The following is a 56,016-nucleotide window of genomic DNA, read 5'->3' on the forward strand; positions in this document are numbered from 1 at the left end:
CCCGCAGCGCCGCCGTCTCGCCCGCGTCGCCGCGCGACGCCTCGACCAGCACCGACCCGGCGACGTCGAGGCCGGCGCCGGCCGCCGAGAGGTCGGCGAGCGTGAAGGCGCGGTGGTGCGGCGAGCCCGGACGGATCCACGGGAAGCCGCGCGCGGGGTCCCACACGTGCACGTGGGCGTCCACGATGGCCGTCTTGACAGGGGTGCGCACCGGACCACAGTATGACGCAATCGGTTATCGATCAAAGATAATCGCCACGAATGCTTGTGAGGTGTGCCGTGCTCGTGTCGTCCCGCCGGCCGGCCGAGGTCCCCGAGTGGGCCCGGCTGCAGCGGTCGCTGTTCGCCCAGCAGGACAAGGCATGGCGGACGTTCGCCGAGCGCTACACCGCCGCCGACGGCCGGTTGGTCTTCGCCGGCACGCTCGGCGAGGGCTCCGACGACCGCGACGGCGTGGACGACTTCTACGAGGCGTTCTTCAACTGGCCGATGCTGTATCTGCTCGGCGGCAGCGACGACCTGCTGACGGCGTCCGAGCGGCACTGGGACGGCGTCACCGCGCAGCTGAGCGAGATGGGCATGCTGGTCGACGGCTACGAGCGCGGCTACGACTGGTTCCACCAGGGCGAGAGCCTGCTGTTCTTCTACGCGCGCTGCCTGGCGCGGCCCGGCGCGACGCGGTCCGACGCCCGCCGGTTCGCCGACCTCTACCTGCCGGGCGGCCCGAACTACGATCCCGAGCACCGGGTCATCCGCGCGCCGCACAACGGCGCGGGCGGCCCGCGCTGGGGGTTCGGCGACCACGAGGTGGCGTTCCCGTGGAGCCTGCCGCTGCGGCCGTACGGGCTGCCGCTGGACTGGCTCGGTTACGACTCGTTCGACGACCTGGTGGCCGACCCCGCGAAGGCGCGCGCCTACGGCCGCGAGATGTGGGACCGCATGGGCCGCGGTGACACCTTCGCGAACGTCCTCTCGACCAGCCTGGCCGTGCACGCCTGGCTGCTCACCGGTGAGCAGCGCTACGCCGACTGGGTGGCCGAGTACGTCGGCGCCTGGCGCGACCGCTGGGCCGGCGGCCCGGTCGTCCCCGACAACTCTGGGCTGAGCGGGCAGGTCGGCGAGTACCTGGGCGGACGGTGGTACGGCGGCCACTACGGCTGGTCCTGGCCGCACGGGCTGCAGTCGATGGCCTGCGCGGCCGTGGTCGCGGGCACCAACGCCGCGTTCGTCACCGGCGACGACGGCTTCCTCGACCTCGCCCGCAACCCGTTCGACGTCGCCATGGAGCAGGCCGAGCACCGCCGCCCGCACGACGTCCCCTCCGTGACCTCGCGGTGGACGAAGCACCTCGCCGGGCTGGGCGACCGGCCGACGCTGATGGTGCCGCACCGCCGCGGCGACGCCGGCTGGTTCGACTGGAACGTGCCGCCGACGCAGTACCTGATCTGGCTGTGGCACTTCGGCCGCGCCGACGAGGACCTACGCCGCGTCGACGCGCTGCGTGCGGGCGCCTCGTGGGACTGGACCGCCGTCCACGACCAGCGGACGAAGGAGGAGAACGGCCACGAGGAGCCGTGGTTCGAGTACCTCGCCGGCCGCAACCCCGGCTATCCGGAGCGGGCCCTGCGCAGCGCGCTGGCCACCAGCGAGCAGCGGCTCGACGACATCGCCCGCGACGACACCGACCCGGTGGCCGGGCCGTCGGCGCTGGACATCCACCTCTGGCAGAACCGCAATCCGGTCGTCACCGAGATCCTGCTGCAGCTCACCACCGGCACGCCGCAGGTGCTCTACAACGGTTCGCCGGCGCACCTGCACCTGCGCTGGTTCCACGGCGACGGCGTGCGGCCCGGCCTGCCCGACGACGTCGCCGCGCTGGTGTCGTCGATCGACCCGGACCGCACCGTCGCCGAGCTGGTCAACACCGGCGACCGGCCGCGGACGCTGGTCGTGCAGGGCGGCTCGTTCGCCGAGCACCGCATCCGCACCGTCGCGCTCGACGACGGCCCGGCCGAGGACGTCGGCGGTCAGCGGGTGACGGTGCGGCTGGAGCCACGCGCGCAGGCCCGGCTCACGCTGACCCTGGGGCTCCGGGCGGCGACGCCGACGCTGGTGAGCGGGGCGTGACGGTCGCGCTGCCGCGCCTGGGCATCGGGACCGCGGCGTTCGGCGGGCTGTTCACCCCGGTCGCGGAGGCCGACGCACTGGACGCGGTACGGGTCGCGGCCGAGCTGGGCGTCGGCTACTTCGACACCGCGCCGCGCTACGGGCACGGGCTGGCCGAGACGCGGCTGGCCCGCGGGCTGCGCGAGACCGGCGCCGACGCGGTCGTGTCGACGAAGGTCGGCTGGCTGCTGCGCGACGGCGACGCCGTCGAGCCGGACTGGACCGAGCGCGGCATCCGCGCGTCGTTGGAGTCGAGCCTGGAGCGGCTCGGGCGCGACCACGTCGACATCGCGTTCATCCACGATCCCGACGACGCCGCCGACGAGGTCCGGCGCACGGCCTTCCCGGCGCTGCGGCGGCTGCGCGACGAGGGTCTGGTGCGGGCCATCGGCTTCGGGATGAACCACGCCGACCCGCTGGCCGCGCTGGTCCGCGAGCACGACGTCGACGTCGTGCTGATCGCCGGTCGGTTCACCCTGCTCGACCACCGGGCGCTGACGACGCTGCTGCCGGCCTGTGCCGACACCGCGACGCAGGTGGTCGTGGGTGGCGTGTTCAACACCGGCCTGCTGGCCGCGCCGTCGGCGTCGACGATGTACGACTACCGGCCGGTCGGCGATGACGTGCTGGCGCGGGCGCTGCGGTGCGAGGAGATCTGCGCGCGCTACGGCGTGCCGCTGGCCGCGGCCGCCGCGCAGTTCCCGCTGCTGCACCCGGCGGTCGGAACGGTGCTGGTCGGCTGCCGCTCCGGCGCCGAGGTGGCCGCGAACGTCGCGGCGGCCGGGCACGAGATCCCGGCCGCGCTGTGGACGGAGCTGGCCGCCGCGGGCTACGTCCCGGCCGAGCTGCTCGCCGCGGTGTAGGCGTCCTTCGTCTCGACGAAGGTCACCGGCAGGTCCGGGACCAGCGCGGCCAGCCAGTCGGCGAAGAACCGCATACCGGCCTGCTCGGACGGGATGTGCCCGGCGACGACCAGCCCCGCGGGTGACCCGCCGCGCCCGGCCAGCCAGGCGGCGTCGGTGGCGTACGACCCGGTCTCCCACTCGTGCGCCTCGCCGATGACGACGGCGTCGACGTCGTCGCGGCGCAGCAGCGAGCGGTTGCGGGCGAACCCGCGGTTGCCGAGGTCGAGCCCGACCCGGCTGACCGGCAGCTCGGGGTCGCCGACGAAGCGTGGCGCCCGCGCGCCGAGGCGCTCGGAGACATGGGCGGCCAGGGCCGCGAGCGTCGTCGGCGCGACGGCGCACAGCGCGACGCCTGCGGCGGCCGGCTCCGGGTCCAGCGTCCAGCCCAGGGCCCGCGCGACGCCCTCGTCGACGCCGTCGGGACGGCGGCGGTGCCAGCCGTCGTGGTAGTGGCAGAGCACCAGCCCGCGCTCGTCGATGAAGGCGCGTTTGGCGAGGTAGACGGGGTCCTGCTCGGCCTCGAGGTCGTCGTTCGCGGCGCCGAGGTGGTCGTAGAACGGCGCCTCGTGGGTGATGACGACGTTCGCGCCGGCGGCCGCGGCCCGCTCCAGAACGTCGAGCGTCGCCAGCGTCGTGACCGCCACCCCCGCCACGACGGCGCCGGGGTCGCCCGCCACCACGCCGTCGACCGTCGTCGGGCGGGGAATCGCGCCGTCCGCCGCGGCGATGCGAGCGAGCAGGGCGGCGGCGGTCAGCGTCGTCACGCGGTCCAACCTAGGCGGTGGCGAACAGCACCGCCAGCCACGTCCACCCGGCGCCGATCCCCAGCCGCTGCCACAGCCCGGTCAGCGGCTCGTCGCGCTCCCAGGCCGTGCCGAACCGGGCGAACAGCAGCCCGGTGGCCAGCGCCGTCGCGGCCGAGTACCAGCGCAGCCAGCCGTCTGGCCCGGTGAACGCCGTCAGCGCCGCGGTCACCGGCACCCCGAGGAACAGCAGGGCCCCCGCGTGGTCGTGCCACCGGTGCGCCCGGCTGTACCGTTCCGGCGTCGTCGGTGGTGTGCCGGGCGGGTAGCCGCGCATCGGGTCCATCGCCCACACGCCGGACGCGGCCAGCGCCAGCCCCAGGACGGCCACCGTCGCCGCGATCCACGGGAACTCCGCCCAGAGCGCCGCCGCCCCGACGACGAACCCGGCGCCGCCGACCAGGAAGTTCGCCGTCTGCGCCCAGCCGCGCCGCCCCAGCGCCAGCGCGCTGACCGGGTGGTACAGCGGCCGGTAGCCCGGCCGCAGCCACCCGTCGACGGTGAACACGGCGAGGAACGCCACGGCCGCGACAGCTCCGATCACTCCCACCGGAACGCCGCCGCGGCCACCGTCACGCCCACCACCGTCGCGGCCGCGAGCGCGATCAGGTGCGCCGCGTCGACCGGCGCACCCGCCCACGCGTCCGACAGCGCCTCGACGGTGGCACCGAACGGCAGCCACTCGCCGACGCGGGCCAGCGCGGACGGCAGCCCGCCGGTGCCGCCGAACAGCCCGCCCAGGGCGCCGAGCGCGAAGAAGCCGACCAGCCCGATCGCGACCGCGGAGTTCGGCGTCGGCGCCATCGCGGCGACGATCATCCCGGCCGCGTACATCGCCGCGATCGCCAGCGCGACGACCCCGGCGGCGGCCCATGCGTTCAGCGGCGGCCGCGCCCCGAACGCCAGCACCGCGACCGCGTAGGCCAGCCCGATGCCGATCAGCGCCTGCACCAGGCTCACGACCAGCTGCGCGACCAGCACCATCGCCGGCGACGCGGGGGTGACGGCGAGCCGGCGCAGGATGCCGGAGCGGCGGTAGTAGGCGAGGAAGCTGGGCATGTTCACGATGCCGATGGTCGCCAGCACGATGGTGAATACCAGCGGCAGCACGTGCACGTCCAGCGCGGACCGGCCGTTCACGACCTCCTCGTCCGACGCCGACGACGCGTTCATGACCAGGATCAGCAGCGGCAGCCCGATCGGCACCACCAGCCCGGCGGTGTCTCGCACCACCATCTTGGCCTCGCAGATCGTCAGGGCGAGCCAGGCGGCCGGGCCGGGCCGGCGGGCGGTGATCGTCGCGGTGCTCATGCGGCGTCCTCCTCGTACTCGGGCTCGCGGCCGGTCAACGCGACGAACGCGTCCTCCAGGGTCGACGTGCCGGCTCGGTCGACGATCCCGGCCGGGGTGTCCAGGGCGATCACCCGGCCGGCGTCGAGCAGCGCGACCCGGTCGCACAGCCGCTCGACCTCGTCCATCGCGTGGCTGACCAGCACGACCGTCTCGTCGTGCAGGCTCTCGACCGCCGACCACATGCGTCGCCGGGCGCGCGGGTCCAGGCCGGTCGTCAGCTCGTCCAGGATCACCACGCGCGGCCGCCCGGCCAGAGCCAGCGCGATGGACAGCCGCTGCTGCTGGCCGCCGGACAGCCGCTCGAACCGGGTCCGGCGCTGCTCGCGCAGGTCGACGAGGTCGAGCAGCTCGTCGGCCGGCCGTGGGTCGGGATAGAAGGTGCGGTAGAGGCCGATCAGCTCGGCGACGGTCAGTGCGTCGTGCAGGTACGACTGCTGCAGCTGCACGCCGAGCACCTGGCTCAGCGCGGCCCGGTCGCGGCGCGGGTCGAGGCCGAGCACGCTGACGCGGCCGCGGTCCGGCGCGCGCAGCCCGGCGATCATCTCGACGGTCGTGGTCTTGCCCGCGCCGTTCGCGCCCAGGATGCCCAGCACCTCGCCCGGCTCGACGCGCAGGCTGATGTCGTCGACGGCGACGGTGTCGCCGTACCGCTTGTGCACGTGGTCGACGACGATGGTGGATTCGCTCATGCCCCGACGCTAGGAATCCGGCCCGTGTGGGCGCGCGTGCCGGACGTCACGAATGACGGGCATGACTTCCGGCACCCCCGGCGCGCGGTTGCGGGCACCTAGGGTGGGCAGCATGCGTCGCTAGGGGGTGCCTGGCGGATATTGGTGGATGCGGGCGGCGTCCAGGCGTCGGTCCAGCAAGGCGGAGGAGGAGGTCGATGCGGTGCCATCGAGCGACGACGACAACGCAGCTGGTCGGCGTCTGGTCGTCGATCCGCGCCGCCGAAGATCCGCCAGGCACCCCCTAGGTCCGGAGGAGTGGTCGGGCCTGGCGATGCTCGTGGTCTGCGCCGGCGTCGGCATCCCGGTCGTGCTCGGCGCCGTCGATCCGGACCTTCCGGCGGGCCTGTGGGTCGCGGCGTACGCGGCGTCGTTCATCGCGATCGTGGCCGCCGGGGTGCTGGGAGAGCGGCCGTCCGCCCAGCGCGCCGTCTACGCCGGCGCCGTCGTGCTGTCCTGGCTGGTGGTCGCGACGGTGCCGGGTGGCGGGCTGCTGCCGGTGCTGCTGGTGGTCGTCGCGGCGGTCGGCACCGAGGTGGTGCGGCTGCCGGCCAACCTGGCCGTCGTCGCGCTGAACACCGCCGTCATCGGGTTCACCGCGGCGCGCGGCGGCGACAGCACCACCGGCGTGCTCATCGGCACCGCGTTCTACGCGCTCGTCCAGATCGCGTCCGTGTTCAGTGTCGCCGCGATTCGGCGCGAACAGCGGCTGCGCCTCGAGCTGACCGAGGCGCACGTCGAGCAGCAGGCCACGACCGTCCTGCTGCAGGACGCCGCGCGCACGGCCGAGCGGCTGCGCATCTCCCGCGAGCTGCACGACCTCATCGGGCACCAGTTGACCGTGCTGACGCTGGAGCTCGAGGCGGCGCGGCACCGGCCCGCCGACGCCGCGCGCGAGCACGTCGAACGGGCCGGCCGGGTCGCCCGCGACCTGCTCGGCGACGTCCGCGCCACCGTCGGCGAGCTGCGCACGGCGCCGGGCACCGACCTGCGCGAGGCGCTGCGCAGCGTCGGGCGCGACGTGCCCGGTCTGGACGTCGCGGTCGAGGTCGGCGACGGCGTCCAGGTCGACGAGGAGCAGACGGCCGCCCTCGTCCGGGCCATGCAGGAGATCGTCACCAACACGCTGCGCCATGCCGGCGCCCGCGAACTGTGGGTCGAGGTGGCCCGCGACGGCGACGCCATCACGCTCGCCGCGGCCGACGACGGGCGGGGCGCGGTCGCGCCGGTCGCCGGCCACGGCCTGCGCGGCCTGTCCGAGCGGTTCGCCGCGCTCGGCGGCGACGTCGACTACGACGGCCGCGACGGCTTCCGCGTCCTCGCCCGGGTGCCGGCCCGATGACCCGCGTCGTGGTGGTCGACGACCAGACGCTCGTCCGCCAGGGCATCCGCACCCTGCTCGACGTCGCCGGCATCGAGGTGGCCGGCGAGGCCGGCGACGGCGCCGCCGCCCTGGACGTCGTCGAGGCGACCCGGCCCGACGTCGTCCTGCTGGACCTGCGGATGCCCGGCCACGACGGCATCTGGGCGCTGGAGCAGCTGCGCGAGCGCGGCTGCGACATCCCCGTCCTGGTCCTCACCACCTTCGACGACGACACCCTCGTGCTCGACGCGCTGCGCGCCGGTGCCCGCGGCTACCTGCTCAAGGACGTCACGCTGGAGCAGCTGACCCGCGCGGTCGAGGCGCTGGCCGCCGGCGGCACGCTGATCGCGCCGTCCATCACCGAACGCCTCCTCCGCGCCATCCGCTCCGGCCCGTCGCCCGTGGGCACCGGCGCGCCGCCGATGGAGCCGCTCACCGAGCGCGAGCTGGAGGTGCTGCGGCTGGTCGCCGAGGGGTACAGCAACCGCGAGATCGCCGGCTCGCTCTTCCTCGCCGAGGGCACCGTCAAGAACCACGTGTCGACGATCCTGCTCAAGCTGGGCGCCCGCGACCGCACCAACGCCGTCCTCCGCGCCCTCCACGAAGGCGTGCTGCGCTAGACCTCGAACAACCCGATGGCGTCCCAGGCGATCCAGGACCCCTCGTCCTTGACCATCGTCAGCACGTTCTCGCCGGTCGTGAGCAGGCCGGCCGGCAGCGGCCGTTCCAGGTACGACGGGCGCAGCCGGGTGCCGGGCACCGTGGCGTCGCCCTCGAGCGAGCCGCGGGTCGCGCCGCCCTCGAACCGCAGCCGGTCCACCGGTGTCCCGTTGACGTCGAGCGCTGCCGAGCCGGGGCTGGTCGCGTGGCTGTCGATCAGCCAGATCGCCAGCCAGACCTCCCCCGCAGGCACAGCGGCCAGGTCGAAGCGGAGCCGGAGCGTGTGCGTGCGCCGGCCGGCCCACGAGTCCGACGGACCGGGGTGCAGGTAGCTCCAGCCGATGCCGGGCGCGTCCGTGCCGACCCGGAAGTCGACGCCGTCGGGGAACGTCGCCGGGTAGCGGCTATAGCCGTTCGGGGACAGCGCGAACTCCAGGCCCTTGCCGTCGAAGTCGCCGACCACCGCGAGCGGCGAGCCGGTCGCCGTCACCGAGGCCTGGCTGCTCGCCGCGAGCGACGCCGACGGCGTCGAGCGGGCGCCGGCCGCGTCGACGGTGATCACCTCGTACGTGAACCGGCGGGCGTTGCCACCCAGCCCGCTGTGCACGTAGTGCGGATACACCGTCTTCGCCAGTAGCCTCGACGGCCCGCCGTCGGGCGCGGCGTACACCATGTAGTGGTCGACGACGGTGTCCCAGGGGACCGGGGTCCAGTCCAGCACGATGCGGCCGAGCCGGCCCTCCGCGCGCAGGCCGGTGACGGTGCGGACGTGGCGGCCGCTCATGCCAGCTCCTCCAGACCCGGCGCGCCGGCCGGTGTGACGAACCTGGCGACGGTCTGCAGGGGCGCGTCGGCGTCCGCCTCGACCCAGGGCACGATCTTGAACTCCGACGTCATCGCCGCACCGGTGAGCGTCACGTACACGTAGCCGCGGCGCCCGTCGTAGAGCTTGACGTACGGGTGCTGCACCCAGTCGGGCGTGTAGCCGTCGGTGGGTGCGCCGTCGCCGTCGGAGGCGATGGACGTGCAGATCAGTTCGACGCCGACGGTGGCCGAGGCGGGGTCGGCGAAGTCGGCCTTCAGTTCCGCGGCGACGTGCTTGTGGATGTCGCCGGTGAGGACGACCGGGTTGTTCGTCGTCCGCATGGCCTCGAGGAGCCGGCGGCGGTTGGCCGGGTAGCCGTCCCACTGGTCGGTCCGGTTCGTGGTGATGGCCGCGACCGTGACGCCGTTGGCGATGACGTTCCAGCGTGCGGGCGAGGCGGCCAGGCCGTCGTAGAGCCACGCCTCCTGGCCGGCGCCGAGGATCGTGCGGTCCTCGCGGTTCTGGTCAGAGGCATCGACGGGCAGCGGGTCGCGGTACTGGCGGGTGTCGAGGACGTGGAAGCGGACCAGCCCGCCGTCGCCGAAGGCGGTACACCGTGCTGTCCGGGCCCTCCGGCAGCGCCGACAGCGACACCGGCAGGTTCTCGTAGAACGCGCGGTAGCCGGCGGCGCGCAGGTGCACGAAGTGCTCGGGGCGCACGCCGTACTGCGACCCGTCCGCGCCGTAGTTGTTCTGCACCTCGTGGTCGTCCCAGGTGACGATCCAGGGCGCCCTGGCGTGCGCGGCCTGCAGGTGCGGGTCGGTCTTGAACAGCGAGTAGCGCAGCCGGAACTGCTCCAGCGTCTGGATCTCGACGGCGTGCTCCGGCGTGACGGCGGCGCCCGCGCGCCACAGGTTCGACGACGTGATGCCGTACTCGTAGATGTAGTCGCCGAGGAACACGACCGCGTCCAGCTCTTCCTGCACCAGATGCCGGTACGCCGTGAAGTGGCCGTGGTACCAGGCCTGGCAGGACGCGGTCGCGAACCGGAACGTGGCGCTGTCGTCCGCGGGCAGCGTCTTCGTGCGCCCGGTCGGGCTCACCTGGCGTCCGACGTGGAAGCGGTAGAAGTACTCGCGCCCCGGGTCGAGCCCGTCGACCTGCGGGTGGACGGAGTGGGCGAGTTCCGGCGAGGCGACCGCGGCGCCCCGCCGGACGACCTGGCGGAAGCTCTCGTCTGTCGCCACCTCGTAGCGCACCGGCACCGGGCGCGGCGGCATCCCGCCGTGGCCGTCGGGGGCCAGCGGCCGCGGCGCCAGCCGGGTCCACAGGACCACGCTGCCGGTGCTCGGGTCGCCCGAGGCCACGCCGAGGCCGAACACACCGTCCGGAACGTGCGCGTCCTCGGCGGCCGCCAGCGCCTCCGCGGGCGCCGCGACGCCCCACGCGAGAGCGGCCGAGCTGACGCCGGTGAGCTGCAGGAACGTTCGTCGGTTCAGCCGGGGCTCGGTCACGCGGTCGACTTCATCGAACCGAAGTGTCCGAGAGTTGGCCTACGGGTGACGGCTGGACCAGTGGTCCATGTCAGGCGGACGACAGCGGCAGCCGGGCACTGAAGGTGGTGCCGCCGGGGCCGGTGGTGTAGGTCAGCGTGCCGCGGTGCCGCTTCTCGATGATCCGCTTCGCGTTGTCGAGCCCGAGCCCGCTGCCCTCGCCCATGGGCTTGGTGGTGACGAACGGCTCGAACAGGCGGCCGCGCACGTCCTCGGGCACGCCGTGCCCGGTGTCGGTGACGTCGACGACGGCGTGGTCGCCGTCGAGGTGGGTGCGCAGGGTGAGCGTGCCGTGCCCCTTCATCGCGTCGACGGCGTTGTCGATGAGGTTGGTCCACACCTGGTTGAGCTCGGCCGCGAACGCGGGCACCGGCGGCAGCGTGGTGTCGTAGTCGCGGTGCACCTCGATCTCGCCGAGCTTGTGGCCCAGCATGACCAGCGTGCTGTCGAGGCCCGGGTGGAGGTCGACTTCCTGGTGGGCGGCCTGGTCGAGGTGGGTGTACTGCTTCACCGACGCGACCAGGGTCGAGATGCGGTTCGACGCGTCCTCGATCTCGTCCATCAGCGCCTCGGTCTCGAGCGTGTAGCCGAGCCAGGCCAGCGCGGACGGGAGGGCCTCGCCCACCTCGGCGGCGACGTCGTCGACGAAGGTGGTGTCGAGGCCGGCGGCGACGAACACCGGCGCGACGTCGACGGCGTGGTCGAAGCCGAGGTCCTCGAGGTGGTCGATCATCGCGTCCTCGAGGTCGCTCTCCTGCAGCGGGCTGAGCGGGTCGCGCTTCTTCGCGGCGATCTCGACGGCGCGCTCCTGGATGGCCATCAGCCCGGCGATCATCTCCGGGTCGACCGGCCCGGACGCGATCAGGCCGAGCTTCTGCCGCATGTGCGCCACGCGGTCGCGCAGCTGCCCGGCGGCCCGGACGGTGGCCGCGGCGGGGTTGTTCAGCTCGTGCGCGAGGTTCGCCGACAGCGTGCCCAGCTGGGCGAGGTGCTCGCGCTGGCGCACCGTCGCCTCGGTGGTGCGGATGCCGAGGTACAGGCCGTCGAACAGGTGCACCGCCATGGGGAACCACTTCTGCACGAACGCGGCGAAGTCGTCGGCGGCGTAGCGCAGGAACCGGCAGTCGGTGACGGCGTGCAGCGACGTCGGGTAGGCGGCCGCGCCGGCCGACGTGGCGAAGGCGCGGACGGCGCCGGCGTACGAGCCGCGGTAGTCGGTCTCGTTGACGACGACCTCTTCGCCGTCGGCGTGCCGGACCAGCCGCAGGGTGCCGTCGAGCAGCACCCACAGCGCGTTGGACGGCTCGCCGGCGCGGTAGACCGTGCTGCCGGCCGGGTAGGTGCGGACCTCGCTGCTCGCGGTGACCTCGGCCAGCTGCTCCGGCGTCATGCCTTCGAAGAGGAACAGCGTGCGCAGCTCCTCGACGTCGATGGGCGTGCCCATGGTCACGTCGCCTCCAGGTAGCGGTGCACCAGCGTGACCGCCATGGCGCCCTCACCGACCGCCGACGCCACGCGCTTGACGGACTCGGCGCGGACGTCGCCGGCGACGAACACGCCCGGGACGCTGGACTCCAGGTGGTACGGGGTGCGGGCCAGCGGCCAGTCGCGCGGCGGCCGTCCGTCGGCGTCGAGCAGCGCCGGCCCCGTGAGCAGGAAACCGCGCTCGTCGCGGGCGAATTCCTCGCCCAGCCACGACGTGGGCGGCTCGGCGCCGATGAACACGAACAACCGCGTGGCCGGCAGCGTCTCGGTGCCGCCGTCGCGGGTGTCGGTGACGACGATGCGCTCGAGCCGGCCGTCGCCCTCGGCGGCGGTGACCTCGGTGCAGGTGCGCACCTCGATGCGAGGGTCGGTCTCGATGCGTCCGACGAGGTACTCGGACATCCGCAGCCGCAGCTCCGGCCCGCGGACCAGCATGACGACGCGGCTGGCGTACTGAGCGAAGTGCAGCGCGGCCTGACCGGCGGAGTTGGCGGCGCCGACGATGTAGACGTCCTCGCCCTTGCAGCCGGGCGCCTCGTGGGCGGACGCGCCGTAGTAGATGCCGCGGCCGGCGAAGTCGTCGGCGCCCTGGGCCGGCAGCTGCGACCACCAGACGCCGGTGGCGATGACGACGGCGTGCGCGGCGACCTCGTGGCCGTCGTCGAAGCGCACGACCCGGCCCTCGCCCTGCGCGACGACGTCGACGGCGGCGGCCGCGGTGAGCATCTCGACGTCGAAGCGGACGGCTTGGTCGCGGGCCCGCTGCGCCAGCTCGGCGCCGGAGACGCCCTGCGGGAAGCCGAGGTAGTTCTCGATCAGGCTGCTGCGGGCGGCCTGTCCGCCGACGCCGGCGCGGTCGACCAGCAGCGTGCGCAGGCCCTCGCTGGCGCCGTAGACCGCGGCGCCGAGCCCGGCCGGCCCGCTGCCGACCACGACGAGGTCGTAGAGCGGGCTGCCGGCCGTCGTGGCCAGGCCCAGCCGCTCGGCGACGTCGCGCAGCGGCGGGCAGGTCAGCACCACGCCGTCGGGCATGATGACCGCCGGCAGCGCGTCGTCGGGGATGTTCGCGGTCTCCTGCAGCGCCGCGCCGTCGGGCCCGCGCAGGTGGCGGTAGGGCACCTGGTTGCTGGTCAGGAACTCCTTGAGGTCCTGCGTCTCGGCCGCCCACTGGTGCCCGAGCAGCGTGACGCCCTCGAAGCCGGGCCGGCTGTCGCGCGCCCACACCTCCAGCAGCTCGTCGAGGACGGGGTACAGGTGCTCCTCGGGCGGGTCCCAGGGCTTGACCAGGTAGTGGTCGAGGTCGATGTCGTTGACGGCGCGGATGGCCGCCTGCGTGTCGGCGTACGCCGTCAGCAGCACCCGCTTCGCCTGCGGGACGACGTCCATGGCCTGTTCGAGGAAGTCGATGCCGTTCATGCCGGGCATGCGGTAGTCGGCCAGCAGCAGCGCGGTGGCCTCGCCCCGCAGCGTCAGCTCACGCAGCACCTCGAGCGCCCCGGCCCCGGTCTCGGACCGTACGACCCGGTGGTCGGCGCCGTAGCGGCGCCGCAGATCGCGGGCGATGGCCCGGCTCACCGCGGGATCGTCCTCGACGGTCAGCAGCACAGGTCCCTGTCGTGGCACGGTCCCAGCGTACGGCGTCAGAAGCCGCGCGCTTTCAGCCAGGCGAGAACGTCGTCGGCGATGGTCCGCCACCCGCCGTCGATGCCGAGGCTGTGCCCGCGGTCGGGGTACTCGCGGAGCTCTGTGACCGCCGGTGACCTGCGGTAGAGCCGCGCCGTCGTGCGGACGATGGCCGGCGCGACGGTGTGGTCGCGGCCGCCGAGGGTGAGCAGCAGCGGCCCGCGGCCCGCGTTGCCGGTGGCGACCCGGGCCGGCGACGACGGGTTGAGGTTGGCGAGGGCGACCTCGAACAGCGGCCGGCCGGGCGACGGGATGGCCCAGCGGGCGAACAGCTCGTCCGACTCGCGCTCGGTGAGGGCGTTGCCGAAGCCGTAGCGGAACTGGCCTCGGTCGAGCGCGACCGCACGGCCCCGGTTGGCCGGGTTGCGCAGCGCGATCGAGGCGACCCGCAGCGACGACGGCGGCAGATAGATGACGCCCTTGATCGGCGCCGGGTCGAGTGCGACGGCCGCCGCGCCGAGGTTCTCGCCGAGCAGGCGCTGCACGATCAGCCCGCCGAACGAGTGGCCGACGAGGACCGGCGGCATTGGCAGGCCACGGATCAGCTCGGCATAGTGGTCGACGACGGCGTCGATGCCGATGCCGGCGACCCGCTGCGGCTGGGCGCGGGTCTCCTCGGCGGACCCGCTGTCACCGGGCCAGCCGGGCGCCTCGGCGTCGTAGCCGGAGTCGCGGAACAGCTCCACCCACGGGCGCCACGAGTCGGCGTGCAGCCAGAGGCCGTGGACGAAGACGACGGGACGGCGATCGGTGGACACGGCGATCCCCCCTCGGATGTGCCTGCACCGATCATGGACCCGGATCGCGCCGTTGGGAACGGGTCGCGCCCAGCTCGCGTGTGATCGCCGCGCGCAGCGACTCGAGGTCGTACGGGCCGTGGTGGCGCTGCCCGTTGACGAAGAACGTGGGGGTGCCGGCGACGCCGCTCTGCTCGGCGCTCTCGACGTCGCGGGTGACACGCAGGGCGAAGTGCCGGGACGACAGGTCGCGGGCGAACCGGTCGACGTCCAGGCCGAGGTCCTCGGCGTAGCGCAGCAGGTCGGGGTAGGTGAGCGCGTCCTGGTGGGTGAGCAGCAGGTCGTGCAGCTCCCAGAACCGGCCCTGCCGGCCCGCCGCCTCGGACGCCTCCGCCGCCAGTTGGGCGTGCTCGTGCACGTCGGTGAGCGGCAGGTGCCGGAACACGAACGTCAGATCGTCGCCGAAGGCCTGGGTCAGCTCGCGCAGCACCGGCTCGGCCCGGCCGCAGTACGGGCACTCGAAGTCGCCGTACTCGACCAGCGTGACGCGGGCGTCCGCGGGGCCGCGGATGTGGTCGGCCTCGGGGTCGACCGGGTCGGCGAGGTCGACGATCGGGGCGGCCAGCCGGTCTTCCCCAGCCGTCCGGGCCCGCCCCGGCAGGTGGCCGATCAGCCGGAACACCAGCAGCGAGAGCACCGTCGCGAGGACGGACGCGGCGAGGATGCCGAGCTTGGCGTCGTCGAGGTGGTGGCCCTCGAACGCGATGCCGGCGATCAGCAGCGAGACGGTGAACCCGACACCGCCGATCGTCCCGGCGCCGATCAGTTGCGGCCACGGCACCGTCAGCGGGAAGCCGAAGCGGCTGGCCAGCCACGTCACGCCGACGATGCCGACCGGCTTGCCGACCACCAGCCCGAGCACGATGCCCAGCGTGATCGGCGACGTCGCCGCCTCGCGCAGCACGTCGGCGTTGATCACCAGGCCCGCGTTGGCCAGCGCGAACAGCGGCACGATCAGGTAGTTGGCCCACGGGTGGAACAGGTGCTGCAGCCGCTCGTTCGGCGAGATCGCGGTCGCGAGGGTGCGGCTGGCCGTCCGCGCGTACTCCGGCACCGGCTGCTCGCGGAACAGCCGCCACACCGCGCCGACCCGCTCCAGGTCTTCCCGCGAGGGCGGGAACGCGGACGCGATGAGGCCGAGCGCGATGCCGGCCAGCGTCGCGTGCACGCCCGAGACCAGCGTGGCCAGCCAGATGCCGGAGCCGACGATGAAGTACGGGACGCCGTGCCGCACGCCGCTGTACTTGAGCACCAGCACGACGCCGAACAGCGCGACGGCCACGGCCAGCGCCGCGAGCGACACGTCCTCGGAGTAGGCGATCGCGATGATCGTCAGCGCCACGACGTCGTCGACGATCACCGCCGTCAGCACGAACGTCCTCGTCCGCGGCGACGCCCGCTTGCCGGCCAGCGCCAGCACGCCGAGCGCGAACGCGGTGTCCGTCCCCATGACGATCGCCCAGCCGTGCACGGCCTCGCCGTCGCCGGCGTTGACGGCGAGGTAGAGCAGCGCCGGGACCGCCATCCCGCCCAGCGCCGCCAGCACCGGCGTCGCGACGCGGCTGCGCTCGCGCAGCTCGCCCATGTCGAACTCGCGCCTGATCTCCAGCCCGACGACGAAGAAGAACAGCGCCATCAGGCCGTCGTTCACCCAGTGCCTGATGTCCAGCGACAGCTCCGCGTCGCCGAGCCGGATCGACAGCTCGGTGTGCCAGAACTCCTCGTAGCTGTCCGGCCACGGCGAGTTCGCCCACACCAGCGCCGCGACGGTGGCCGCCAGCAGCACGACCGCGCCGGAGCTCTGCGTCGCGATGAACTCGCGGATCGGCGAGGCGAGTCGCCGCGACCGCGGGGTCTGCCCGGTCGCCATGCCGTGATCCTAGGACCGGGTGGACGGGCTTGAGGGCTGGCTTCGCTGTTCCGGCTGGTGCTCGCCGCGGACTATGTCAGCCGGCTGAGTTGCTGTTTGGCTTCGCGGCGGCGCCGGCGGGCGGCTTCGGAGGCGCGGCGGGCGGTCTCGACGTCGTCTTCGGCGGATCCGACGTCGTCGCGGGCTTGTTCGAGTTCGCGGCGGGCGGCGGCCAGTTCCTCGGTCAGCCGTTCGACCGCCTCCTGCGCCCGCTCCAGCCGCTGCCGCTGGTCGTCTAGCGCGGCCTCGGCATCGTCGACCTGGTCTTCGGCGGCGTCGACGGCGGCCTCGGCCTGCTCCAGTTCGCGTTCGGCCCGTGCCTGGTCCCCGGCGGACTCGGGCTCCGCGGCGGACTCAGAAGCGGCCGAGCCGGCCGGCTCGGCCTCCGCCTCAGCCGCCGGCGTCGCGCGCGGCCGCCGCGTGGTCTCGAGCCGCTGGCCACGGGCGACCCGGGCCTCGGACAGCGAGATGACCTCGGCCGCCTCGCCGTCGTCCTCGACGGCCCCGAACCCGACGTGTTCCAGGCCGTGCGACAGCCGCGCGGCCCGCAGCACCTCGGCGGCACGCGGGTCGGCGATGGCGGCGTCCAGCGAGGCGGCGACGGCCTCGATCAGGTCGGGCCCGGCCTTCTGCCCGGCCGCGGCGGCCACCTTCCGGGCCGCCTTGAGCAGGCCGTCGACCTGTTTCTTGCGTTCGGCGGTCAGTTCACGCAGCGCGGCGCCGTCCATGGCGGACATCGCCCGGCGCATGCGTTCGCCGAGGTCGGCGAGCGCCTGGACGTCGTCGTCGTGCTGACGGACCAGCTGGTTGGTCAGCCAGGCCGCCACCGTCGGCTTGCGCAGCGCCTTGACCCGGGCCGCGACGTCGCCGGCGCCCTCGCTCTTGAGCCGTTTGGCGAGCGTGTTGCGGGCTTCGACGAACTCGTCGGGCGGGAGGGCGTACAGCTCGTCCGCCGCGTCGTCGAGGTTCATGCGACCAGTGTCCTACTGCAGGTACTTCTCCACCTCGTCGACGGGCCGGGCGGCGGCTTCGTCAGGGTTCTGTCCCGCCTCGACGCGGGCGCGGCGCTGGCGCAGCAGGTCCCAGCACTGGTCCAGCTGCTCCTCGAGCTGCCGCAGCCGGGAGTGCTCCTCGTCGGTCGAGATCTCACCGGTCTGCAGCCGCTGCCGCAGCTGGTGCTCGTCCTCGACCAGCGCGTTGATCCTGGCCCTGATGTCGTCTTCCTGCATCGCTGCTCCCACGGCTCGGTCCGGGACCTGACCCTGCCGAGCATAGGCACGGTACCGTCAGGCCGTGACCGTCATCGGCACATGGAATCTGGAGAACCTGTTCCGTCCGGGCGACGGCGACGGCCGGCCGCCGGACCGGGCGACCTACGAGGCGAAGCTCGACGCGCTGGCCGGCACCGTCGGGCGCATGGCGCCGGACGTCCTCGCAGTGCAGGAGATCGGCGAGCAGGCCGCGCTGGACGACCTCGTCGAGCGGCTCGACGGCGACTGGACGACGCACGTGTCCGAGCATCCCGACAGCCGCGGCATCCGGGTCGCGGCGATCTCGCGGCTGCCGGTCGACGAGACCGAGGACCTCGTCGCGTACGCCGACGGCGTCGGGCCGGTGCGCGCGTCCGACGGCGGAGCGTTGTCGGAGGAGATGGGACGGGGCGCGCTGCGGGTCCGGGTCCGCACGGCCGCCGGCGGCACCGTCGACATCGTCACCTGTCACCTCAAGTCCAAGCTGCTCAGCTACCCGGGCGGCCGGTTCAGCCCGCGCGACGAGGGCGAGCGGGCCCGCTACGGCGCGTTCGCGCTGTACCGCCGCGCGGCCGAGGCGGCCACCGTCCGCGAGTGGGCGAACACCCTGCTCGACGGCGACGGGCGGCAGCGCGCGCTGGTGGTGTGCGGCGACCTCAACGACGAGCCCGGCGCGGCCACCACGCAGATCCTGCTCGGGCCGGGCGGCTCGGAGATCGGCACGCCCGGCGAGACCCAGCCCGACCAGGGCGACGCGTGGCGGCTGTGGAACACCGCGCCGCTGATCGCGGAGGCGCGCCGGTACAGCCGCGTCTACCGGGGCCGCGGCGAGCTGATCGACCACGTCCTCGTCTCGCACCAGCTGCTCGGCCGCATCGAGGCGGTCGACAGCCTGGTCGACCGCGGGCTGGCGTCGGTGACCGACGACCCGCGGCGGCGCGCGGCGGCCGAGGACTCCGACCACGCCCCCGTCGTCGCGACGTTCACGGACTGACGCCGCGGCATCGTCGCTGGTCGCTATCGGTGTGCGCCCCGCTTTGCAATGAGCACCGATACGCATCACCCGCGGGCGATGCGTATCGGTGCTCATTGCAAGGGGGCCGGCGACCTCAGGTGAGCGTCAGATTCTCGAACACCGCCAGGCCGAGCCGGTCCTGCACGTGCGCGCAGGACAGCACGCCGACGTCCTGGGTGGGGGCGGCGGACGGGAGGTCGATGGCGCCGATCGGCTGCCACGTCGTGCCGTCGATGCTGTACGAGCCCTCGAACCGGGTCTGCGAGCGGACCAGCCGCAGGTGGACGGGGTACGGCGACGGCGTCATGGGCGCGCGCAGCACCGACTCGACCGTTCCGCTGCCGTCGGCGTCCCAGAGCAGCAGCAGCCCGTTCTCCGGCTTCACCACCAGCGCGACGTAGCCCGCCGACGTCCCGGCGCCGCGCAGGTCGTTGCGGAACACCAGCCCGGCCCGGGCGTTGGGGTCGGTGGCCTCCTGGTGGACGACGGTGACGGTCGCCGTGGTCGCCGGGCCGGCCGCGCCGTCGTGGAAGATCGCGCCGTAGTGGTCGACGCCGGTCCACAGGTCGACGCCGTTGCCGAGGATCGCCAGCCGCGCGCCCCGCTGCCCGAAGTGCGCCCGCGTGGACGCCGCGGTCTGCAGCGGCGGCTGAACCGGTTCGGCGACGGCGACGGCGTGCGTCGCGCTGTGGCCGGCGCCGTCGTCGTACGTGACCGTCGCGTCCAGCGCCGCCTGCGACACCGGCTCGGCCGGGGCCGCGGCCGTCACCCGCCACGTCGCGGCGAACTCGGCGCCCGGCTCCACGGCGCCGGTCTCGACCGGCGTCGACGGTGTCACCGTCCACCCGGCCGGAGCAGCCAGCGCGAGCCGCACCCCCGTGACCGTCGCCGGCTCCTCGTTGACGAACGTGACGGTGACGTCGCCGGCGGCGCCCGGCCGCAGCTCGTCGGGCGCGTCGAACGCGAGCACGCCGGCGTTCGGTGGCCACGTGATGACCATGCCGTCGGCCCGCAGCCGCTGCCGCAGCGCCGGGTAGGGCACGTCCTGCACCGCGACACCTGACGACAGCGCGAGGTCGGCCGCGACCGCCGCCGCGTGCCCCGTCGCCATGAACACCGGCTCCATGCGGGCCGACCCGAAGGCGATGTGCGACGCCGAGATGGCACACGTGACCAGCAGGTTCGCGCACTCGCCGCGGGCCGGGACGATGGCGCGGTAGGAGATGCCGTACGGGCCCGCCGGTGGCACCTGCACGTCGCCCTCGTTGCGGGCGAAGCCGCCGACGACCACGCGGGCGCAATTGTGCGAGTCCATGGTGTACGACGCCAGCGCGATCGGGTCGGGCGCCGCCACCGTCCACCGGCAGTCGTGCTCGGTGATGACGTAGTCGGCGACCATGCGGCGGGCCTCGCGGATGTACAGCTCGTGCGACCAGCCGCCGGTGCCGGTGAACTCGTCGTGCGTCAGCCCCCAGCCGTTGACCTCGGTACGGACAGCGTCGGGCACCCGTGGGTCGTTGGCCAGGAACCAGAGCAGCCCCTGCTGGTACGTCACGTGGTCCTGGAAGATCGCCTCGCGCGTGGCGTGGTCGCCGTCGGGCCAGGAGTAGTTGCGGCCGATGTTGTCGGTGCTGACGGCGCCGTGGTTGTTGAGGTCGGTCTTGCCGTTCGGCATCGGCGTGTTCAGCCGCATCGCGTCCCACACGCCGGCCTGGAGGTAGCGCAGCAGCAGCTCGTAGCGCCGGGCGTCGTAGTTCGGCGGCCGGGGGAACGGGCGGCGGTCCGCGGCGCGGGTCAGGCAGACGCGGAAGTTGAACGCCTGGATCCGCTGGTCGCCCTGGCCGGTGCTGCCGGGAGGGTCGGCGGAGACGCCCTGGAGCAGGCCGCTGGCCGGGTCGCCCGGCACGACGTAGGGGTCGATCTGGCGCTGGAACTGGTGACCGGAGCGGAACTGGACGCCGTTGAGCGTCTCGCCGTACGTCGCGTTCGACTCGCGGCCCACGGTGTAGCTGACCCCGGCCGCCGCCAGCAGGTCGCCTTCGTAGCTCGCGTCGATGAACGCCTTCGCGATGAAGACCTTGCCGTTCTCGGCCCGCAGCGAGTGGATGCGGTCGCCGACCATGCGGACGTCCTGCAGCCGGTGGTCGCGGTACACCTCGACATCTGTCTCTTCGATCCATGAGTCGAAAGTCTGCTCGGCGACGTGTGGCTCGAATGTGAACGACTCCGGCCGGCCGTAGTGCTGGCCGAGGCGGCGGTAGAACTCGCGGCTCAGCCCGCCGATCGACTCGATCCGCCCGGTGTCCGTCGCGCCCAGCCCGGCCGAGCTGAGCCCGCCCAGGTGCCGTCCGAACACGACGAGGGCGACGCTGTGCCCGGCCTGCGCGGCCCGCACCGCCGCCGTCACTCCGGCCGACGTGCCGCCGTAGACGCAGACGTCGGTGCGCACGATGCCCGGGTCGCGCGGGACGGGGTACCAGTAGCGCAGCCCGGGGTGCTGGTCCGGTCCGACGACGGCCGCGGGCGCCGGCACGCCCGCGGCCGACGTGGCACTGGCAGCGGGCGCCGGCACGCCCGCGGCCAGCCAGAGGGCCCCGGCGCCCGCGGCCCCCAGCACAGTGCGGCGGGTGGGTTCGGGAGCCGGCATGCGCATCACCCTCCGACGCTGGAAAGCGGTTGCCCGGATCGTACCGATCATCATGCATCGAGGGGAAGTGTCTAGCGTCGGTGAGTTGAGAAACCAACAAGATCAGTGGCGAAAGTCGCGCCCGAGTGTCCAGAGGAGATCGCGGAACTCCGGCCCGCTCAGGTCCGGCGCGGCGGCGAGGAACTGCCGCTCGGCCGCGTCGACGGCCCGGGTGGCGTCGGCCCCGATGCGCCGGCCGTGCTCGGTGGGCTCGACCAGGTTCTTCCGGCGATCGGCCGGGTCGGGGCGCCGCCGCACGAGCTCGAGCGCCTCCATGCGGTCGACCATCGCGACCATCGTCGTGCGGTCGACCTGCAGCTGACGGGCGAGGTCCTGCTGCGACATCGCGTCACCCCGGGTCAGCAGGGTCAGCGCGGCCAGCTCGCGCGGGTCGACGCCGTACGGCTCCAGTGCCTGCCCGACCAGCGTGGCCAGGTGCAGGTGGGTGCGCTTGAGCAGGTAGTGGAGGCGGAAGCCGGGCGGCGGCGAGCCGGCGGCGTCGTCGGTGGCCATGCGTCGATTGTGCCACTCCACTGATCGTCAGCTAGACTGACGATCAGTTATACTGACGAAAGGATGATCGCCATGAACGAGGTCAGTTTCGGGATCAAGACCACCCAGGTGCACGTGGACTACGCCGACCTCGTCCGGGTGTGGCGCGAGGCCGACGAAGTCCCCGTCCTCGCCGACGCCTGGCTGTGGGACCACCTGGTGCCGATCATCGGGCCGCCGACGACGCCGGGGCACGAGGGCTGGACGCTGCTCGCCGCGCTGGCCGCCCAGACGTCGCGCATCCGGCTGGGGCACCTGGTCACGAGCAACCGCTTCCGGTCGCCGGCGCTGCTGGCGAAGATGGCGGCGACGGTCGACATCGTCTCCGGCGGCCGGCTGATCCTGGGGCTCGGCGTCGGCGCGACCGACGCACACGGCGCGGGGCAGGAGTTCGCCGCCCGCGAGCACGCCGCGTACGGGTTGCCGCTGGTGCCGCCCGCCGAGGGCCGGGCCGCGCTGGCGGAGGCGTGCACGATCGTCCGCCGGTTGTGGAGCGAGGAGCCGTTCGACTTCGACGGCGAGCACTACACGCTGCACGGCGCCGTGTGCGAGCCCAAGCCGGTGCAGCGCCCCGGCCCTCCGCTGCTGATCGGCGCCTACGGGCCGCGGTCGCTGCGGGTCGTCGCCGAGCACGCCGACGTGTGGAACGTGCCCGGGCCGCCGCACTTCGACCTCGACCTCCTGCGGGAACGGTCGGCGCTGCTGGACCGGCACTGCGCGGAGATCGGGCGCGACCCGGCGACGATCGTCCGCTCCGTCCAGCTGATCGTCGACTACGATCAGGCCGCGGCCGCACGTGCGACGGTCGAGGAGCTGATCGAGGTCGGTTTCGGGCACATCGTCCTCAGCGTGCGGCCGCCGTTCCCCGACGGCGTCGCGCACTGGCTGGCCGACGAGATCATCGCTCCCGTTATTCGGTAGCGCCGGCGGCCGGCAGACGGTGTGCTGGTGCCATGGAGGTCGTGACGGGCGACGCGTTCGGCCGGGTGCTCGAGCGGTGCCACGCCGCCGGTGGGCGGCCGGGCGTGGCGTACGCCGTCGTCGAGCGCGACGACGGGCACATCGGTGTCCATGACGCCGCCGCCTACTTCGCCGGGCGCCGTGGCGGTGGCCCGCGCCCGCGGCGTCGACGCCCGGGCGGGGTCGGCGACGGCGCTGCCCGGCGGCCTCGGCACCTTCGACGCCGTCCTGCTGCTCGGTAACAACGTGGGCCTGCTCGGCTCGGCCGCCACGGCGCCGGAGGTGCTGGCCGAGCTGGCCCGGGTGACGGCGCCGGGCGGGCGGCTGCTGCTGTCGGGCCTGGACCCGTTCGACACCGACGACCGCGAACACCTGGACTACCACCGGTGGAACCGCGAGCGTGGCCGGCTGCCCGGCCAGTGCCGCATCCGGCTGCGTGACGGCCGGCTGGCGACCGAGTGGTTCGACTACCTGTTCCTGTCCGAGCCGGAGTTGCGCGCCTTCGTCGACCCGTCGCCGTGGCGCCTCACCCGGTGGGAGCGCGAGGGGCACGGGTACGCCGTCGAGCTCATTCGGCCTCGGTAGCCACGGCGGCGTCGACCAGCTCGTCCAGCGCCGGCACGTCGATCTCGCACACGGAGCGCACCGCGGTGATCACGGGGTGACCCTCGGCCAGCAGAGCGGCGTCGGTGCCGGTGCCGGGCGGCTCGGACAGGTCGGCGACGGAGAGCCGGATGTGCTCGTCGGTCTGCTCGGTCATCGTGGTCTGGACGATGCCGAACTCGGCCAGCGGCGCGACGCGCAGGCCGGCCAGTTCGTCCGGCTCGCGGTCGGGGACGTTGAGGTTGAGGATCGTGCCCGGCCGCTGCTCCAGCAGGAACGGCACCACGCGGGCGGCGAGGTCCGCCGCCGTCGCCCAGTGCGGCTCCGCGGCCGGGTCCTCGAGATGGAACTCGACGGCCAGGCCCACGTCGAGCGAGACGGCGAGGCCCCGGCGCCCGTTGATGCCGGCCGTGAGGGCGGCACCGACCGTACCCGAGTGCAGGATCGCCCGGCCGACGTTCGCGCCGTGGTTGACCCCCGAGAGGACGACATCGGGCGGATCCCCGAACGCGCCGTACGCCGCGATCAGCGCGATCAGCCCGGGCGCGCCGCCGACGGCGAAGGCCGGCAGGTCCTCGAGGCCGTCCAGCGTCCGCCGCTCCAACGCGATGCGGTCGCGCTCCTGCAACCCGGCGATGATCGACGCGCTGCTGCCGCTGGACTGCACGGCCGGCGCTGCGACGACCGTCTCGAGTCCCAGGTCGCGGACGGCCGCGGCGAGGGTGCGCAGGCCGGGCGCGTCGATGCCGTCGTCGTTCGTGACGAGAGCGCGCTGCGGGCCGGTCACGAGTCGCGGGTCCGTTCGGCCAGGTCGCGCGGGGTCACCTTCGCCTGCGGCGCGGTCGCCGCGTGGCCGCCGGGCGCCAGCCGCTCCACCTCGACCAGGTCGCGCAGCTTCACCACGGCCTCGGCGTCGCCGGTGCCGAGCCCGTGCCGCGTGACGTTGAGCATGCCGGCCGCGGCGCCCAGCCTGACGGCGTCCTCGATGCCGCCGCCGCGGGCCAGCGTCGCCGTGACGCCGGCGGTGAGCGAGTCGCCGGCGCCGTGCGTGTCGGCCGACTGCAGCCGCGGCATCCGCACGATCCGGACGACGTCGTCGGCGAGCACCAGCAGCGGGTCGTCCGCCCGCGTGACGATCACGTACCGCGCGCCCTGGTCGTGCACGTCGTGCATCGCCCGGACCAGCGCCTCCTGGTCGTCCGACGCCGCGCGGCCGTCGGCGAGCAGTTCCTCGTGGCTGACCTTGACCACCGTCAGGCCGCTCTCCAGGACGGCGGCCAGCCGGTCGCCGGCGAGGTCCGCGACCACCGGCTTCCCGACGGCACGCAGGTCGGCGGCCAGCCGCCGGTACGCGTCGGCCGGGAGCGCATCGCCGGCCGCCGGGTGGTCCGAGGGGCCGCTGAGCAGCACGGCGCCGGCGTCCAGCGCGGCGCTCAGCGTCAGACCGTACAACTCGTCCAGGTCGTGCCGGGTGAGCGGATCGGACGGCGCTTCGGCCACCTCGACCCGCTCGCCGCCGCGACGGTCGTGGATGTAGGCGCCGTTGCGCCCGGCGCCCTCGACCGCCTTGACGGTGACGCCCTCGTCCTCGATCAGATGCCGCAGCACGGTCCCGGTCTCGCCGGCCAGCACGCAGCACATCGTCACCGAGACGCCGAGGGTGACGAGCATGCGGGCCTGCCAGACCCCCTGGCCGCCGGCGTGGACGTGGATGTCCGGCCGCCCGGCCTGATCCTCGATCGTCAGCGTGAGCACGGGCGACGGGGCGAACAACGCGACGTCGCTGTGGGTCATGGGCTGTCTCCGTTCGTCGACCGCGACGTACCCAGGCGGCGATGAATTCACGCCATCGGGGTACGCCATCGGGCAGGATCGGAACAGGCACACCATCCAGTTCGGGGAGGGCCCGTGGAGGTCAGCGGCATCATCTCGGCCATCATCATCGGCGCGATCATCGGCGCACTGGGCCGCCTCGTCATCCCGGGGAAGCAGGCCATCCCCATCTGGCTGACCATCGTCATCGGCATCGTCGCGGCGCTCATCGGCACCGCCATCGTGGGCCCGCTGCGCGACACCAGCGGCGTCGACTGGATCGAGATCATCGTCCAGGTCGGCCTCGCCGCCGCCGGCGTCCTGCTGGCCACCAGCATGCGGTCCAGGGGCGGCACACCCTAAAGCAACGGCGTGACGGCCCGCAGGTCGGCGACGAAGCCGGCGTACGCCGCGTCCCGGTCCCGGGAGCGCAGCACCGCCGACGGATGCACGGTGGCGACCACCATCGCGTCGTCGAGCGGCGGGCCGTCACCGGGTTCGGTCAGCGGCGAGCCCACAGCGTAGTCGGCCCACTCCAGCGGCTGTCCGTGCTGCTTCGTGACCCGGAACGACCGGCCCAGGATCGATGCGGCCGCGGTGGCGCCGAGCACGACGAGCACCCGTGGGCGGACGGCGGCCAGCTCGGCCCGCAGCCACGGCCGGCAGGCCGCGATCTGCCCGGCGTCGGGCTTCTCGTGGATGCGGCGCTTGCCCTCGCGGTGGAACTTGAAGTGCTTGACGGCGTTGGTGACGTAGGCGCGGTCGCGGTCCAGCCCGGCGTCGGCCAGGGCGCGGTCCAGCAGCCGCCCGGCCGGGCCGGCGAACGGCCGGCCCTCGCGGTCCTCGACGTCGCCGGGCGTCTCGCCGACCAGCATGAGCGGCGCGTCGCGCGGACCGGCGCCGAACACGGTCTGGGTGGCGTCGCGGTAGAGGTCGCAGGCTTGGCAGTGCTCGGCCGTGGCGCGCAGCCGGGTGAGCGATCGCGTCAGCGGGACGGCGGCGACGTCAGGCACGCCGGACCCTGCTCCGCCGGAACCACGCCAGTGTGGCGGCCAGCCCGTCGTGCACCGAGGTCCGCGGCTGCCAGTCCAGCAGCTGTCCGGCCAGCGTGATGTCGGGGCGACGGGCCCGGCTGTCGACCGCCGGCGGCTCGACGAAGACGATCTCGGCGGCCGGGCCGGCGATCTCCGCGACCTCCTGTGCGATCGTGTACACCGGCACCGCCTCCGGGCTGCCGATGTTCACCGGCCCCGGGTAGCCGCCCTCGGCCAGCGCCAGCAGGCCGGCGACCGCGTCGTCGACGTAGCACAGCGACCGGATCTGGGTGCCGGGCCCGGGCACGGTCAGCGGCGTCCCGGCCAGCGCCTGCCGGATGAACCGCGACACCACGCCGCCGTCGTCCAGGCGCATCCGCGGCCCGTAGGTGTTGAAGATGCGCCCGATCGCCGTCCGCATGGTGTACGTCGTCCGGTACGCCGTCGTCAGCGCCTCGGCGAAGCGGCGCGACTCGTAGTAGGCGCCGTAGCCGTCGACGGGGTCGACCTGGCCGACGCGGTCCTCGCGGCTGGGCGCGTCGCCGGCCGGTCCGTACACCTCCGACGTCGACGCCAGCACGAACCGGGCCGACCGGGCCCGGGCGAGGTCGAGCGCGTTCAGCGTGCCCGTGCTGGTGCTGCGCATCGTCGCGACCGGGTCGAGCAGGTAGTCGCTGGGCGCGGCCGGCGCCGCGAGGTGGAAGACGACGTCGACCGGGCCGGGCAGCTCGCCGTCCAGGTCGTCGTTGAGATCGCGCCGGAGCAGCGTGAACGCCTTCTCGTCGATCAGGTGCCGGAGGTTCGCCGAGTGGCCGGTCTCGAAGTTGTCGACGCAGGTGACGCGGTGTCCGGAGGCCAGCAGGGCGTCGCACAGGTGCGAGCCGAGGAACCCCGCCCCACCCGTGACCACTGCGTGCGGTCGCAGATCGCCGTTGCCCACCATGTTCGGGTGCGTACCCGATGGGGAGTATCGACACTGCCGACCCGCTCGGGGAGGATGATGGCCCGGTAAGGGCTCGAGGGGGCGGAGGACGGCGTGACCGAACCAGATGCGGGCGACTTCGCCGAAATGGCGCTCGCCTTGCACGACGAACCCGATGTCGAGCAGACGCTCGAGCGGGTGGTCGAATACGCACAGCAGGCGACGGTCTGCGACGACGCCGGCCTGATGCTGCAGCGCGGCGGCGGGCGCCTCGAGACGGCCGTCGCCTCCGACCCGCGGGTCGGCAAGGCCGACGAACTGCAGACCGCTCTCGGCGAGGGCCCGAGCCGGGCCACCATCGAGACCCGCACGTCCATCCTGATCGAAGACACCGCCACCGAGCCGCGCTGGCCGGCGTGGGGCCCGCAGGCCGCCGACCTCGGCCTGCGCAGCGTGCTGTCGGTGTGCCTGCGCACCGGCAACTCCACGCTCGGCGCGCTCAACCTCTACAGCCACCGGCCGGGCATGTTCGACGACGACGACACCGACGTCGCGGAGATCTTCGCCCGGCACGCGTCGGTGGCGCTCGCGTCGGCGCGCGAGGAGCACGGCCTGCGCCAGGCCATCGGCGCCCGGCACCTCATCGGGCTGGCCCAGGGCATCCTCATGGAGCGCTACGGCCTCGACGCCGACCGCGCGTTCGCCGTCCTGCGCCGCTACTCCCGCAACAGCAATGTCAAGCTGCGCGTCGTCGCCGAACGGATCATCGCCACGGGGCGGCTGCCCGACGAGCCCTGATCCCGGGCCGTTCGGCCGGTTTGCCCGGGAACCCGTGGGTAACCGGGGGTGATGACTGTCGGGGTGATGCGGATCGTCCGGAGGACGGAGGCCGGACGACGCAGCGATGTGGTGGTGCCGAGTCCGCACGAGCCCGGTGCTCGGGTCGACTCGGCGTCGTGGTGGGAGTACGGGCTGTGCCGGGGGTGGGACGCGGACCTGTTCTGCGTCCCCGAAGGGGTGTCGCCCAGCCGCAAACGCGCTCAGGAGACCCGCGCGAAACGGATCTGCGAAGCCTGCCCGGTCCGGGACCGTTGCCTCGCCGAGGCGATGGAACGTGACGAGCAGTACGGCGTGTGGGGCGGGCTGGACACCGAGGAGCGGCGGCAGCTGGAGCGGCGGCGACGGGGGATGCGCCGCTCCAGCTGACCGCGTTACCAGCCCGGCCGTCGCTGGTCGTCGGCGACGACGTCGGGGCCGGTCCGGTCCGGATCCGGCGCGCCGTCTCGCGGCGTCGCGGGGTCCGGGGCGTCGGGGTGCAGGGTGTCGGCCGTGCGACGCCGTTCCGCGGCCGCCGCGGCCTCGTCGCCGGCGGTGGCCTTCAGGCGCTCGGCCTCGGCCTCCTGCTCCGCCGCCGTCGCCCTCGCGTGCCGGGCCTGCGCGGCGCGTTCGTCGGCCTCGGCGCGGTGCCGTTCGGCGGCCCGCTCGGCCGCGGCGGCCTGCTCCCGCTCCTGGACGGCCGCCTCGCGGCGGGCGGCGCTGTGGCCGCGACGGCGCGACAGCAGCCACGCGGCGACGGCGATGAGCACCACGATGATGACCAGCACCACGATGAGCTCGGTACTCATGGGTACCTCCCTCCGCCGCGGCCACGGTGGCCGCGGCATCCGGCACCCATACCCGTGCGCGCGGCGGGCATGCCGCGCGGTCCGCACCGCCGGGATCAGGCTGGTGGTGGTACCGGCTCTTCGCGGATGACGTCGCGGGCCGGCTTGTCCTCGCGTAGTCCTTCGAACGACGGGTGGCGCAGCGTGCCGGCTCCGGTCCACTCGGCGAACTCGACCTCGGCGACCAGTTCGGGCCGGACGAAGACGGCGTCGCGCTGCGGTTGGCGGCCGGTGAACGGGCTCTCGTCGGTGCGCAACCGCTCGAGCCGCCGGAGCAGGCGGCCGCGGGTGGCGTCGTCGAAGCCGGTGCCGACCTTGCCGGCGAACCGCAGAGCGCCCTCGTCGTAGTAACCCACCAGCAGCGCGCCGAGTGACCCGGCCAGTCGTCCCTGCCCCGCGATCCAGCCGCCGATGACGACCTCCTGCCGGCGCACGTTCTTGATCTTCAGCCAGTCGCGGCTGCGCCGGCCCGGCTGGTACCGGCTGGCCAGACGCTTCGCGACGACGCCCTCCAGCCCTTGGCGCCGGGTCGCGTCGAGCAGGACGTCGCCGTCGCCGCGCTGGTAGTCGGGCACCTGCCAGTGCGGCCCGGCCAGCCCGAGCGCCGCCAGCTCACGCCGTCGCTCCTCGTACGGCGCGTCCAGCAACGACCGGCCGTCGAGGTGGAGCAGGTCGAAGATCACGTAGACGACCGGAACGGCCTGCGCCTGGTGCCGGATGTCGGCGTCGGAGGCGAGGTGGATGCGCGGCTGGATTCGCTGGAAGCTGGGCCGGCCGTCGTCGCCGAACGCGACGATCTCGCCGTCGAGCACCAGCCGGTGCGCGCCGACGGCGTTCGCCAGCGCCCGCAGCTCGGGGTACTGCCGGGTGAAGTCGCGCCCGTTGCGCCCGACGAGGCGGAGCCGGCCGGGCTCGCCGAACGCGAGCGCGCGGACGCCGTCCCACTTGATCTCGAAGCCCCACGCGTCCTGGTCCGGTGGCAGCGTCGACAGCGTGGCGGCCATCGGCAGCAGCGTCTGCGGCAGCGGCTCGCCGTCGTCGGCCGGGCCGTCCATGCGGTGGATCATCCAGTCGTCGCCACGGGTGCGGAACAGCGCGAACCGGCCCTGGACCTTCTCGCCGTGCAGCCGGGCGATGACCTTGTCGTCGCGGAACTTCTCCGCCTCGTAGGTGCCGTGGTCCCAGATCGTGAGGGCGCCGCCGCCGTACTGGCCGGCCGGGATCTCGCCGTCGAAGTCGAGGAACTCCAGCGGGTGGTCGTCGGTGCGGACGGCGAGCCGGTTCTCGTCCGGCGTGCGGGGGAAGCCGCGAGGCAGCGCCCACGACGCCAGCACGCCGTCGTGCTCGAGCCGCAGGTCCCAGTGCAGCCGGCGGGCATGGTGCTCCTGGACGACGAACCGCCCGCCGGAACCATCGTCGTCGCTCATCCGTTCCATCGTCGCCGGGGAGCACCCCGCCGACAAGCATCACGCCGGAATAGCAGGCGCTACCGGGACGTTCCACTTGCTGGAAGTCCCCGGTAGGCCGGCATCGGCCCGGGGCTTCGGGAGCCGGATCGAGAGATCCGCGGGCTCCCGCAGGGCAACCCACCAACGCATACCACCGACGGTCCGCGCCTGAGCGCGCGGCCTGGGTGTGCCCATGGGCCGCCGCGACAACGTTGAGACACGAGGGAGACGAACGAATGACGATGGTGCAGGAGCAGGTGCGCTCCCCGGACCGGGGACGCGACGAGGACTACGACCTCGTCGGCCAGTACCTCAAGCAGATCGGCACGACGCCGCTGCTGTCGGCGGCCGAGGAGGTCGAGCTGGCGCGCCGCATCGAGGCCGGCGTGTACGCCGCGTCGCTGCTCGACGACACGGAGCCCGGCCGGCGCCGGGACGAGCTGGAGGCGCTGGTCCGCGACGGCGAGCAGGCCAGGGATCACATGATCCGCGCGAACCTGCGGCTGGTGGTGTCCGCGGCGCGCAAGTACTACCGCAACAGCGGGCTGCCGTTCCTCGACATCGTCCAAGAGGGCAACCTGGGCCTGATCCGCGCGGTCGAGAAGTTCGACTACGCGAAGGGGTTCAAGTTCTCGACCTACGCGATGTGGTGGATCCGCCAGGCCATCGAGCGCGGCAAGGCCGAGCGGGCGCGCACCATCCGGCTGCCGGTGCACGTCCTCGAGACGCTGTCCAAGCTGGGCAAGGCCGAGCGCAAGCTCACCGTCGACCTCGGCCGCGACCCCACGGCGGAGGAGCTGGCCGACGAGACCGACCTCACCCCGGCCCGGATCATCGAGCTGCGCCGCATCCGGCGCGACACCGTCAGCCTCGACACCCCGGTCGGCGACGAGGGCAGCGCCAGCATCGGCGACCTCATCGAGGACACCGAGACGCCGCGGGCCACCGACGTCGTCGAGTTCCAGGCGCTCGGCGAGCAGGTGCGCGACCTCGTCAACACGCTGGCGCCGCGCGAGGCGCTGATCGTCTCGATGCGCTTCGGCCTCGAGGACGGCGAGCAGCACACGCTGCAGGAGGTCGCCGAGCGCGTCGGCCTCACGAAGGAGCGGGTGCGGCAGCTGGAGAAGCTGGCGCTGGCCGAGCTGCGCGACCCCGCGCGGCACCAGCCGCTGATCGAGTGGGCCAGCTGACGCTCAGCCGTTCACAAATGACAGCCGCAGCCGGCGCTCGCGGTTGTCGACGTTGGAGTCGACCACGACCACGCTCTGCCAGGTGCCCAGGGCCGGCGCGCCGCCCAGCACGGGCAGCGTCAGCGACGGCGCGATGAAGGCGGGCAGGACGTGGTCGCGGCCGTGGCCGAGGCTGCCGTGGCGGTGCCGGTAGACGTCCTCGCGCGGCAGCAGCCGGTCGACCGCGCCGGCGAGGTCGGGCTCGGTGCCCGAGCCGGTCTCGATCAGCGCCAGCCCGGCCGTCGCGTGCGGGACGAACAGGTGGCACAGGCCGTCGCCGCGGCCACGGCAGAACTCGAGCACGTCGCGGGTCACGTCGGTGACGAGGTCGGTACCGGTGCGAAGGTCGATGATCCGGCTGTCCACGGGTCCATTCTGACGGGTCGTAGGCCGTCCGTTCCCGAAATGTGGACGTGTGCCCGTAACCTTCTGGCCAGCGAGGTGATCAGGCTGCGCGGCGGGCGCCAACAGGAGGCGAGCGATCATCGGGGAAGACTTCGAGGTCGTGTTCGACGCGGCGCGCGCGGGCGCGCCGTGGGCATTCGAGCGCCTGTACACCGATCTCGCGCCGGTCGTCACGGGCTATCTGCGGCTCCAGGGCGCTGCCGAGCCCGACGACCTGACCAGCGAGGTCTTCCTCGGTGTGTTCGCCGGGCTGGCCTCGTTCGAGGGGACGGAGTCGCAGTTCCGGTCGTGGGTCTTCACCATCGCGCACCGCCGCCTGATCGACGAGCGGCGGCGGGCCGCGCGCCGTCCCAGTGAGCCGACCGACGACCCCGCCACGCTCGACGGGCCCGGCGGCGACGCCGAGACGGAGGCCATCGACGCGCTCGGGCTGCGGCGCGTGTACGAGCTGTGCGCGACGCTCTCCGCTGAGCAGCGTGAGGTCGTCCTGCTGCGCGTCGTCGGCGACCTCACCGTCGAGCAGGTGGCCCGCACGGTCGGCCGGTCCGTCGGCGCGGTGAAGGCGCTGCAACGACGCGGTCTCGCCGCGCTGCGAAAAAAAGTCGAGTGACCCCGTACCCCTTGGCGTACCCGCGTCGATTACGAGGACGAGATGCTTCCGCTGCACCTACTCGACGAGGATGCCGTCGAGGCCCTGTTGACCGGCCGCCCGGTCACGCCCGGACTCGCGCCGTTGGCCGGCGCCGTCGGGCAGCTCCGCGCTGCCGCGCGGCAGCCGGTGCGGCCGTCCGACGAGCTGGCGCGGCGCATGGCCTCGGGCGACTTCTCCGGCATCCCGCCCGCACCGCTGACCCCTGAGCCGGCCGGCCGTCGTCGCATCCGGACGTGGCTCGCCGGGGTCAGCCCGCGGGCCCGGGTCGTCACCGGCGCCGTGGTCGTGTTCACCGGCCTCACGGCGGCCACGGCCGCGGGCGCGCTGCCCGGCGCGGCACAGGCCCACGTCGAGAAGTTCATCGAGACGGTGACGCCGATCAGCTTCCAGCACGACGAGCCGGGCCACGACGTCGTCGAGGACGTCAGCGACACCAGCACCACCACCGAGCCCGACGACACGGGCCGGTCCCCAGACCCCGGCGAGCCGGTGAGGCCACCCGGCAAGCCGGAGACCCCGCCCGGGAAGCCCCCGGAGAAGCCCGACAACCCGAACAAGCCCGAGGAGCCGCCGGGTAAACCGGAGAATCCGGGCCGGCCGACCGAGCAGCCCGACAACCCGAACAAGCCGGAGACTCCGCCGGGCAAACCACAGAAGCCGGAGCCGCCCGATAACGAGGGCAACGGCAACGGCAACTCCGGTGGCGGCAATTCCGGTAACGGCCAGGGCAATTCCGGGAACAACGGGAACGGTAATTCCGGTAACGGCAACAACGGCAACGGAAACGGCCCTTAAGGGCCCCGAGAACGCCCGACGTACCACGACGACGTCGGGTGCAGGTTGCGGCCCCGGTTCGCTGCGGAGGCCGGGGTCGCAACCTCAATCTTTCGCCGCGTTCCGGTGGCGTCCGAATGGGCGCCGCCGGAGCGGGTAAGCGGACGCACGTCGCCCATTCGGGAGGAGGCGTGGTGTCCGAATCCGCAACGGACCAGACCATCCGGCCGGAGCCACAGCTGCTCGGCATCTACCTCAACGACCACCTGGCCGGCGCCACCGCCGGGGTCCAGTTGGTGCGCCGGCTCGCGCGCAACATGCACGGCACGCCGCTGGAGCGGCCGCTGGCCGGCCTGGCCGAGGAGATCCGGGCGGACCGCGAGGAGCTGGTCGAGATCATGGACGAGCTGGCGGTGCCGGTCCGCCGTTACAAGCTGTACACGGCCGCGGCCGCCGAGCTGGCCGGCCGGCTGAAGTTCAACGGGCACCTGCTGACCCGGTCGCCGCTGAGCGTGGTCGTGGAGCTGGAGATGCTGCGGCTCGGCATCGAGGGCAAGGCCAGCGGCTGGCGCACCCTGCGCGCCGTCGGCGCCGAGCGGGGCCGGCCCGACGTCGGCCGGATGGACCGGCTGATCGAGCGTGCGACCGAGCAGGCGGCGATGGTCGAGACGCTGCGTACCCGCGCCGCGGCCCGGGTCTTCGGCTCCGCGGCCTGAGGTGATCGCATGCGCGTCGCCGTCACCGGCGCGACCGGGAACCTGGGGTCCAGGATCGTCCCGGCACTGGCCGCCGGCCCCGTCGTGACGGGCGTCGTGGCCATAGCACGGCGGCCGCCGCCTCAGCTGCCGCCGCGCACCACGTTCGCGGCCGCCGACATCGCCCAGGCCGGTCTGGAGCCCGCGTTGGCCGGGTGCGACGCCCTGGTGCACCTGGCGTGGGCGTTCCAGCCCACCCACAACCCGCTGCGGACCTGGGAGGTCAACGTCCGCGGCGGCATCGCGACGTTCGAGGCGGCGGCCCGGGCGGGCGTGCGGACCCTCGTCCACGTGTCATCGGTGGGCGCCTACTCGCCCGGTCCGGGGCAGCACGTCGACGAGAGCTGGCCGACGCACGCCAGGCCGACCGCCGCGTACGGGCGGGAGAAGTCCTACCTCGAGCGCTACCTCGACGCGTTCGAGCTGCGGCACCCGGACCTCAGAGTCGTCCGGCTGCGTCCGTGCTTCGTCTTCCAGCGGCCCGCCGCCAGCGAGCAGGCCCGCATCTTCGCCGGCCCGTTGCTGCCGCGCCTGCTGGTGCGGCCGGGCCGCCTGCCCGCGGTCACCGTGCCGCGCAGCCTGCGGCTGCAGGCCGTCCACGCCGACGACGTCGCCGACGTCGTCCGGCGGGCGGTGGCGGGCGACGCGCGGGGCGCCTTCAACGTCGCCACCGACGACGTCGTCGACGCGGACGGGTTGGGCGAGGTGCTGCGAGCCCGGACCGTGATCGTCCCGGACACCGCCGCCGTGCTGGCGACCGCCGCGGCGTGGCGGCTGCGGCTGATCCCGTCGGACGACCAGTTGCTGCGGCTGCTACTGGGCCTGCCGACGCTGGACAGCGGGCGGGCCCGCCGCGAGCTCGGCTGGGAGCCGACGAGGTCCGGTCACGCGGTGCTGCGGGAGGCGCTGACCGGGATGTCCGAGGGCGCCGGCGGCACGACCGCGCCGCTGCGTCCCGGCCGCTGACGGCGGCGCGGGACGCGAGCGGGTGACGGCGGCGTCAGACGGAACGCTGATAGGTCCGGAACGCCCGGGTCGCCAGCCAGGCCATGACGAGCGTCAACGCGGCCAGCAGGCCGGCCCGGCCGAGGACGGCGGACCATTCGGGCTGGCCGAGCAGCGCGTCTCGGCTGGCCCGGGCGGCCCAGTCGACCGGGTTGTAGCGGGCGGCGGTGCCGACCCAGCCCGGCAGCAGCGCCGGCGCCATCATCACCGTCGACATGAACGCCAGCGGCAGCGTCAGGAACTGCGACACGCCGATCAACGACTCCTGCGACCGCAGCGTCAGCGCCACCGCGCAGGACAGCGCCGCGAAGATCACCGCGAGCAGTGTGGCGCACAGCAGCACCACGAGCACGCCGGCCACGCCGCCGTCGTAGCGGGCGCCGGCCAGCAGGCCGACCCCGAACACGATCAGCGACTGCACGACCGTCACGACCGCCTGATAGGCCAGCGCGCCGGTGATCAGCGCGCCCCGGCTCACCGGCGACGTCAGGTTGCGGTCCATGACGCCGCGCTGCATGTCGTCGATGAACCCGGTGCCGGCCCAGCCGGCCGACATCATCGCCGTCATGACGACCACGCCGGGCGTGAGGTACTCCAGATAGGAGACGTCGCCGAAGCCGGGGAGGTCGGCGACCCGCTCGAACAGCGCGCCGAACAGCAGCAGCCACACCATCGGCTGGATCAGCGTGAACGCCAGGTACACGGGCTCGCGGCGCAGGATCCGCAGCGAGCGGGCGATCAGGTACGCCGTGTGCCGCAGCGCCAGGCCGCGGGGGACGTCCGGGCGGGCCGGCGCCACGGGGGCGAGCGTCGCGCTCATGCCGCCACCTCCGTCCCGGCCAGACCGGCGCGGTCGGCGCTGTGGAAGGACCGGCCGGCGTGGCGCAGGTAGACGTCGTCCAGCGACGGCCGGGCGACGGTGACGGAGGCGAGCGGGACGCCGGCGCCCTCCAGGGCGGCGAGCAGCCCGGGCAGCGTCGCCGCGCCGTTGCCGACGCCGGCGTGCAGCCGGGCGCCGTCCACGCCGACCTCGCCGACGCCGCGGACGCCGGCGATGGCGGCCCGCGCGGCGCCCTGCTGGCTGGGGTCGGCCAGCTCGACCTGGACGGTGTCGCCGTCGAGGCCGCCCTTCAGCTCCTCCGGCGCGCCCTCGGCGACGACCTGGCCGCGGTCGATGATGACCAGACGGTCGGCCAGGTGATCGGCCTCCTCCAGGTAGTGGGTGGTGAGCAGGACGGTGACGCCGTCGGCCTGCGTGACGCCGGAGATCTCCGTCCACATGTCGGCGCGCGCCTCGGGGTCCAGGCCGGTGGTCGGCTCGTCGAGGAACAGCACGCGCGGCCGGTGCATGAGAGCCAAGGCGACGTCGAGCTTGCGCTGCATGCCGCCGGACCACGTCTTCGTGACGCGGTGCGCGGCGTCGGCCAGCCCGAACCGCTCCAGCAGCTGGTCGCCGCGGGCACGGATGTCCGGGCGCGTCAGCCCGTAGATGTGGCCCTGCAACGTGAGGTTCTCGCGACCGGTGGCGGTCGGGTCGAAGCACGGCTTCTGCGGGACGTAGCCGATGGCGTGCCGGACCCTGCCGGCCTGCGTTGCCACGTCCAGCCCGGCGACGACGGCGCTGCCGCTGTCGGGCGTCGAGAGCGTGGTGAGGATCTTCGTGGTGGTGGACTTGCCGGCGCCGTTCGGGCCGAGCAGGCCGAACACGGTGCCGCTGGGGACCGCGAAGCCGACGCCGGACAGCGCCCGGACGGCCTTCGCCCCCTTGCCATAGGTCTTGACCAGACCCTCGGCCTCGATGGCGTGCTGCATGTGCGGTTCTCCTTCCGATGGGAAGGAACCGGCGCCGCACGGTGTCGCCCGTATCCTGGGTGGTGCAGGACCTGGGATCGGGGCGATCCGCGAGGTGAGTCTCCGGCTCCTGGTTTCCGATCGGCTCCCGGCCGTGGTGTTGCAGCACCGTGGCCGGGAGCCGTTGCTCCTTACGTGCTCTCGTCCTGCCCGAAGGCGAGGTCGTCGGCGAACTCGGCGCTGAGCTTCGCCTCGATCTCCTCCGGCGGCACGCCCTCGCGGCGCAGCTCGTGCATGCGCTGCCACATGGCGAACCCGCCGAGGCTGCCGTCGCGGAGGTCGGCCAGCAGGTTCTCGACGAACGCGGTCTCGGCCTTCAGCAGTGCGGCGGAGAACTCGGCCTCGATCATGAACAGCCGCGGCAGGTTCACCACCTTCGCCTCCTCGAACATCGCGTCGATCGCCTTCTGCTGGAAGCGCAGGTTGCGCAGCCGCTGGCCGAGCAGTTCGATCACCTCGTCCGGCGGCAGCGCGCCAGCCAGCGACAACGCGGCCTCGAACTGGGTGAACTCCTTCTTCGGCGTGCTCAGCAGCTCGACCATCCAGTCGATCATGACCCGGCCGCCGGACTCGGTGATGGCGTAGACGGTCCGCTCCGGCCGCCGGCCCTCGCGCACCGTCTCGGCCGCCTCGATCAGCCCGCGCTTCTGCAGCGACTCGACGACGGAGTACAGCGAGCCGTAGTTGAGCTTGATGCTGTCCTCCTTGCGCCGCTCGCGCAGGGTGCTGGACATCTCGTACGGGTGCATCGGCCGCTCCGCCAGCAGGACGAGCACGGCCAGCGCCAGCGGGTTGGACGGACGGGTCGCGGCCACGACGTCTCCTCGCTCGTTCGAATACTCGACTTCGAGTATTCGCCTCCGAGTGGAGGTTGTCAACTAGGCTGAGGGGCATGTCCAGCGGCCAGGTCATCGTCACGACGACGACGGACGACGAGGAGGCGGCGCGCGAACTCGCCGCCGGCGTCGTCGCGGTGCGGCTCGGCGCCTGCGCGCAGATCGTCCCCGTCACCAGCGTCTACCGGTGGGAGGGCGAGGTGCGAATGGAGCCCGAGTGGCGGGTCGAGATCAAGACCACGGCGGCCCGGGCGGAGGCGCTGACGGCGCACCTGCTCGAGGTGCATCCGTACGACCTGCCGGAGATCGTCGTCACGCCCATCGTCGGCGGCAGCGAACCGTACCTGGCCTGGGTCGACGCCGAGTCGAGCTGACCGCCGAGGGAGTCCGGGCCCGCGTTCGCGACGCGAGCCCGGCCACCCTGTGCGCCGGACGGCGCGGGCACCCCCGTGACGGGCGCACTGGCCCGCCGTACCTGATGACCCCCGACTCGGGTGGACGGTTGCATCGGGGTTGCGACGCGATCGATTGTCACCGCAAAGGATCTTGCTTCCGGGCGCTCGCCGTGCCAGAGTGACGTCCTCGTGTTGATCCAGGGAGATCTTGACAGTCCGCACGACGCTCAGTAAAGGTAGGCGTCGGATGACATCGGCACCACGTCCCCGCGTGCGGTGCCGACCACTGGAGGCTTGGCAGGACTCGGGGTGGAGTCCAGGCCTCCCGAACCGATGGTGGTGAAGCGTCCGTGAGCAACGACGTCGCTGTGCAGGCCCGCGACTTCGGTGGCTGCACGATCCTGACCGTGCCCGGCGATCTCGACGCCGCGCTGGCCGACGAGATCCGGTGGGCCGCCAGTGCCGCCGAGAGCCGTCACGTCGTCGTCGACCTGGGCCGGGCCGGCTCGGTCGACCCGTTGGCGGCCACGGTGCTGGTCGGGTTGCACCAGCGCATCCACGCGAGAGGCGGCGGCGTCTGCGTCGTCACCCGCGACCTCGGGGTGCGCGCCCAGCTGGAGCGGTCCGCGGCCGGTCCCGCGCCCCGCTGCTACGCCGAGATCGGCGACGCCCTCGAGGCGTCCATGTCCGAGCGCCAGGCCGGGCTCGCCCGGCTCGCCTGAGCCCGGGCGGTGGACGACGCCAGCACGCCGTCCACCGCCGCTCCTGCGGCGCTCCTGCGGCCGCTCAGCCGAGCGTGGCCAGCTCCTCCGGCGAGAGCACGAGGTCGACGGCCGCGGCGGAGTCGCGAATGGTCTCCGGCCGGCTCGAGCCCGGGATCGGGATCACGTGCTCGCTCTTCGCCAACATCCAGGCGAGGCACACCTGCTGCGGGCTGACGCCGTGCGCGGCGGCCACGCGGGCGAACGGCTCGTGCGCCGAGCCGAGGTCGCCGGCGCGGGAGATGCCGCCGAGCGGGCTCCACGGCAGGAACGCGATGCCACGGCGGTCGCACAGCTCCAGCTCCGGCTCACTGCTGCGGAACCGGGGCGAGAACTGGTTCTGCACCGACACCAGGCGCCCGCCCAGCACGTCGTCGGCGAGCGCGATCTGCTCCGGGTCGGCGTTCGAGATGCCGGCCATGCGGATCTTGCCGTCGTCGAGCAGGTCGCGCAGGGCGCCGACGGACTCCTCGTACGCGACGTTCGGATCGGGCCGGTGGAACTGGTAGAGGCCGATCGCGTCGACGCCCAGACGCTTCAGCGACGCCTCGCAGGCCCGCTTCAGGTAGTCAGGCGCGCCGTTGCGGGTCCACGAGCCGTTGCCGGGGCGCAGGTGCCCGCCCTTCGTGGCGACGAGGACGCCGGACGTGTCGCCGCCGTAGCTCGCCAACGCCGTGGCGATCAGCGTCTCGTTGTGGCCCACCTCGCCGGCGTGCAGGTGGTAGGCGTCGGCGGTGTCGATGAACGTGACGCCCGCGTCGAGGGCCGCGTGGATCGCGGCGATCGAGCGGGCCTCGTCGGGCCGGCCCTCGATGGACATGGGCATGCCGCCCAGCCCGATGGCGCTGACCTGGACGTCGCCGATGCGGCGGAACTGCATGGGATGGGACCTCCGGGTTCGGGTGTGTGGGTCCAGTCTTCGCGCGGGCTCCACGGCGTGTCCAACAGGAGAACCCGAACGAATTCAGAAGCTACGATTCTCAATCGTGGAACTGCGGCACTTGGAGCACTTCGTCGCCGTCGCCGAGGAAGGTCACTTCACCCGGGCGGCGCAGCGGCTGATCATCAGCCAGTCCGGGCTCTCGGCGTCCATCCGGACGCTGGAGCGCGAACTGGGCGCGGCGCTGTTCCACCGCAACACGCGGCAGGTCAGCCTCACCGAGGCGGGCCGGGCGCTGCTGGCGGAGTCTCGGCGCACGCTGGCGTCGGTCGAGGCGGCCCGCGAGGCCGTGGCGGCCGTCAACGGCCTGTTGCGCGGGACGGTGCGCATCGGCGCCGAGCAGTGCCTGGGCGCCGTCGACGTCCCCGGTCTGCTGGCCCGGTTCCGGTCCGCGCACGCCGGCGTGGAGGTGCGCCTCGACCAGGCCGGCTCGGCCCGGCTGCTCGACGACGTCCGGACCGGCGTCCTCGACGTCGCGTTCCTCCCGGTCGTCGCGCCGCCGCCGGAGGGCGTCGACCTCATCCCGCTCGGCGCCGAGGCCATGGTCGTCCTGTGCCGGCCGGACCACCCCCTGGCGGGGCACGGCAGCATCGAGCTGGACCGCCTGCACAGCACGGCGTTCGTCGACTTCCAGGAGGAGTGGGGCGCCCGGCAGCTCGCCGACGCCGCGTTCGCCGCCGCCGGCCTCGACCGCCGGGTGACCATGGAGGTCAACGACGTCCACACGCTCCTCGACCTCGTCGGCCACGGCCTCGGCGTCGCGCTGGTGCCCGAGCACGTCACCCGCAAGCGGGCCGCCCAGGGGCTGGACGTCCTCCGGGTCGAGGACGCCCTGCCGCGCTGGGCGGTCTCCGTCGCGCTGCCGGCCGCCCAGCGCCGCGGGGTCGCCGTCGACCGCCTGCTCGAGCTGCTGCGGGCGGCTTAGGCCGCGGCGGCGCCGACCCGGTCGCGCAGCTGGCCCAGGATGCGGGCCAGCAGCCGCGACACCTGCATCTGGGTGACGCCGAGCTCCTTGGCGATCTCCTGCTGGGTCCAACCCTTGAAGAAGCGCAGGTACAGGATCTGGCGGTCGCGCTGCTTGAGGTCGCGGCAGGCCGGGGCCAGCGCGACCACGGCCTCGGCGCGGGCGAAGCCGTCGTCGTCCTGGCCGAGCGTCTCGGCCAGCGGGGTCTCCTCGCCGCCGGTGCCGCGGTAGTCGATGGAGGCCACCGTGAAGCACTCGTGCGACGCGCTGGCCTCCAGGACGTCCTCTTGCTCGACGCCGAGGTGCTCGGCCAGCTCGGCCGGCGTGGGAGCCGCGCCCTTGGCCTGCGAGATCTCCGCCGTGGCGGCGGTGACCCGGGCGTGTAGCTCCTGGACCCGGCGCGGCGGCCGGACCGTCCACCCGTGGTCGCGGAAGTACCGCTTGACCTCGCCGGTGATGGTGGGGACCGCGAAGGACACGAAGTCCCTGCCGCGGTCGGGGTCGAACCGCTGCGCGGCGTTGACCAGGCCGAGGCTGGCGACCTGCAGGAGGTCGTCGCGCTCGATGCCGCGCCCGGAGTAGCGCCGGGCGATCGACTCGGCCAGCTTCAGGTGAAGCAGAACGACCTCGTCGATGAGGCGCTGTCGCTGCCGGCCGGAACTCGATGCGGCCCGCCGGAGCAGGTCGTTGGTGAGTTCGTGACGGTCGGCCTTCTGGTGCTGGTGGTTGTCCGTCGTCGCGAGAACGTGGGTCTGCACGGCCTACACCTCATCCAGAATCAAGCGGAAGTGGCGATTGCTTGACCACGTGCCTCCCACCGAATCACAGTTACGGGTTCGTTATCAAGCCCTTCCGGACAGAAAGGTCCGTCTACCGCTGGGCGGCGGCCGCGGGCGGGGCTGCCGAGCAGGGCAGACGGGGCGCGGCGAGCGGTGCGGACTGCGTCGAATCGGGCCCGGACGCACCACTGCCCCCGCACCTGCGAGCGGTGCGGGGGCAGCGGAACGACAGGTTGATCAGACCGGACGAACCGCGTCAGCCTGCGGGCCCTTCGGGCCCTGGGTGATCTCGAACTCCACCCGCTGGTTCTCGTCCAGCGTGCGGTAGCCGTCGGCCTGAATCGCCGAGTAGTGCACGAAGACGTCCGGCTCGCCGTTGTCCTGTGCGATGAAGCCGAAGCCCTTCTCGGCGTTGAACCACTTGACGGTTCCCTGTGCCATGTGCCGTGTCCTCCTACGGGACGGTGACGAAGGCCGCACCGTGCGACCTCCGGGTTGCTGCCGCCGTCTCCCGCTACCACAGTGCTGGAGGCACAGAGAAGCGAAAAACGCCCGCGATAACATCCCACGGGCGTTCAAGGACGTGCGAGGAACTGTTACTGCAACCGCGGAAACAGTACCACCTTGGGCCCGCGCCGGGAAGCATACGATGATCGAACGCTAGTTGCACAAGTGCGTATCCCACTTTGTGAACGCGACGTCTCAGGGCAGCTTCCAGTCGACCGGCGGTGCGCCAAGCCCCTGCAGGAGCTCGTTTGCCCTACTGAACGGGCGTGAGCCGAAGAAGCCGTTGCGGGCCGACATGGGGCTCGGGTGGGCCGACTCAATGCATGGAACGTTACCAAGTAGTGGCCGGAGATTTCTCGCATCGCGACCCCACAAGATGGCCACGAATGGCGTTCCACGTCCGACGAGCGCCCGGATGGCTTGCTCGGTGACTTCTTCCCAGCCCTTTCCCCGGTGCGCGCCGGGATTTCTCGGCGCCACCGTCAGGGCTCGGTTGAGCAGCAGCACGCCGTGCTCGGCCCACGGCGTGAGGTCGCCGTTGGCGGGCGCCGGGTGGCCGAGGTCGGCGGCGTACTCCTGGAAGATGTTGACGAGGCTCGGCGGCAGCGGCCGGACGTCCGGCGCCACCGAGAAGCTCAGCCCCACGGCGTGGCCCGGCGTCGGGTAGGGGTCCTGGCCCACGATGAGCACCCGGACGTCGTCGAACGGCTGGGTGAACGCGCGCAGGACGTTCTGCCCCGCCGGGAGGTAGGTGCGGCCGGCGGCCAGCTCGGCGCGCAGGAACTCGCCCATGGCGGCGATGCGCGGGGCGACCGGCTCGAGGGCGCGCGCCCAGCCGGGATCGACGAGTTCGGAGAGCGGCCGAGCAGTCATGGCGGCCACCTTATAGAAGGTGTGCCCCCGCGTCAGTCGGCGCCGGCGACGAGCGGTTCGAGCATGACGTCGGGGTGCCGGCGCTGCACCGACGCCAGCCGCCACTTGTCCGGGAACAGCGCCAGCAGGGCGCCGTCGCGGCGCTCGGCCACCTCGACGCCGGCCTCGGCGTTCAGCACCGGCGTGCCGTCGGTGTCGGTGCGCCGGGCCAGGCCGTAGGGGAGGGAGTCGAGCGCGACCGGCACGCCGAACTCCTGGGCGAGGCGGGTCGTGGCGACCTCGAACTGCAGCGGCCCGACGGCGGCCAGGATGGGCGCGCCGTCGCCGCGGCGGTTCGAGGTGAGGATCTGGACGACGCCCTCCTCGGCCAGTTGCTCGATGCCGCGGCGGAACTGCTTGGCCTTGCTGGTGTCGGTGGTGCGCGCGGTGACGAAGTGCTCAGGCGCGAACGACGGCATCGGCGGGAACGCGACCGGCGCGCCGTCGGCGTACAGGGTGTCGCCGACGGTGAGCGCGTTCGCGTTGACCAGGCCGACGATGTCGCCGGGGTAGGCGATGTCGATGGTCTCGCGCTCGCGGCCGAGCATGGTGCGGGCGTACTTGGTGGCGAACGGGCGGCCGGTGGCGGCGTGGGTGACGACGGCGCCGCGCTCGAACCGTCCGGAGCAGACCCGGACGAAGGCCAGGCGGTCGCGGTGGGCCTTGTCCATGCCGGCCTGCACCTTGAACACCAGCCCCGAGAACGGCGCGTCGACGGGCCGCGGCGTGCCCTCGGCGTCGGGCCGTGCGGTGGGCGGCGGGGCCAGCGCGACGACGGCGTCGAGCAGCTGGCGCACCCCGACGTTCACCACGGCGGCGCCGAACAGCAGCGGCGTCGACGTGCCGGCGTGGAACGTCTCGAGGTCGAGGGTGTCGAGCAGCGACACCTCGTCGAGCGCCGTGCCCCAGGCGTCGGCGTGGCGCTCTTTCGCCTCGGCCGCCGTGAGCACCTGCTCTTCTGCGATGCGCGCGCCGCCGGGCGCCCGCTCGAACGTCGTCATGGTCTCGTCGTCGCGGTCGAGCAGCCCGTGGAACGTGCCGGCCTCGCCGACCGGCCAGTTCAGCGGCGTGGCCGTCAGCCCGATGCGCTGGTCGAGCTCGTCGACGAGCTCGAGGACGTGCATGCCCGGCCGGTCCCACTTGTTGACGAACGTGATGACGGGGACGCCGCGGTGCCGGCACACGTCGAACAGCTTCAACGTCTGCGGCTCGAGCCCCTTGGCGGCGTCGAGCAGCATGACCGCGCAGTCGACGGCCGCCAGCACGCGGTAGGTGTCCTCGGAGAAGTCGGCGTGCCCCGGGGTGTCGAGCAGGTTGACGACGTGGCCCTGGTACTCGAACTGCAGCGCCGCCGACGTGACGGAGATGCCGCGCTCCTGCTCCATCGTCATCCAGTCGGAGATGGTGCCGCGCCGGCCCGCCTTGCCGTGCACCGCGCCGGCCTCGCCGATGACCCGTGCATGCAGCGCCAGCGCCTCGGTGAGCGTCGACTTCCCGGCGTCGGGATGGCTGATGACGGCGAACGTCCGGCGCCGCGCCGCCTCGGCGGCGACGCCGGAGGCAGCAGCCGGCGACGCGGCGGAGACAGGGGGCATGGCGTCAATTCTAGGTGCGCCCCTCGCCCGCCCCGCCGCCCCGAGTTGAGCATGGAGAAATCGGCCTTCCCGGCGCTGGGAACCCCGATTTCTCCATGATCAACTCGGTGCGAGGCCGGGGCTGTGGATAACTTTCCGGCTGTTCGCCGTCGTCGGGTCATGATCGAGCGGTGCCACGTCGACCACCTGTTCCGGAGCCGTTCGGCTCGCGGCCGTTCCGCGTCCGCGACGCGACGCTCGCGGGCGTGCCGGTCGACCTGCTCGACGGGCCGCGGTTCCGGCGGCCGTTCCGGGGTGTGCGCGTTCCGGTGACGGTGCCGGACTCACTGGTCACGAACTGCCAGGCGGCGCGGCTGGTTCTCCCTGACGAGGCCGCGTTCAGCCACGAGACCGCCGCACTGCTGTGCGATCTGCCGGTGCCGGTGTTCGACGGCGAGATCGACGTCGTCGTGCCGCCGGGCGCCGTGGTCCCGCGGCTGGCCGGCACTGATGGCCACGTCGGCCTCGACAACGCCACCGTCATCGAGGTCCACGGCCTGCCCGTCGTCCGGCCCGAGCGGACGTTCGTCCACCTGGCGGCGTCCTGGCGGCTGGACGACCTCGTGGCGCTCGGCGACGCGATGCTGCGGCGGTGGGCCACACCGGAACTCCTGTACGACGAAGTCGCCGGTCTTGCCCGCCGCCGCGGCATCGTCCGGGCCCGCGACGCCGTGCGGCTCATCCGTCCCGGCGTCGATTCTCCGATGGAGACGCGTGTCCGGCTGCTCATCGTCGACGCCGGCCTGCCGTGCCCGGAGGTCGGCGTGAACGTCATCGATCACACCGGCACCTGGCTCGCGCGCCCCGACCTCTCCTACCCCGACCTCAAGATCGCCATCGAGTACGACGGCGACCACCACCGCACCGACCAGCGACAGTGGCAGCGCGACCGCTTCCGCGACGAGCAGCTGCGCGACGCCGGCTGGATCGTCATCCCTCTCACCGCCGACGACGTGCTGCGTCACCCGCAGCGCAGCGTCGACCGCATCCGCCGCTACGTCCACCTCCGCTCCACCGCCTCAGTCCCGTTGATCATGGAGAAATCGGGGTTCCCAGCGCCGGGAAAGCCGATTTCTCCATGATCAACGGGGAGTGGGGCGTGGGTGGCGGGATGTGGCGGTAGGTCGGCGCGATCACGCCTGGGCCGCGGCGGCCCGCCGCCGGACCATCGAAGGATGAGCAGAGCGCTACTCGTCATCGACGTCCAGGAGTCGTTCCGGCAGCGGCCGAGCTGGGAGCTGATCTCCGACCCCGACATCGCCGCCAAGGCGGGCCGGCTGGTCGAGCACGCCCGCGCGCAGGGCGATCTCGTGGTGTGGGTGCTGCACACCGAGCCGGGCACCGACACCGTCTTCGACCCGGAGCGGGGCTACGTCCAGTTGCTGCCCGGCCTGGACCCGCGGCCCGGCGAGCCGGTCCTCACGAAGTCGTCGCACAACGCGTTCACGACGACGGCGCTACAGCAGCTGCTGACCGAGCGCGGCATCCGCGAGGTGGTGATCAGCGGCATCCGCACCGAGCAGTGCTGCGAGACGACGGCGCGGCTGGCGTCTGACCTGGGCTACCGGGTGACGTTCGTGCTGGACGCGACCGCGACGAACCCGATCGAGGCGCCGGACGCGCCGCCCGGGCGGAGCAACGCCGAGATCCTCGCCGACCCCCGCACGCTCGGCGTCGACGAGGTCATGGCGCGGACGGAGTACGCGCTGGCCGGCCGGTTCGCCACCGTCGTGCGGCTGGCCGACGTGGTGGGCGAGCCGGCCGCCGTCTAGATCTAGTCGGCGGCGGGGACCGGGCGGAAGATCTCGCGCACGTCGCGCGGCTCGAACGTCTCGTGGGTGGGCTGGGCCGCGGACACGTGGTCGAGCTGGAACCAGCGGCCGGCGTCGGACTCACGGCTCCAGACGAGCACGAACCAGGCGCCGTGCGAGTGGGCGAACCCGAGCGGCTCGACCTGCTCGGTCAGTGCCTCCGCGTCGTCATCGGCGGACGCGGACGCGGGCCCGGCCGCGTGGTCGAGCAGGACGACGCGGTGGTCGCGGATGGCGTCGGCGAGGACGGAGCGGACGGCGTCGTCGTGGTCGGGCTCGGGCTCGCCGGGCCGGATCCAGATGCGTTCGGCGACGGCGGTGACGTCGGCCCGGCGGTCGGGCGCCACCGCGCGCAGGACCTTGGTCGCGGCAGACGCCCCGGCGGCGGCGAACGGCTGGTCGGGCACCGCCTGCAGCCCGACGACGATGGCCAGCGCTTCATCGGGGGTGAGGCTGAGCGCCCGCTGCCCGGACTGGTCGATGACGTAGCCGCCCTGCGGCCCGCTCGACGCGCGGATCGGGACGCCGGACTGCTGCAGCGCGATGACGTCGCGCTTCACTGTGCGCGCGGACACGCCGAGCCGCTCGGCCAGCCACGACGACGTGCGGCCCTGGCGGCCGGCCGCGTGCAGCTCGCGGGCCAGGCTGTCGAGCCGGGTGCTGCGGCTGGCCCGGCCGCCCGCCTCGCCCAGCCGGGCGTCGGACGGCGACGGACGAGCGCCGCCCGGGCCGCGCCGAGGCGCCGCCGGGGTCTCGGCCGGCCGGCGCATGCGCGGCAGGCGGGACGGTGCGTCGGTGGTGTCGTGCTGAGCCGTCGCCTGGCCCTGGCTGCCCATCGCCGGTCCTCCCCAGCCGGACGCCTTCGGCCCGGCCGCACCCCCATGATCAATCGTGTTCGTCATAGCAAAGCACGCCGCGGCCCCGCAGGCGTGGCGCTCGCCCGGCGTGGCTTCGGAATGCCTCGTCGCGGCCCGGGTCGGTTACCGTCTATGTGTGGATGCGAGGCCGGCCGAACTCACCCACATCGGCCCGTACCGGGTGGTCCGCCAGCTCGGTGAGGGCGGCATGGGGGTCGTGTACTTGGCGACCGCACCTGACGGCCGCTCGGTGGCGGTCAAGACGCTGCGGCCGTGGCTCGTCGGCGGCACCGACGGCCGGCGCCGGTTCGAGCGCGAGGTCGCCACGCTGGTCCGGGTGCGCGGCGCGCGGGTCGCCGAGGTGCTCGACGCCGACATCGCGGCCGAGCCGCCGTACATCGTCACCCGGTTCGTCGACGGCACCCCGCTCAGCGCGTGGGTGTCCGAACACGGGCCGCTGGCCGCCGCCGACCTGCGCATCCTGGCCCGCGGCCTGCTCGAGGCGCTCGAGTCGGTGCACGCGGCCGGTGTCGTCCACCGCGACATCAAGCCGGGCAACGTGCTGCTGGCCGCCGGCGGGCCGGTGCTGATCGACTTCGGCATCGCGCACGCCACCGACGACACCCGGCTCACCGCGACCGGCCTGATCTCCGGCACCCCCGGCTACTTCGCCCCCGAGACCGTCCTCGGCCGCGACCCGACGCCGGCCACCGACGTGCACGCCTGGGCGGCCACGCTCACCTACGCCGCCACCGGCCGGGCGCCGTACGGCGGCGGCCCCGACCTCGCCGTCGTCGACCGCATCCGGCGCGGCGAGCACGACCTCACCGGCGTCGAGCCGTGGCTGGCGTCGGTGCTCGACGCCGCGTTGCACCCCGATCCCGCCCGCCGGCCCGGCGTCCCCGCCCTGATGCACGCCATCGGCACCGGCGAGCCGCCCACCGTCACCACGCCGCCGCCCGCCGCCGAGCCGCCCACCGTCGCGGTGCCGCCCGCCCTCGACGACACCGCGCGCTTCGCGCCGGTGCCGCCGCCCCCGCTGCCGGTCACGCCCGCGCCGCCCCCGTACGTCCCGCCGACCCAGGTGCAGCCGCCGCCGCTGCCGGGCTACGACCGCCGTCCGCGGCCGTCGCGGAAGCCGTCGCCGCTGGCGGTCCCGCCGCCGCGGCCGGGCGGCGAGTCGCTCGCGGCAGGCAGCTGGCGGTCCCGGCTGGCCATCGGCCTCGGCGGGCTGCTGCTGGTCTTCCTCATCGCGGCCGAGCCGTACGCCGGCGGCACCGTCGCCCTGGCCGTCCTGCTGACCGGCCGCATCGTCTGGCGCGTCCAGCGGCGGCTGTTCGAACGACGCGAGGCGCGCGGCGCGCAGCGCAACGACGGCGTCGTGGCGGCGCTGGCCGCACCCTGGGACATCGTCGCCGCGGCGCTGCCGTGCCTGGCGCAGCTCCTGGTGGCCGCCCTCGGCGCGCTCGTGGTCGGCGGCGCCCTGGACCTGCTGGACGTCGGCGGCGCGCGCACGCCGTCCATCGCGGCCGCCGTCGTCGGCACCTGGCTGGTCTGGCGCGGCCCGGGCACGGTGCGCAGCCGGCACGGCATCCGGTCGATGCTCGCGCCGCTGGACCGGTCCCGTGAGGTGGCGTGGGTGGTGCTCGGCGCGCTGTTCGTCGCGGCCTGCGGGGCGGTGCTGGTGTTCGACTCGTTCGGGGGCGGCTGGTGGCCCTCGAACTTCTCGGTCGACGACCTCAGCTGGTGGGGTAGCTGAAGATCCACTGACGAAATGGGCGAGCGTGTGACGCGTCACAGAGTGTTCACCGTTTAGCATTCGACCGTTCGCCTACGTCCGACAGAGGAGTTTCGTGCGCTTTTCTCCGCGAGACAACGCCTTCTTCGACCTGTTCGAAGCCGACGCGCGCAATTTGCGCGACGGCGTGCGGCTGTTGTCCGAGGCGCTCGCGTCCGACGCCGACCGTGCCGACCTCGCGGTCCGGCTCAAGGAGGTCGAGCACCAGGGCGACGAGCACACCCACGACATCATCCGGCGCGTCAACTCCACCTTCGTGACCCCGTTCGACCGCGAGGACATCTACCGGCTCTCCAGCGCCCTCGACGACGTGCTCGACGACGTCGACGCCGCGCTGGACCTCATGGTGCTGTACCGCGTCGGCGAACTCCCGTCCGGCGTGGGCGACCTCGTCGACGTCCTGGCCCGCGCGGCCGAGCTGACCGCCGAGGCGATGCCGCGGCTGCGGACGCCGTCTGAGCTGACCGACTACTGGATCGAGGTCAACCGGCTGGAGAACCAGGCCGACCAGGACTACCGGCGGCTGCTCGCCCGCATCTTCTCCGGCGAGTACGACGCGCTGACGGTGCACAAACTCAAGGACGTCGTCGACACCCTGGAATCGGCTGTCGACGGCTTCGAGACGGTGGCCAACATCGTCGAGCAGATCGCCATCAAGGAGTCGTGAGCGGGTGGAGCTCGCGCTCATCCTGACGGTGATCGTCGTCGCGTTGTCGTTCGACTACACCAACGGGTTCCACGACGCCGCCAACGCCATCGCCACGTCGGTGTCGACCCGGGCGCTCACGCCGCGCGCGGCCCTGCTCATGGCCGCGTCGATGAACCTCGTCGGCGCGTTCCTCGGCACCGGCGTCGCGCAGACCGTCGGCGCCGGCATCATCGAGGCGCCCGAGGGCGACAGCGGGCTGCTGGTAGTTCTCGCGGCGCTGGTCGGGGCGATCGTCTGGAACCTCATCACGTGGTGGTTCGGCCTGCCGTCGTCGTCGTCGCACGCGCTGATCGGCGGGCTGGTCGGCGCGGCCATCGCGTCGGCCAACACCGTCAAGTGGAACGGCATCCTCGACAAGGTCGTCATCCCGATGGTGCTGTCGCCGATCGTCGGGTTCGCGCTGGCGTTCCTGGTGATGACGGCGATCCAGTGGATCTTCCGCCGGTCCAACCCGGGCCGGGTCAACCGCGGCTTCCGGCTGGCGCAGACGTTCAGCGCCGCCGCCATGGCGCTCGGCCACGGCCTGCAGGACGCGCAGAAGACCATGGGCGTCATCACGCTGGCGCTGGTGGTCGGCGGATACCAGGCCGGCTTCGACGTCCAGTGGTGGGTCATCGTGCTGGCGGCGACGGCGCTCGCGGCGGGCACGTACGCGGGCGGCTGGCGGATCATGCGGACTCTGGGCCGGCGCATCGTGCACCTCGACCCGCCGATGGGCTTCGCCGCCGAGTCGGTGGCGGCCGGTGTCCTCTACACGACGGCGTTCGCCTACCACGCGCCGATCTCGACCACCCAGACCATCACCTCCGCCGTCATCGGCGTCGGTTCGACGAAGCGGCTGTCGGCCGTGCGGTGGGGCGTCGCCGGGAACATCGTCACCGCCTGGGTGCTCACCATCCCGATGGCCGGTCTCGCGGCGGCGCTCAGCTATGGCCTGCTGCACCTCGTGCCTGGACTCAGCTCGCTCTGAGCGGCGCCCCGGCGGCGTCCGGGTCTTGACAGGCCGGAGTGATCACCGACAGACTCGTCCGCGGTAAGCGCTTTCCGAATCGTCCTCACCCCCGCATGGACGGAGTCCCGAATGCGCCGATCCAGCCTGCTCTCAGCCCTGTCCGCCGGTGTCCTGGCGGCCGCGCTCGCCGGCGCCCCGCCGACGTCAGCCGCACCCGATCCGCCACCGGCCGTCGCCGCGGATGCCCAGTTCCGCGCCCTGGTGTTCTCCGCCGCGACCGGCGAGCCGCAGGAGCCGGTCGCGGCGGGCGCCGCCCTGATCCAGGAGCTCGGCGCCGCGAACGACTTCGAGGTGGTGGTCGACGACTCCACCGCGGTGTTCACCGACGCCGAACTGGCCGGCTTCGACGTCGTCGTCTTCAACAACACGCCGGCGGACGGTGCGCTGCTCAGCGAGGAAGAGCGCGCGGCGTTCACCCGCTATATCCAGAACGGCGGCGGCTACGTCGGCCTGCACGCCGCGGCCGCGGCCGAGCCCGATTGGGAGTGGTACGGCGGACTCGTCGGGGCCCGGGTCAGCCACGCCGACCTCGGCGGCGCCGGCACGCTGCCCGGCCGCATCGAGGTACTGGACCAGGTGCACCCGTCGACCAGCGAGCTGCCGCAGCTGTGGGAGCGCTCGGAGGGCTGGGTCAACCTCGACGCCGACCCGACCGGCAGCGTGCACGTGCTGGCCGAGGTCAAGCTCCGCGACGGCATCCCCGGCCTCGACTCCGGCCTGAACCACCCGTTCTCGTGGTGCCAGGTCTACGACGGCGGCCGGTCCTGGTACACCGCCGGCGGCCACGACGCCGCCGCGTTCGACGAGCCGGAGTTCGCCGGGCACCTGCTCGGCGGCCTCACCTGGGCGGCCGGCGCCGTGCCGGGCGACTGCGGGGCGACGGACGCCGAGAGCTTCGCCGTCACGCAGCTCACCGACGACCTCGCCGACCCGTTCGAGCTGGAGGTGCTGCCGGATCGCCGGGTCATGTACATCCAGCGCACCGGGCAGTTCAAGCTGATCGACCAGACGACGCTGGAGGTCACGACCGTCGGCGACCTGGAGCTGGGACTCAGCACCGCCCGGCACTCGGACGGGTTGACCGGCTTCGCGCTGGACCCGGACTTCGCCGCGAACGGCTGGGTGTACGCGATGTACTCCGACCCCGACGTCGCCCGGATGAACATCTCCCGGTTCACCTTCGACTTCGAGACGTCGCTGCTGGACATGGAGTCGGAGAGCCGGCTACTCGATTTCCCGACGTGGCGCGACATCGGCCTGGCCAACGTGCACATGGGCGGCGCGGTCGAGTTCGGGCCGGACGGCAGCCTGTACGCCTCGATGGGCGACAACACCGACTTCTCGCAGTCGAACAACTACGCGCCGATCGACGAGCGGCCGGACCGCGCGGCGTGGGACGCCCAGGCGACGTCGGCCAACACGAACGACCTGCGTGGCAAGGTGATCCGGATCCAGCCCACCGATGACGGCGGCTACACCATCCCGGAGGGCAACCTGTTCCCGCCGGGGACCGCGCAGACCCGGCCGGAGATCTTCGCGATGGGGTTCCGCAACCCGTTCCGCATGACCGTCGACCAGCAGACCGGTGACGTGCTCGTCGCCGACTACGGGCCGGACGCCACCCAGGCGAACCCGGAGCGCGGCCCCGAGGGGCTGGTCGAGTGGAACGTCGTCAGCGAGGCCGGCAACTACGGCTGGCCGCACTGCGTCGGGAACAACCTCCCCTACATCGACTACGACTTCGCCACCGGCACCTCGGGTGAGCCGTTCGACTGCGCCGGCGGCCCGGTCAACGACTCGCCGCACAACACCGGCCTGCAGCAGCTCCCGCCGGTGCGGGAGGCGTTCGTCTGGTACGGCTACGGCACGTCGCCGAACTTCCCCGAGCTGGGCAGCGGCGGCGCGGCCCCGATGAGCGGCCCGGTCTACGACTACGACCCGGACCTGGAGTCCGACACCAAGTTCCCCGAGTACTACGACGGCAAGTGGTTCGTCTTCGAGTACGCCCGGAACTGGTACAAGACCATCACGCGGGACGAGGAGACCGGCGGCCTGCTGTCGATCAACCCGGTGTTCGGCGGCACCACCTTCCGCGGCCCGTTCGACGCGACGTTCGGCCCGGACGGCTCCATGTACGTCATCGACTTCGGCTCCGGCAGCGGGGCGGGACGCGGCGACGTCAACGAGGGCGCCGGCATCTACCGCATCGACTACGTCGGCGGCGACCGCCCGCCGACCCCGAAGGCGTCAGGCACGCCGACGTCGGGCCAGCTGCCGCTGACCGTGCAGTTCTCCAGCGAGGGCACCGAGCACTCTGCCGGCCTGCCGATGACGTTCCACTGGTCCTTCGGCGACGGCGCCACCTCGGACGAGCCGAACCCGTCGCACACCTACACCGAGGCGGGCAACTACACCGCGCTGCTCACCGTCACCGACAGCCGGGACCGCAGCTCGGTGGCCGCGGTCCGGATCTCGGCCGGCAACACCCGGCCGGAGGTCGGGTTCAGCTGGCCACCGCACGGCGGCTTCTTCGACTGGGGTGACGAGGTCGCCTACGACGTGACGGTCGACGACGTCGAGGACGGCAGCATCGCCGACGGCTCGATCGAGTGCGGCGCCGTGACCGTGGGCGCGCTGCTCGGGCACGACCAGCACGCGCACCCGCTGGACAACTACCCGCACTGCACCGGGACGATTCCGACCATCACCGACGGCGGGCACGGCCAGGAGACCAACCTCTACTACGTGTTCGAGGCGAGCTTCACGGACGCCGGAGCGCCCGGCGTCGAGCCGCTCACCGGCGGTGACGCCGTCCGGCTGAACCCGAAGCGGCGCGAGGCCGAGCACTACGCCGCGGGCGAGGGCGTGCAGGTCTTCGAACGGCCGCTGGCCAGCGCGCGGGCGCGGGTAGGCAGCATCTCGCACGGCGACTGGATCAGGTTCGACACGGTGAACCTGGCGAACATCGAGTCGCTCACCGTCGGTGCCTCCTCGGCCGCGCACGGCGGCACCATCGAGGTGCGCCGCGACGCGCCCGACGGCGACCTGCTGGGCTCGGTGGACGTGCCCGTGACCGGCAACGTCGACACCGTCGTCGAGCGGACCACCGACCTGGTCGACCCGGGCGACACCTTCGACATCTACCTGGTGTTCCGCAACGAGGGTGTCACCGCAGACCTGCTGGCGCTGGACTGGTTGCGGTTCAACGGCGACGGCGTCAGCGTGCCGCGTCCGCCGTGCGAGGACGGCGGCGTGGACGAGTTCGACGGCGACGCGCTGAACACGTCCTGCTGGTCGTCGATCGTCCGCCACGACCCGGCCGGCTACCGGGTGGCCGGCGGGCAGCTGGTGCTGCCGACGGCGCACGGCGAGCTGACCTCCGCCCAGGCCGACGCGAAGAACCTCGTCATGCGGCCGGCGCCGGAGGGCGGCTGGACCGCCACCACCCGCGTCACCGCCGACGTGAGCACCGCGTTCCAGCAGGCCGGCCTCGTCCTGCACGCCGGTGACGCCGACTTCGCCAAGGCGGTGGTGATGGCACGGCCGGACGGCACCCGGCGGATGTCGTTCTTCACCGTCGCGGGCGGGCAGGAGCGCAACACGTCGGCCGACTACGTCGCGCTGCCGGCCGACTTCCCCGACACGTTCGACCTGCGGCTGGTCAGCGACGGGCTGGAGGTGCGGGCGGAGTACTCCACCGACGGGGAGCAGTGGCTGCCGGTGGGCCGTCCGTACGGCCTGGGCACGATGTCGACGTGGAACGTGGGCATGCTGGCGCTGTCCGGCGGCAACGGCGACCCGAACATCCCCGTCGTCGACGTCGCGTTCGACCGGTTCGAGCTGACCGAGTCCGAGCCGCAGGTGTGCCCGGACCCCGAGCCGGCCGACGGCTTCACCGCCCTCTGGGACGGCAAGTCGCTGGAGAACTGGGCGATGGTCGGCAACGGCTCGTTCACCGTCACGTCCGACTGCACGCTGCTCAGCCGCGGCTCCGGCGGCCTGCTGTGGTACACGCCGCAGGCCTTCGGCGACTTCCACCTGCGGCTGCAGTACAAGATGAACAACGCGTCGGACAACTCCGGGGTCTTCATGCGCTTCCCGGCGCCGCTGGACTGGGAGGGCCCGTGGGTCCGTCAGCCCGACGACAGCGTGCGGGGCTACGAGGCGCAACTCCACGACGACCCGGGCGGCGGCGACCCGCAGAAGACCGGCTCGATCTACAACTTCGCCACCATCACCGACGTCCTGGCGAACCCGATCGGCGAGTGGAACACCTACGAGATCCGCGCCGTCGGGCAGACCTACACCGTCTGGCTCAACGGCGAGCTCGTCAACACCTACACCGGTGACGGCAGCCGGGCGCTCGAGGGCCACCTCGGGTTCCAGAACCACCACGACGGCTCCGACGTCGAGATCCGCGACGTGTGGATCGCCCCGGTCGAGGGCGCCTGCCCGCAGCCGGACCGGCGGGCCACCGTCGTCGTCGGGACGGTCGACAGCGGCGTGCCGAACCGTGCGGCCGCCGACGGATGCACCGTCAACGACCTCATCGAGGAGGACCGCGACTGGGGATCGTCCGGCGCGTTCCTCCGGCACGTCGGCGAGGTGCTGGAGCAGCTGGTCGGCGAGGGCGTGCTCGACGACCGGGAGGCCGCCGCGATCCGCCGGGCCGCGGCGGAGTCCGGCATCGGCCGGGGCGGCGCGATCGCGATGCGCTGACGCCGCACGTACGAAGGCCGGGCCCGCCCGTCACGCCGCAGCGTGGTGGGCGGGCTCCGGACCGTCAGCCGAAGCGGCCTGAGACGTAGTCCTCGGTGGCCTTCACGCTGGGGTTGGTGAAGATCTTCGCGGTGTCGTCCATCTCGATCAGCTTGCCGGGCTTGCCGGTGCCGGCGATGTTGAAGAACGCCGTGCGGTCGCTGACCCGGGCGGCCTGCTGCATGTTGTGGGTGACGATGACGATCGTGTAGTTCTGCTTGAGCTCGCCGATGAGGTCCTCGATGGCCAGCGTCGAGATCGGGTCGAGCGCCGAGCACGGCTCGTCCATCAGCAGCACGTCGGGCTGCACAGCGATGGCCCGCGCGATGCACAGACGCTGCTGCTGCCCGCCGGACAGGCCCGAGCCGGGCTTGTCGAGGCGGTCCTTGACCTCGTTCCACAGGTTCGCGCCCTGCAGCGAGCGCTCCACGACGTCCCTGGCGTCGCTCTTGCTCATCCGGGTGCTGTTGAGCTTCATGCCGGCCAGCACGTTGTCGCGGATGGACATCGTCGGG

55 protein-coding genes and 1 pseudogene (2 of these 56 cut by a window edge) are annotated in these 56,016 nt (G+C 73.2%); 24 read left to right on the plus strand and 32 right to left on the minus strand.

Annotated features, from left to right (window positions below; genetic code table 11):
- Positions 1-211, minus strand: partial view of an amidohydrolase gene (locus BLU82_RS33320; RefSeq protein WP_157741421.1) — the start only. Its footprint begins 656 nt before the window's first position; 211 of the gene's 867 nt are visible here — the first part of the coding sequence; its start codon is at positions 209-211; its stop codon lies off the left edge, out of view.
- Positions 212-279: 68 nt separating this feature from the next.
- Between BLU82_RS33320 and BLU82_RS33325 the strand changes: the two genes are divergently transcribed.
- Positions 280-2,127, plus strand: a complete 1,848-nt coding sequence (locus BLU82_RS33325; protein WP_197682630.1) for a hypothetical protein — start codon at positions 280-282, stop codon at positions 2,125-2,127.
- Positions 2,124-3,029: an aldo/keto reductase gene (locus BLU82_RS33330; protein ID WP_092625078.1), complete on the plus strand. Its 906-nt coding sequence runs from the start codon at positions 2,124-2,126 to the stop codon at positions 3,027-3,029. Before BLU82_RS33325 ends, BLU82_RS33330 begins: the two co-directional genes overlap by 4 nt.
- Here BLU82_RS33330 and BLU82_RS33335 read toward each other — a convergent pair.
- Genes BLU82_RS33335 through BLU82_RS33350 form a run of 4 tightly spaced genes read right to left on the minus strand, consistent with a single transcriptional unit; the run spans position 2,996 to position 5,916 of the window.
- Positions 2,996-3,835, minus strand: coding sequence for a Nif3-like dinuclear metal center hexameric protein (locus BLU82_RS33335; protein WP_092626725.1), 840 nt, complete (start codon positions 3,833-3,835; stop codon positions 2,996-2,998). The two genes, BLU82_RS33330 and BLU82_RS33335, sit on opposite strands and share 34 nt — an antisense overlap.
- Positions 3,836-3,845: 10 nt before the next feature.
- Positions 3,846-4,418 (minus strand): DUF998 domain-containing protein, encoded by a 573-nt coding sequence (locus BLU82_RS33340; RefSeq protein WP_197682631.1) that lies wholly within the window; start codon positions 4,416-4,418, stop codon positions 3,846-3,848.
- Positions 4,415-5,185 (minus strand): ABC transporter permease, encoded by a 771-nt coding sequence (locus BLU82_RS33345; RefSeq protein ID WP_092625080.1) that lies wholly within the window; start codon positions 5,183-5,185, stop codon positions 4,415-4,417. The genes BLU82_RS33340 and BLU82_RS33345 overlap by 4 nt, the downstream gene beginning before the upstream one ends.
- Entirely contained in the window at positions 5,182-5,916 is a 735-nt protein-coding gene (locus BLU82_RS33350) for an ABC transporter ATP-binding protein (RefSeq protein WP_092625081.1), read from the minus strand. Before BLU82_RS33350 ends, BLU82_RS33345 begins: the two co-directional genes overlap by 4 nt.
- Positions 5,917-6,229: 313 nt before the next feature.
- On the opposite strand from BLU82_RS33350, the gene BLU82_RS33355 reads away from it, so the two are divergent.
- Both BLU82_RS33355 and BLU82_RS33360 read left to right on the plus strand, forming a co-directional pair.
- Entirely contained in the window at positions 6,230-7,297 is a 1,068-nt protein-coding gene (locus BLU82_RS33355) for a sensor histidine kinase (protein WP_092625082.1), read from the plus strand.
- Complete coding sequence (locus BLU82_RS33360; RefSeq protein WP_092625083.1) at positions 7,294-7,938, plus strand: response regulator transcription factor; 645 nt, start codon at positions 7,294-7,296, stop codon at positions 7,936-7,938. The genes BLU82_RS33355 and BLU82_RS33360 overlap by 4 nt, the downstream gene beginning before the upstream one ends.
- On the opposite strand, the gene BLU82_RS33365 is transcribed toward BLU82_RS33360, so the two are convergent.
- The 8 genes and pseudogenes from BLU82_RS33365 to BLU82_RS33400 all read right to left on the minus strand — a co-directional run bounded on the left by BLU82_RS33365 (position 7,935) and on the right by BLU82_RS33400 (position 17,440).
- Entirely contained in the window at positions 7,935-8,762 is an 828-nt protein-coding gene (locus BLU82_RS33365; RefSeq protein ID WP_092625084.1) for a polysaccharide lyase family protein, read from the minus strand. The genes BLU82_RS33360 and BLU82_RS33365 overlap by 4 nt on opposite strands.
- A pseudogene (locus BLU82_RS35890) lies at positions 8,759-10,298 on the minus strand (alkaline phosphatase). The gene BLU82_RS33365 and the pseudogene BLU82_RS35890 overlap by 4 nt, the downstream one beginning before the upstream one ends.
- Positions 10,299-10,368: 70 nt before the next feature.
- A complete protein-coding gene (locus BLU82_RS33375) occupies positions 10,369-11,781 on the minus strand; it encodes an ATP-binding protein (protein ID WP_092625085.1) in 1,413 nt (470 codons plus the stop codon).
- 2 nt (positions 11,782-11,783) lie between these two features.
- On the minus strand, positions 11,784-13,445 hold the full coding sequence (locus tag BLU82_RS33380; RefSeq protein WP_092625086.1) for an FAD-dependent oxidoreductase: 1,662 nt from the start codon (positions 13,443-13,445) through the stop codon (positions 11,784-11,786).
- Positions 13,446-13,462: 17 nt separating this feature from the next.
- Positions 13,463-14,263, minus strand: a complete 801-nt coding sequence (locus BLU82_RS33385; protein ID WP_197682633.1) for an alpha/beta hydrolase — start codon at positions 14,261-14,263, stop codon at positions 13,463-13,465.
- Positions 14,264-14,294: 31 nt separating this feature from the next.
- Complete coding sequence (gene nhaA, locus BLU82_RS33390) at positions 14,295-16,172, minus strand: Na+/H+ antiporter NhaA (RefSeq protein WP_092625087.1); 1,878 nt, start codon at positions 16,170-16,172, stop codon at positions 14,295-14,297.
- A gap of 71 nt (positions 16,173-16,243) precedes the next feature.
- Positions 16,244-17,182 (minus strand): hypothetical protein, encoded by a 939-nt coding sequence (locus BLU82_RS33395; RefSeq protein ID WP_092625088.1) that lies wholly within the window; start codon positions 17,180-17,182, stop codon positions 16,244-16,246.
- Positions 17,183-17,194: 12 nt separating this feature from the next.
- Positions 17,195-17,440: a DUF2630 family protein gene (locus BLU82_RS33400; RefSeq protein WP_092625089.1), complete on the minus strand. Its 246-nt coding sequence runs from the start codon at positions 17,438-17,440 to the stop codon at positions 17,195-17,197.
- Between the two features lie 64 nt (positions 17,441-17,504).
- Between BLU82_RS33400 and BLU82_RS33405 the strand changes: the two genes are divergently transcribed.
- The gene (locus BLU82_RS33405) at positions 17,505-18,455 is read left to right on the plus strand and encodes an endonuclease/exonuclease/phosphatase family protein (RefSeq protein WP_092625090.1); all 951 of its coding nucleotides are present in this window, start codon (positions 17,505-17,507) and stop codon (positions 18,453-18,455) included.
- A gap of 115 nt (positions 18,456-18,570) precedes the next feature.
- Here the strand turns inward: BLU82_RS33405 and BLU82_RS33410 are convergent, their stop codons facing one another.
- On the minus strand, positions 18,571-21,123 hold the full coding sequence (locus BLU82_RS33410) for an FAD-dependent oxidoreductase (protein WP_157741422.1): 2,553 nt from the start codon (positions 21,121-21,123) through the stop codon (positions 18,571-18,573).
- A gap of 102 nt (positions 21,124-21,225) precedes the next feature.
- Positions 21,226-21,675 carry a MarR family winged helix-turn-helix transcriptional regulator gene (locus BLU82_RS33415; protein ID WP_092625092.1) on the minus strand — a complete coding sequence of 150 codons (450 nt, stop codon included), beginning with the start codon at positions 21,673-21,675 and terminating at the stop codon, positions 21,226-21,228.
- Positions 21,676-21,747: 72 nt separating this feature from the next.
- On the opposite strand from BLU82_RS33415, the gene BLU82_RS33420 reads away from it, so the two are divergent.
- The gene (locus BLU82_RS33420) at positions 21,748-22,635 is read left to right on the plus strand and encodes an LLM class flavin-dependent oxidoreductase (RefSeq protein ID WP_197682634.1); all 888 of its coding nucleotides are present in this window, start codon (positions 21,748-21,750) and stop codon (positions 22,633-22,635) included.
- A 150-nt stretch (positions 22,636-22,785) separates the two neighbouring features.
- Positions 22,786-23,259: a class I SAM-dependent methyltransferase gene (locus BLU82_RS33425; protein WP_231947863.1), complete on the plus strand. Its 474-nt coding sequence runs from the start codon at positions 22,786-22,788 to the stop codon at positions 23,257-23,259.
- On the opposite strand, the gene surE is transcribed toward BLU82_RS33425, so the two are convergent.
- Together surE and BLU82_RS33435 are read right to left on the minus strand one after the other, a co-directional pair.
- A complete protein-coding gene (surE, locus tag BLU82_RS33430) occupies positions 23,243-24,064 on the minus strand; it encodes a 5'/3'-nucleotidase SurE (protein WP_092625095.1) in 822 nt (273 codons plus the stop codon). The genes BLU82_RS33425 and surE overlap by 17 nt on opposite strands.
- Positions 24,061-25,071 (minus strand): 1-phosphofructokinase family hexose kinase, encoded by a 1,011-nt coding sequence (locus BLU82_RS33435; protein WP_092625096.1) that lies wholly within the window; start codon positions 25,069-25,071, stop codon positions 24,061-24,063. Before BLU82_RS33435 ends, surE begins: the two co-directional genes overlap by 4 nt.
- A gap of 114 nt (positions 25,072-25,185) precedes the next feature.
- On the opposite strand from BLU82_RS33435, the gene BLU82_RS33440 reads away from it, so the two are divergent.
- Positions 25,186-25,452, plus strand: a complete 267-nt coding sequence (locus tag BLU82_RS33440; protein WP_092625097.1) for a GlsB/YeaQ/YmgE family stress response membrane protein — start codon at positions 25,186-25,188, stop codon at positions 25,450-25,452.
- Here BLU82_RS33440 and BLU82_RS33445 read toward each other — a convergent pair.
- Both BLU82_RS33445 and BLU82_RS33450 read right to left on the minus strand, forming a co-directional pair.
- On the minus strand, positions 25,449-26,102 hold the full coding sequence (locus tag BLU82_RS33445) for a UdgX family uracil-DNA binding protein (protein WP_092625098.1): 654 nt from the start codon (positions 26,100-26,102) through the stop codon (positions 25,449-25,451). The genes BLU82_RS33440 and BLU82_RS33445 overlap by 4 nt on opposite strands.
- Positions 26,095-27,066 (minus strand): NAD-dependent epimerase/dehydratase family protein, encoded by a 972-nt coding sequence (locus BLU82_RS33450; protein ID WP_092625099.1) that lies wholly within the window; start codon positions 27,064-27,066, stop codon positions 26,095-26,097. Before BLU82_RS33450 ends, BLU82_RS33445 begins: the two co-directional genes overlap by 8 nt.
- A gap of 93 nt (positions 27,067-27,159) precedes the next feature.
- Here BLU82_RS33450 and BLU82_RS33455 point away from each other — a divergent pair, with 93 nt between their 5' ends.
- Positions 27,160-27,843, plus strand: coding sequence for a GAF and ANTAR domain-containing protein (locus BLU82_RS33455; protein ID WP_197682635.1), 684 nt, complete (start codon positions 27,160-27,162; stop codon positions 27,841-27,843).
- A gap of 66 nt (positions 27,844-27,909) precedes the next feature.
- Complete coding sequence (locus tag BLU82_RS33460; RefSeq protein ID WP_197682636.1) at positions 27,910-28,251, plus strand: WhiB family transcriptional regulator; 342 nt, start codon at positions 27,910-27,912, stop codon at positions 28,249-28,251.
- Between the two features lie 5 nt (positions 28,252-28,256).
- On the opposite strand, the gene BLU82_RS33465 is transcribed toward BLU82_RS33460, so the two are convergent.
- Both BLU82_RS33465 and ligD read right to left on the minus strand, forming a co-directional pair.
- Positions 28,257-28,670: a hypothetical protein gene (locus tag BLU82_RS33465; protein ID WP_092625102.1), complete on the minus strand. Its 414-nt coding sequence runs from the start codon at positions 28,668-28,670 to the stop codon at positions 28,257-28,259.
- A 95-nt stretch (positions 28,671-28,765) separates the two neighbouring features.
- Positions 28,766-30,136, minus strand: coding sequence for a non-homologous end-joining DNA ligase (gene ligD / locus BLU82_RS33470; protein WP_172885756.1), 1,371 nt, complete (start codon positions 30,134-30,136; stop codon positions 28,766-28,768).
- Positions 30,137-30,342: 206 nt separating this feature from the next.
- Between ligD and BLU82_RS33475 the strand changes: the two genes are divergently transcribed.
- Positions 30,343-31,347 carry a sigma-70 family RNA polymerase sigma factor gene (locus tag BLU82_RS33475; protein ID WP_370246263.1) on the plus strand — a complete coding sequence of 335 codons (1,005 nt, stop codon included), beginning with the start codon at positions 30,343-30,345 and terminating at the stop codon, positions 31,345-31,347.
- Positions 31,348-31,350: 3 nt separating this feature from the next.
- On the opposite strand, the gene BLU82_RS33480 is transcribed toward BLU82_RS33475, so the two are convergent.
- Complete coding sequence (locus BLU82_RS33480) at positions 31,351-31,740, minus strand: YjbQ family protein (protein WP_370246346.1); 390 nt, start codon at positions 31,738-31,740, stop codon at positions 31,351-31,353.
- 151 nt (positions 31,741-31,891) lie between these two features.
- Between BLU82_RS33480 and BLU82_RS33485 the strand changes: the two genes are divergently transcribed.
- The 4 genes from BLU82_RS33485 (at position 31,892) to BLU82_RS33500 (ending at position 34,938) form a co-directional block, all read left to right on the plus strand.
- Positions 31,892-32,401 (plus strand): RNA polymerase sigma factor, encoded by a 510-nt coding sequence (locus BLU82_RS33485; protein ID WP_157741424.1) that lies wholly within the window; start codon positions 31,892-31,894, stop codon positions 32,399-32,401.
- A gap of 42 nt (positions 32,402-32,443) precedes the next feature.
- Positions 32,444-33,238: a hypothetical protein gene (locus BLU82_RS33490; RefSeq protein ID WP_092625108.1), complete on the plus strand. Its 795-nt coding sequence runs from the start codon at positions 32,444-32,446 to the stop codon at positions 33,236-33,238.
- Between the two features lie 173 nt (positions 33,239-33,411).
- On the plus strand, positions 33,412-33,933 hold the full coding sequence (locus BLU82_RS33495; protein WP_092626731.1) for a hypothetical protein: 522 nt from the start codon (positions 33,412-33,414) through the stop codon (positions 33,931-33,933).
- A gap of 9 nt (positions 33,934-33,942) precedes the next feature.
- Positions 33,943-34,938: an NAD-dependent epimerase/dehydratase family protein gene (locus tag BLU82_RS33500; protein WP_092625110.1), complete on the plus strand. Its 996-nt coding sequence runs from the start codon at positions 33,943-33,945 to the stop codon at positions 34,936-34,938.
- 34 nt (positions 34,939-34,972) lie between these two features.
- Here BLU82_RS33500 and BLU82_RS33505 read toward each other — a convergent pair whose 3' ends face one another.
- The 3 genes from BLU82_RS33505 to BLU82_RS33515 form a co-directional block, all read right to left on the minus strand.
- Positions 34,973-35,797 (minus strand): ABC transporter permease, encoded by an 825-nt coding sequence (locus BLU82_RS33505; RefSeq protein WP_092625112.1) that lies wholly within the window; start codon positions 35,795-35,797, stop codon positions 34,973-34,975.
- A complete protein-coding gene (locus tag BLU82_RS33510) occupies positions 35,794-36,789 on the minus strand; it encodes an ABC transporter ATP-binding protein (RefSeq protein WP_092625114.1) in 996 nt (331 codons plus the stop codon). Before BLU82_RS33510 ends, BLU82_RS33505 begins: the two co-directional genes overlap by 4 nt.
- Before the next feature lie 170 nt (positions 36,790-36,959).
- Entirely contained in the window at positions 36,960-37,643 is a 684-nt protein-coding gene (locus tag BLU82_RS33515; RefSeq protein WP_197682637.1) for a PadR family transcriptional regulator, read from the minus strand.
- Between the two features lie 77 nt (positions 37,644-37,720).
- On the opposite strand from BLU82_RS33515, the gene cutA reads away from it, so the two are divergent.
- Together cutA and BLU82_RS33525 are read left to right on the plus strand one after the other, a co-directional pair.
- Positions 37,721-38,038 carry a divalent-cation tolerance protein CutA gene (gene cutA / locus BLU82_RS33520; protein ID WP_092625116.1) on the plus strand — a complete coding sequence of 106 codons (318 nt, stop codon included), beginning with the start codon at positions 37,721-37,723 and terminating at the stop codon, positions 38,036-38,038.
- 371 nt (positions 38,039-38,409) lie between these two features.
- Positions 38,410-38,781 carry an STAS domain-containing protein gene (locus BLU82_RS33525; RefSeq protein ID WP_092625118.1) on the plus strand — a complete coding sequence of 124 codons (372 nt, stop codon included), beginning with the start codon at positions 38,410-38,412 and terminating at the stop codon, positions 38,779-38,781.
- Between the two features lie 64 nt (positions 38,782-38,845).
- Here BLU82_RS33525 and BLU82_RS33530 read toward each other — a convergent pair whose 3' ends face one another.
- Positions 38,846-39,700 (minus strand): aldo/keto reductase, encoded by an 855-nt coding sequence (locus BLU82_RS33530; RefSeq protein WP_092625120.1) that lies wholly within the window; start codon positions 39,698-39,700, stop codon positions 38,846-38,848.
- 106 nt (positions 39,701-39,806) lie between these two features.
- Between BLU82_RS33530 and BLU82_RS33535 the strand changes: the two genes are divergently transcribed.
- A complete protein-coding gene (locus BLU82_RS33535) occupies positions 39,807-40,685 on the plus strand; it encodes a LysR family transcriptional regulator (protein WP_092625122.1) in 879 nt (292 codons plus the stop codon).
- Here the strand turns inward: BLU82_RS33535 and BLU82_RS33540 are convergent.
- The 4 genes from BLU82_RS33540 to BLU82_RS33555 form a co-directional block, all read right to left on the minus strand.
- Positions 40,682-41,482 carry a SigB/SigF/SigG family RNA polymerase sigma factor gene (locus tag BLU82_RS33540; protein ID WP_197682638.1) on the minus strand — a complete coding sequence of 267 codons (801 nt, stop codon included), beginning with the start codon at positions 41,480-41,482 and terminating at the stop codon, positions 40,682-40,684. The two genes, BLU82_RS33535 and BLU82_RS33540, sit on opposite strands and share 4 nt — an antisense overlap.
- A gap of 258 nt (positions 41,483-41,740) precedes the next feature.
- Positions 41,741-41,944, minus strand: coding sequence for a cold-shock protein (locus BLU82_RS33545; RefSeq protein ID WP_026874570.1), 204 nt, complete (start codon positions 41,942-41,944; stop codon positions 41,741-41,743).
- 261 nt (positions 41,945-42,205) lie between these two features.
- Entirely contained in the window at positions 42,206-42,883 is a 678-nt protein-coding gene (locus tag BLU82_RS33550) for a uracil-DNA glycosylase (RefSeq protein ID WP_092625124.1), read from the minus strand.
- A gap of 32 nt (positions 42,884-42,915) precedes the next feature.
- The gene (locus BLU82_RS33555; protein WP_092625126.1) at positions 42,916-44,517 is read right to left on the minus strand and encodes a peptide chain release factor 3; all 1,602 of its coding nucleotides are present in this window, start codon (positions 44,515-44,517) and stop codon (positions 42,916-42,918) included.
- A 170-nt stretch (positions 44,518-44,687) separates the two neighbouring features.
- Between BLU82_RS33555 and BLU82_RS33560 the strand changes: the two genes are divergently transcribed.
- Together BLU82_RS33560 and BLU82_RS33565 are read left to right on the plus strand one after the other, a co-directional pair.
- A complete protein-coding gene (locus tag BLU82_RS33560) occupies positions 44,688-45,638 on the plus strand; it encodes an endonuclease domain-containing protein (RefSeq protein ID WP_092625128.1) in 951 nt (316 codons plus the stop codon).
- A 93-nt stretch (positions 45,639-45,731) separates the two neighbouring features.
- Positions 45,732-46,328 carry a cysteine hydrolase family protein gene (locus BLU82_RS33565; protein WP_092625130.1) on the plus strand — a complete coding sequence of 199 codons (597 nt, stop codon included), beginning with the start codon at positions 45,732-45,734 and terminating at the stop codon, positions 46,326-46,328.
- 2 nt (positions 46,329-46,330) lie between these two features.
- Here the strand turns inward: BLU82_RS33565 and BLU82_RS33570 are convergent, their stop codons facing one another.
- Entirely contained in the window at positions 46,331-47,269 is a 939-nt protein-coding gene (locus BLU82_RS33570; RefSeq protein WP_092625132.1) for a YafY family protein, read from the minus strand.
- A 91-nt stretch (positions 47,270-47,360) separates the two neighbouring features.
- Here BLU82_RS33570 and BLU82_RS33575 point away from each other — a divergent pair, with 91 nt between their 5' ends.
- From BLU82_RS33575 to BLU82_RS33590, 4 genes are all read left to right on the plus strand, one after another.
- Positions 47,361-48,983, plus strand: a complete 1,623-nt coding sequence (locus BLU82_RS33575) for a serine/threonine-protein kinase (RefSeq protein ID WP_092625134.1) — start codon at positions 47,361-47,363, stop codon at positions 48,981-48,983.
- 94 nt (positions 48,984-49,077) lie between these two features.
- Positions 49,078-49,689 (plus strand): DUF47 domain-containing protein, encoded by a 612-nt coding sequence (locus tag BLU82_RS33580; protein ID WP_092625136.1) that lies wholly within the window; start codon positions 49,078-49,080, stop codon positions 49,687-49,689.
- 4 nt (positions 49,690-49,693) lie between these two features.
- On the plus strand, positions 49,694-50,701 hold the full coding sequence (locus tag BLU82_RS33585; RefSeq protein ID WP_092625138.1) for an inorganic phosphate transporter: 1,008 nt from the start codon (positions 49,694-49,696) through the stop codon (positions 50,699-50,701).
- Positions 50,702-50,812: 111 nt separating this feature from the next.
- Positions 50,813-55,462, plus strand: coding sequence for a ThuA domain-containing protein (locus BLU82_RS33590; protein ID WP_092625140.1), 4,650 nt, complete (start codon positions 50,813-50,815; stop codon positions 55,460-55,462).
- 64 nt (positions 55,463-55,526) lie between these two features.
- Here BLU82_RS33590 and pstB read toward each other — a convergent pair whose 3' ends face one another.
- Positions 55,527-56,016, minus strand: the 3' portion of a protein-coding gene (gene pstB, locus BLU82_RS33595; protein ID WP_092625142.1) for a phosphate ABC transporter ATP-binding protein PstB. The gene runs 290 nt beyond the window's last position; 490 of the gene's 780 nt are visible here — the last part of the coding sequence; its start codon lies off the right edge, out of view — the gene reads right to left on this strand; the stop codon is at positions 55,527-55,529.

The sequence above is a fragment of the Jiangella sp. DSM 45060 genome (assembly GCF_900105175.1).
In the GTDB taxonomy this organism is placed as follows: domain Bacteria; phylum Actinomycetota; class Actinomycetes; order Jiangellales; family Jiangellaceae; genus Jiangella.

Coding starts and splice junctions, on each gene's coding strand:
- BLU82_RS33345 (WP_092625080.1), bottom strand. CDS start 5,185: ATGAGCACCGCGACGATCACCGCCCGCCGGCCCGGCCCGGCCGCCTGG.
- BLU82_RS33350 (WP_092625081.1), bottom strand. CDS start 5,916: ATGAGCGAATCCACCATCGTCGTCGACCACGTGCACAAGCGGTACGGC.
- BLU82_RS33355 (WP_092625082.1), top strand. CDS start 6,230: ATGCTCGTGGTCTGCGCCGGCGTCGGCATCCCGGTCGTGCTCGGCGCC.
- BLU82_RS33360 (WP_092625083.1), top strand. CDS start 7,294: ATGACCCGCGTCGTGGTGGTCGACGACCAGACGCTCGTCCGCCAGGGC.
- BLU82_RS33365 (WP_092625084.1), bottom strand. CDS start 8,762: ATGAGCGGCCGCCACGTCCGCACCGTCACCGGCCTGCGCGCGGAGGGC.
- BLU82_RS33375 (WP_092625085.1), bottom strand. CDS start 11,781: ATGGGCACGCCCATCGACGTCGAGGAGCTGCGCACGCTGTTCCTCTTC.
- nhaA (WP_092625087.1), bottom strand. CDS start 16,172: ATGGCGACCGGGCAGACCCCGCGGTCGCGGCGACTCGCCTCGCCGATC.
- BLU82_RS33395 (WP_092625088.1), bottom strand. CDS start 17,182: ATGAACCTCGACGACGCGGCGGACGAGCTGTACGCCCTCCCGCCCGAC.
- BLU82_RS33400 (WP_092625089.1), bottom strand. CDS start 17,440: ATGCAGGAAGACGACATCAGGGCCAGGATCAACGCGCTGGTCGAGGAC.
- BLU82_RS33410 (WP_157741422.1), bottom strand. CDS start 21,123: ATGCCGGCTCCCGAACCCACCCGCCGCACTGTGCTGGGGGCCGCGGGC.
- BLU82_RS33415 (WP_092625092.1), bottom strand. CDS start 21,675: ATGGCCACCGACGACGCCGCCGGCTCGCCGCCGCCCGGCTTCCGCCTC.
- BLU82_RS33420 (WP_197682634.1), top strand. CDS start 21,748: ATGAACGAGGTCAGTTTCGGGATCAAGACCACCCAGGTGCACGTGGAC.
- BLU82_RS33425 (WP_231947863.1), top strand. CDS start 22,786: ATGACGCCGCCGCCTACTTCGCCGGGCGCCGTGGCGGTGGCCCGCGCC.
- BLU82_RS33435 (WP_092625096.1), bottom strand. CDS start 25,071: ATGACCCACAGCGACGTCGCGTTGTTCGCCCCGTCGCCCGTGCTCACG.
- BLU82_RS33450 (WP_092625099.1), bottom strand. CDS start 27,066: ATGGTGGGCAACGGCGATCTGCGACCGCACGCAGTGGTCACGGGTGGG.
- BLU82_RS33460 (WP_197682636.1), top strand. CDS start 27,910: ATGCGGATCGTCCGGAGGACGGAGGCCGGACGACGCAGCGATGTGGTG.
- BLU82_RS33465 (WP_092625102.1), bottom strand. CDS start 28,670: ATGAGTACCGAGCTCATCGTGGTGCTGGTCATCATCGTGGTGCTCATC.
- ligD (WP_172885756.1), bottom strand. CDS start 30,136: ATGAGCGACGACGATGGTTCCGGCGGGCGGTTCGTCGTCCAGGAGCAC.
- BLU82_RS33490 (WP_092625108.1), top strand. CDS start 32,444: ATGCTTCCGCTGCACCTACTCGACGAGGATGCCGTCGAGGCCCTGTTG.
- BLU82_RS33500 (WP_092625110.1), top strand. CDS start 33,943: ATGCGCGTCGCCGTCACCGGCGCGACCGGGAACCTGGGGTCCAGGATC.
- BLU82_RS33505 (WP_092625112.1), bottom strand. CDS start 35,797: ATGAGCGCGACGCTCGCCCCCGTGGCGCCGGCCCGCCCGGACGTCCCC.
- BLU82_RS33510 (WP_092625114.1), bottom strand. CDS start 36,789: ATGCAGCACGCCATCGAGGCCGAGGGTCTGGTCAAGACCTATGGCAAG.
- cutA (WP_092625116.1), top strand. CDS start 37,721: ATGTCCAGCGGCCAGGTCATCGTCACGACGACGACGGACGACGAGGAG.
- BLU82_RS33530 (WP_092625120.1), bottom strand. CDS start 39,700: ATGCAGTTCCGCCGCATCGGCGACGTCCAGGTCAGCGCCATCGGGCTG.
- BLU82_RS33545 (WP_026874570.1), bottom strand. CDS start 41,944: ATGGCACAGGGAACCGTCAAGTGGTTCAACGCCGAGAAGGGCTTCGGC.
- BLU82_RS33550 (WP_092625124.1), bottom strand. CDS start 42,883: ATGACTGCTCGGCCGCTCTCCGAACTCGTCGATCCCGGCTGGGCGCGC.
- BLU82_RS33555 (WP_092625126.1), bottom strand. CDS start 44,517: ATGCCCCCTGTCTCCGCCGCGTCGCCGGCTGCTGCCTCCGGCGTCGCC.
- BLU82_RS33565 (WP_092625130.1), top strand. CDS start 45,732: ATGAGCAGAGCGCTACTCGTCATCGACGTCCAGGAGTCGTTCCGGCAG.
- BLU82_RS33570 (WP_092625132.1), bottom strand. CDS start 47,269: ATGACGAACACGATTGATCATGGGGGTGCGGCCGGGCCGAAGGCGTCC.
- BLU82_RS33590 (WP_092625140.1), top strand. CDS start 50,813: ATGCGCCGATCCAGCCTGCTCTCAGCCCTGTCCGCCGGTGTCCTGGCG.